This is a genomic window from Paenibacillus sp. J22R232, from assembly GCF_056269165.1.
Window position 1 is genome coordinate 57,672 of record NZ_JBWDNK010000017.1, and the last position, 57,671, is coordinate 115,342.

The 57,671-nt window shown below is 50.0% G+C and carries 50 protein-coding genes (2 of these 50 cut by a window edge); 32 read left to right on the forward strand and 18 right to left on the reverse strand.

Going from position 1 to position 57,671, the window contains the following annotated elements; all coding sequences use genetic code 11:
• From AC0YN3_RS28680 to rnhA, 5 genes are all read left to right on the forward strand, one after another.
• Positions 1-80, forward strand: partial view of a GerAB/ArcD/ProY family transporter gene (locus AC0YN3_RS28680; protein WP_475778329.1) — the end only. It extends 1,015 nt beyond the left edge of the window; only the last 80 of its 1,095 coding nucleotides appear in the window; the start codon falls outside the window, past its left edge; the stop codon is at positions 78-80.
• Between the two features lie 5 nt (positions 81-85).
• Entirely contained in the window at positions 86-1,522 is a 1,437-nt protein-coding gene (locus tag AC0YN3_RS28685; RefSeq protein ID WP_475778330.1) for a spore germination protein, read from the forward strand.
• Positions 1,519-2,661 carry a Ger(x)C family spore germination protein gene (locus AC0YN3_RS28690; protein WP_475778331.1) on the forward strand — a complete coding sequence of 381 codons (1,143 nt, stop codon included), beginning with the start codon at positions 1,519-1,521 and terminating at the stop codon, positions 2,659-2,661. Before AC0YN3_RS28685 ends, AC0YN3_RS28690 begins: the two co-directional genes overlap by 4 nt.
• A 258-nt stretch (positions 2,662-2,919) precedes the next feature.
• Positions 2,920-3,672 (forward strand): methylenetetrahydrofolate reductase, encoded by a 753-nt coding sequence (locus AC0YN3_RS28695; protein WP_475778332.1) that lies wholly within the window; start codon positions 2,920-2,922, stop codon positions 3,670-3,672.
• Between the two features lie 248 nt (positions 3,673-3,920).
• The gene (gene rnhA, locus AC0YN3_RS28700) at positions 3,921-4,577 is read left to right on the forward strand and encodes a ribonuclease H (RefSeq protein ID WP_475778333.1); all 657 of its coding nucleotides are present in this window, start codon (positions 3,921-3,923) and stop codon (positions 4,575-4,577) included.
• 51 nt (positions 4,578-4,628) lie between these two features.
• Here rnhA and AC0YN3_RS28705 read toward each other — a convergent pair whose 3' ends face one another.
• Positions 4,629-5,495 carry a helix-turn-helix domain-containing protein gene (locus AC0YN3_RS28705; RefSeq protein WP_475778334.1) on the reverse strand — a complete coding sequence of 289 codons (867 nt, stop codon included), beginning with the start codon at positions 5,493-5,495 and terminating at the stop codon, positions 4,629-4,631.
• Between the two features lie 142 nt (positions 5,496-5,637).
• Here AC0YN3_RS28705 and AC0YN3_RS28710 point away from each other — a divergent pair, with 142 nt between their 5' ends.
• Genes AC0YN3_RS28710 through AC0YN3_RS28720 form a run of 3 tightly spaced genes read left to right on the forward strand, consistent with a single transcriptional unit; the run spans position 5,638 to position 8,460 of the window.
• Entirely contained in the window at positions 5,638-6,696 is a 1,059-nt protein-coding gene (locus tag AC0YN3_RS28710) for a Gfo/Idh/MocA family protein (protein ID WP_475778335.1), read from the forward strand.
• Entirely contained in the window at positions 6,693-7,550 is an 858-nt protein-coding gene (locus tag AC0YN3_RS28715; protein WP_475778336.1) for a sugar phosphate isomerase/epimerase family protein, read from the forward strand. The genes AC0YN3_RS28710 and AC0YN3_RS28715 overlap by 4 nt, the downstream gene beginning before the upstream one ends.
• Positions 7,551-7,569: 19 nt before the next feature.
• A complete protein-coding gene (locus AC0YN3_RS28720; RefSeq protein ID WP_475778337.1) occupies positions 7,570-8,460 on the forward strand; it encodes a sugar phosphate isomerase/epimerase family protein in 891 nt (296 codons plus the stop codon).
• Between the two features lie 1,279 nt (positions 8,461-9,739).
• On the opposite strand, the gene AC0YN3_RS28725 is transcribed toward AC0YN3_RS28720, so the two are convergent.
• Genes AC0YN3_RS28725 through AC0YN3_RS28740 form a run of 4 tightly spaced genes read right to left on the reverse strand, consistent with a single transcriptional unit; the run spans position 9,740 to position 13,904 of the window.
• On the reverse strand, positions 9,740-11,107 hold the full coding sequence (locus AC0YN3_RS28725; RefSeq protein ID WP_475778338.1) for an LLM class flavin-dependent oxidoreductase: 1,368 nt from the start codon (positions 11,105-11,107) through the stop codon (positions 9,740-9,742).
• A 15-nt stretch (positions 11,108-11,122) separates the two neighbouring features.
• Positions 11,123-11,959: an ABC transporter permease gene (locus tag AC0YN3_RS28730; protein WP_475778339.1), complete on the reverse strand. Its 837-nt coding sequence runs from the start codon at positions 11,957-11,959 to the stop codon at positions 11,123-11,125.
• Positions 11,952-12,830 carry an ABC transporter ATP-binding protein gene (locus AC0YN3_RS28735; protein ID WP_475778340.1) on the reverse strand — a complete coding sequence of 293 codons (879 nt, stop codon included), beginning with the start codon at positions 12,828-12,830 and terminating at the stop codon, positions 11,952-11,954. Before AC0YN3_RS28735 ends, AC0YN3_RS28730 begins: the two co-directional genes overlap by 8 nt.
• Before the next feature lie 24 nt (positions 12,831-12,854).
• On the reverse strand, positions 12,855-13,904 hold the full coding sequence (locus AC0YN3_RS28740) for an ABC transporter substrate-binding protein (protein ID WP_475778341.1): 1,050 nt from the start codon (positions 13,902-13,904) through the stop codon (positions 12,855-12,857).
• 177 nt (positions 13,905-14,081) lie between these two features.
• Here AC0YN3_RS28740 and AC0YN3_RS28745 point away from each other — a divergent pair, with 177 nt between their 5' ends.
• From AC0YN3_RS28745 to AC0YN3_RS28770, 6 genes are all read left to right on the forward strand, one after another.
• Positions 14,082-15,302 carry a helix-turn-helix domain-containing protein gene (locus AC0YN3_RS28745; RefSeq protein WP_475778342.1) on the forward strand — a complete coding sequence of 407 codons (1,221 nt, stop codon included), beginning with the start codon at positions 14,082-14,084 and terminating at the stop codon, positions 15,300-15,302.
• A 286-nt stretch (positions 15,303-15,588) separates the two neighbouring features.
• The gene (locus AC0YN3_RS28750) at positions 15,589-16,176 is read left to right on the forward strand and encodes a biliverdin-producing heme oxygenase (RefSeq protein ID WP_475778343.1); all 588 of its coding nucleotides are present in this window, start codon (positions 15,589-15,591) and stop codon (positions 16,174-16,176) included.
• 229 nt (positions 16,177-16,405) lie between these two features.
• The gene (locus AC0YN3_RS28755; RefSeq protein ID WP_475778344.1) at positions 16,406-18,127 is read left to right on the forward strand and encodes a methyl-accepting chemotaxis protein; all 1,722 of its coding nucleotides are present in this window, start codon (positions 16,406-16,408) and stop codon (positions 18,125-18,127) included.
• A 117-nt stretch (positions 18,128-18,244) separates the two neighbouring features.
• Positions 18,245-19,177 carry a manganese-dependent inorganic pyrophosphatase gene (locus AC0YN3_RS28760; RefSeq protein WP_475778345.1) on the forward strand — a complete coding sequence of 311 codons (933 nt, stop codon included), beginning with the start codon at positions 18,245-18,247 and terminating at the stop codon, positions 19,175-19,177.
• A 110-nt stretch (positions 19,178-19,287) separates the two neighbouring features.
• Positions 19,288-19,581, forward strand: a complete 294-nt coding sequence (locus AC0YN3_RS28765; protein WP_475778346.1) for a DUF6509 family protein — start codon at positions 19,288-19,290, stop codon at positions 19,579-19,581.
• Positions 19,582-19,793: 212 nt separating this feature from the next.
• Positions 19,794-20,768: a phosphotransferase family protein gene (locus tag AC0YN3_RS28770; RefSeq protein ID WP_475778347.1), complete on the forward strand. Its 975-nt coding sequence runs from the start codon at positions 19,794-19,796 to the stop codon at positions 20,766-20,768.
• Here the strand turns inward: AC0YN3_RS28770 and AC0YN3_RS28775 are convergent.
• Positions 20,765-21,067, reverse strand: a complete 303-nt coding sequence (locus AC0YN3_RS28775) for a hypothetical protein (RefSeq protein WP_475778348.1) — start codon at positions 21,065-21,067, stop codon at positions 20,765-20,767. The two genes, AC0YN3_RS28770 and AC0YN3_RS28775, sit on opposite strands and share 4 nt — an antisense overlap.
• Before the next feature lie 166 nt (positions 21,068-21,233).
• On the opposite strand from AC0YN3_RS28775, the gene AC0YN3_RS28780 reads away from it, so the two are divergent.
• From AC0YN3_RS28780 to pruA, 3 genes are read left to right on the forward strand one after another with little or no spacing between them, the layout of a single operon-like run.
• Positions 21,234-22,445, forward strand: coding sequence for an ornithine--oxo-acid transaminase (locus AC0YN3_RS28780; RefSeq protein WP_475778349.1), 1,212 nt, complete (start codon positions 21,234-21,236; stop codon positions 22,443-22,445).
• Entirely contained in the window at positions 22,445-23,353 is a 909-nt protein-coding gene (gene rocF / locus AC0YN3_RS28785; RefSeq protein ID WP_475778350.1) for an arginase, read from the forward strand. Before AC0YN3_RS28780 ends, rocF begins: the two co-directional genes overlap by 1 nt.
• A 37-nt stretch (positions 23,354-23,390) precedes the next feature.
• Entirely contained in the window at positions 23,391-24,938 is a 1,548-nt protein-coding gene (gene pruA, locus AC0YN3_RS28790) for an L-glutamate gamma-semialdehyde dehydrogenase (protein ID WP_475778351.1), read from the forward strand.
• A gap of 2 nt (positions 24,939-24,940) precedes the next feature.
• Here the strand turns inward: pruA and AC0YN3_RS28795 are convergent, their stop codons facing one another.
• Entirely contained in the window at positions 24,941-26,293 is a 1,353-nt protein-coding gene (locus AC0YN3_RS28795; protein WP_475778352.1) for an aminotransferase-like domain-containing protein, read from the reverse strand.
• Positions 26,294-26,555: 262 nt separating this feature from the next.
• Here AC0YN3_RS28795 and AC0YN3_RS28800 point away from each other — a divergent pair, with 262 nt between their 5' ends.
• Positions 26,556-28,043 (forward strand): amidase family protein, encoded by a 1,488-nt coding sequence (locus tag AC0YN3_RS28800; RefSeq protein ID WP_475778353.1) that lies wholly within the window; start codon positions 26,556-26,558, stop codon positions 28,041-28,043.
• Between the two features lie 225 nt (positions 28,044-28,268).
• The gene (locus AC0YN3_RS28805; protein WP_475778354.1) at positions 28,269-29,708 is read left to right on the forward strand and encodes a serine hydrolase domain-containing protein; all 1,440 of its coding nucleotides are present in this window, start codon (positions 28,269-28,271) and stop codon (positions 29,706-29,708) included.
• Between the two features lie 464 nt (positions 29,709-30,172).
• On the opposite strand, the gene AC0YN3_RS28810 is transcribed toward AC0YN3_RS28805, so the two are convergent.
• The 3 genes from AC0YN3_RS28810 to AC0YN3_RS28820 are packed head-to-tail and all read right to left on the reverse strand — an operon-like array spanning position 30,173 to position 31,930.
• Entirely contained in the window at positions 30,173-30,817 is a 645-nt protein-coding gene (locus AC0YN3_RS28810; RefSeq protein WP_475778355.1) for a metal-dependent hydrolase, read from the reverse strand.
• A 47-nt stretch (positions 30,818-30,864) separates the two neighbouring features.
• Positions 30,865-31,026, reverse strand: a complete 162-nt coding sequence (locus AC0YN3_RS28815; protein WP_441944850.1) for a hypothetical protein — start codon at positions 31,024-31,026, stop codon at positions 30,865-30,867.
• A gap of 16 nt (positions 31,027-31,042) precedes the next feature.
• Positions 31,043-31,930 carry a helix-turn-helix domain-containing protein gene (locus AC0YN3_RS28820; RefSeq protein WP_475778356.1) on the reverse strand — a complete coding sequence of 296 codons (888 nt, stop codon included), beginning with the start codon at positions 31,928-31,930 and terminating at the stop codon, positions 31,043-31,045.
• A 173-nt stretch (positions 31,931-32,103) separates the two neighbouring features.
• Between AC0YN3_RS28820 and AC0YN3_RS28825 the strand changes: the two genes are divergently transcribed.
• The 7 genes from AC0YN3_RS28825 (at position 32,104) to AC0YN3_RS28855 (ending at position 42,113) form a co-directional block, all read left to right on the forward strand.
• The gene (locus AC0YN3_RS28825) at positions 32,104-34,758 is read left to right on the forward strand and encodes a family 78 glycoside hydrolase catalytic domain (RefSeq protein WP_475778357.1); all 2,655 of its coding nucleotides are present in this window, start codon (positions 32,104-32,106) and stop codon (positions 34,756-34,758) included.
• A gap of 95 nt (positions 34,759-34,853) precedes the next feature.
• The gene (locus AC0YN3_RS28830; RefSeq protein ID WP_183570261.1) at positions 34,854-35,219 is read left to right on the forward strand and encodes an ArsR/SmtB family transcription factor; all 366 of its coding nucleotides are present in this window, start codon (positions 34,854-34,856) and stop codon (positions 35,217-35,219) included.
• A 309-nt stretch (positions 35,220-35,528) separates the two neighbouring features.
• Positions 35,529-36,548 (forward strand): LacI family DNA-binding transcriptional regulator, encoded by a 1,020-nt coding sequence (locus tag AC0YN3_RS28835; protein WP_475778358.1) that lies wholly within the window; start codon positions 35,529-35,531, stop codon positions 36,546-36,548.
• A 63-nt stretch (positions 36,549-36,611) separates the two neighbouring features.
• Complete coding sequence (locus tag AC0YN3_RS28840) at positions 36,612-37,178, forward strand: glycerol-3-phosphate responsive antiterminator (protein WP_475778378.1); 567 nt, start codon at positions 36,612-36,614, stop codon at positions 37,176-37,178.
• Positions 37,179-37,197: 19 nt separating this feature from the next.
• Positions 37,198-38,688 (forward strand): glycerol kinase GlpK, encoded by a 1,491-nt coding sequence (glpK, locus tag AC0YN3_RS28845; protein WP_475778359.1) that lies wholly within the window; start codon positions 37,198-37,200, stop codon positions 38,686-38,688.
• A 376-nt stretch (positions 38,689-39,064) separates the two neighbouring features.
• Positions 39,065-40,750 carry a glycerol-3-phosphate dehydrogenase/oxidase gene (locus AC0YN3_RS28850; protein WP_475778360.1) on the forward strand — a complete coding sequence of 562 codons (1,686 nt, stop codon included), beginning with the start codon at positions 39,065-39,067 and terminating at the stop codon, positions 40,748-40,750.
• A 247-nt stretch (positions 40,751-40,997) separates the two neighbouring features.
• A complete protein-coding gene (locus tag AC0YN3_RS28855; protein WP_475778361.1) occupies positions 40,998-42,113 on the forward strand; it encodes a cation diffusion facilitator family transporter in 1,116 nt (371 codons plus the stop codon).
• A 93-nt stretch (positions 42,114-42,206) separates the two neighbouring features.
• Here the strand turns inward: AC0YN3_RS28855 and AC0YN3_RS28860 are convergent, their stop codons facing one another.
• Complete coding sequence (locus AC0YN3_RS28860; protein WP_475778362.1) at positions 42,207-43,328, reverse strand: ABC transporter permease; 1,122 nt, start codon at positions 43,326-43,328, stop codon at positions 42,207-42,209.
• Entirely contained in the window at positions 43,329-44,258 is a 930-nt protein-coding gene (locus AC0YN3_RS28865) for an ABC transporter ATP-binding protein (protein WP_475778363.1), read from the reverse strand.
• A 551-nt stretch (positions 44,259-44,809) separates the two neighbouring features.
• Between AC0YN3_RS28865 and AC0YN3_RS28870 the strand changes: the two genes are divergently transcribed.
• Both AC0YN3_RS28870 and AC0YN3_RS28875 read left to right on the forward strand, forming a co-directional pair.
• A complete protein-coding gene (locus tag AC0YN3_RS28870; protein ID WP_475778364.1) occupies positions 44,810-45,133 on the forward strand; it encodes a hypothetical protein in 324 nt (107 codons plus the stop codon).
• A gap of 123 nt (positions 45,134-45,256) precedes the next feature.
• On the forward strand, positions 45,257-45,403 hold the full coding sequence (locus tag AC0YN3_RS28875) for a hypothetical protein (protein WP_475778365.1): 147 nt from the start codon (positions 45,257-45,259) through the stop codon (positions 45,401-45,403).
• A 139-nt stretch (positions 45,404-45,542) separates the two neighbouring features.
• Here AC0YN3_RS28875 and AC0YN3_RS28880 read toward each other — a convergent pair whose 3' ends face one another.
• A complete protein-coding gene (locus AC0YN3_RS28880; protein WP_475778366.1) occupies positions 45,543-46,844 on the reverse strand; it encodes a stalk domain-containing protein in 1,302 nt (433 codons plus the stop codon).
• Positions 46,845-47,251: 407 nt separating this feature from the next.
• Here AC0YN3_RS28880 and AC0YN3_RS28885 point away from each other — a divergent pair, with 407 nt between their 5' ends.
• The 4 genes from AC0YN3_RS28885 (at position 47,252) to AC0YN3_RS28900 (ending at position 51,426) form a co-directional block, all read left to right on the forward strand.
• A complete protein-coding gene (locus AC0YN3_RS28885) occupies positions 47,252-47,935 on the forward strand; it encodes an ankyrin repeat domain-containing protein (protein WP_475778379.1) in 684 nt (227 codons plus the stop codon).
• Between the two features lie 176 nt (positions 47,936-48,111).
• Positions 48,112-48,483 (forward strand): nuclear transport factor 2 family protein, encoded by a 372-nt coding sequence (locus AC0YN3_RS28890; RefSeq protein WP_475778367.1) that lies wholly within the window; start codon positions 48,112-48,114, stop codon positions 48,481-48,483.
• A gap of 168 nt (positions 48,484-48,651) precedes the next feature.
• A complete protein-coding gene (locus AC0YN3_RS28895; RefSeq protein WP_475778368.1) occupies positions 48,652-49,683 on the forward strand; it encodes an ABC transporter substrate-binding protein in 1,032 nt (343 codons plus the stop codon).
• A gap of 129 nt (positions 49,684-49,812) precedes the next feature.
• Complete coding sequence (locus AC0YN3_RS28900) at positions 49,813-51,426, forward strand: helix-turn-helix domain-containing protein (RefSeq protein WP_475778369.1); 1,614 nt, start codon at positions 49,813-49,815, stop codon at positions 51,424-51,426.
• 94 nt (positions 51,427-51,520) lie between these two features.
• Here the strand turns inward: AC0YN3_RS28900 and AC0YN3_RS28905 are convergent, their stop codons facing one another.
• From AC0YN3_RS28905 to AC0YN3_RS28925, 5 genes are all read right to left on the reverse strand, one after another.
• A complete protein-coding gene (locus AC0YN3_RS28905) occupies positions 51,521-53,086 on the reverse strand; it encodes an ABC transporter substrate-binding protein (protein ID WP_475778370.1) in 1,566 nt (521 codons plus the stop codon).
• 56 nt (positions 53,087-53,142) lie between these two features.
• The gene (locus tag AC0YN3_RS28910) at positions 53,143-54,060 is read right to left on the reverse strand and encodes a carbohydrate ABC transporter permease (protein ID WP_183570240.1); all 918 of its coding nucleotides are present in this window, start codon (positions 54,058-54,060) and stop codon (positions 53,143-53,145) included.
• 16 nt (positions 54,061-54,076) lie between these two features.
• Positions 54,077-54,997: an ABC transporter permease gene (locus AC0YN3_RS28915; RefSeq protein WP_183570239.1), complete on the reverse strand. Its 921-nt coding sequence runs from the start codon at positions 54,995-54,997 to the stop codon at positions 54,077-54,079.
• A 165-nt stretch (positions 54,998-55,162) separates the two neighbouring features.
• Positions 55,163-56,737, reverse strand: a complete 1,575-nt coding sequence (locus AC0YN3_RS28920; protein ID WP_475778371.1) for a response regulator — start codon at positions 56,735-56,737, stop codon at positions 55,163-55,165.
• Positions 56,738-56,768: 31 nt separating this feature from the next.
• Positions 56,769-57,671 carry the 3' portion of a sensor histidine kinase gene (locus AC0YN3_RS28925; RefSeq protein WP_475778372.1) on the reverse strand. The gene runs 852 nt beyond the window's last position, so only the last 903 of its 1,755 coding nucleotides appear in the window; its start codon lies beyond the right edge, outside the window — the gene reads right to left on this strand; the stop codon is at positions 56,769-56,771.

Sequence of the window (57,671 nt, forward strand, 5' to 3'; positions counted from 1 at the left end):
TTATCTCGTTCCAGCTTTTGCTCCCATGCTTGCTCTTGTGCATAGCGCTTATAAAAACAAAAATGACAAAAAGCGGGTGAACGCCTTGGATGATCAAAAAACTTTGCTCACAAGCGACGCATCTGAGAACAAGCGCTTACTGCTGGAGAGGATGCAAGCAACGGATGATTTAATCATGGTGCATTCTGCCATTGAGGAGAACCAATCCGTGACGGTGTGTTACATAGCAGGAATGACGGACACGCGGAAGCTGGATAAGCTGCTTCATTTGTATAAGCAGGATAAGCAGCTTCTGCCAGCTTTCCAACTAGATGCAAATGTGTATACGATCGAGGAAGCTGCGGACGCTCTCGCTGCAGGCATGTCGGTGCTGTTATTCGATGGGCGAGGTTACGGGCAGGTCATCGATACGATGGATGTACAGCTGCGAAGCGTAGAGGAGCCGGCAAGCGAGGCTACCGTTAAAGGCCCGAGAAGCGGATTCACGGAATCTTTGCAGAACAATCTTGCTCTCGTCCGCTATCATCTGGCATCGCCGGACTTAAAGGCTGAATTTCGCAAGGTCGGACATTTAACGAAGACTAATCTTATCATCCTATCTCTCGGCGGAATTACCAACCCTGAAATTCTGCGGGAGGTGCACCAAAGAATCGATGAGATACCGGCAGCGGCTATATTAGAGAGCGATTATATTGAAGAATGGATCACGGATAACCGAGGGACGATATTTCCTTTGATCGAATCTACCGAAAGGCCGGATCGAGTGATCGGTGCACTGCTGGACGGCAGAATCGCCATCCTCGTGCAGGGTACGCCGTTTGCGCTGATTTTGCCTTTCGTATTTCTGCAGGCGTTCCAAGTCAGCGAAGATTATGCTTGGAATTACTATATCGGATCGATCATGAGGTTAATTCGTTTATTCAGCGGTGTGATTGGTATGCTGCTGCCGGCCTTTTACGTAGCGACGGTTACATTTCATCATGAATTGGTACCGACGACGCTTTTGCAAAGCATCGCATCAGCGAAGGAGCCTGTCCCGTTCCCCGCTGTAGTAGAGAGCTTTATGATGATGATCGCGTTTGAGATTATGCGCGAAGCAGGCATACGAATGCCTAAGCAGGTTGGACAAGCCGTTAGCATCGTTGGAGCGCTGATTCTTGGGCAAGCGGCTGTAGAAGCAGGGATCGTATCGCCTATTATGGTCATCGTGGCAGCTTTAACCGGCATTTGTACGTTTACGCTGCCGCCAACAGCCATTAACTATGTGATTCGGATATTGCAGTTCGGCATGACGCTGCTTGGTTCGCTGCTCGGCTACGTGGGCATCATGGTTGGCATTATTATGCTGCTGACGTATCTTGCTTCGCTGCGCTCCTTCGGAATTCCGTACTTAGGTCCTCTTGCTCCGTTTCGCTTAGATGAATTGACGGATGTAGTCGTTCGTCGCCCGCATTCCCAGAACAAGCTAAGACCCAGCCTTTTTCGCGCGATTCAGCGAAATAGGTTCCGGAGTAAGCCATGAGCCGCGTAAGTAGAGCGATGACAGCTGCCATGTTGATCGGACTTTGCTTTATCGCCGCAGGCTGCAAGGGAAGCATGGAACTTAACGAAATCCATATCGTTCATTCTGTCGCCATTGACAAGGGGAAAAACGGAGCTGTAAGGGTGACTGCAGAGATTGCAAAGCTGACGACCGGCAGCCAGCAGCCGAAAGGCATGCAGGAAAATACCTTCTACTTGACTTCCGAGGGAAGCAGCCTTTTCGAAGCTGCACGGCTTATGAGAGCGAAGTCCGATCGCACGCTATTGTGGGGACATACGACGGCTATTATTTTTAGCGCGGATCTAGCCAGGGATGGCATCGATGAGCAAATTGACGATATTCGAAGGTTAAGGCAGTTTCGTAATTCAACGCTAATTTATGTCATGGAAGGCAAAGCCTATGAAGCATTAAGAGTATCGATGCCCAACGTGTCCATATCATCGCAGGCGCTGAGAGGACTGTCTGAGGGGGGAGAAAGCACGGCGCTTACAAAGCAAGCCTCATTGATTAATGTATATGAGGATATCATTAACCACTATAAGGATATGACGATCCCGTCCATTGAGATCGTCAAGGACCAGGTAGATCATAAGATTCAATTGCTTCAGACGAAGGGGCTTTTTGCATTCAAAGGAGATCGCCTCATTGGGTTTATGCGCGGACAGGAAACGAAGGGTTATCTTCGAGTATCTAACCGCATAAACGGATCCGTAGAAGAAATCTCCTGCGGCTCACAGAAGATGGCCACCTTCGAGAGTATCCACAACCGGACGAAAATAAAGCCGAATGTCGGCCAGCAGCAGCTCCCTAATATACAGATTGATATTTTCACCGATCTAAACCTGACGAGCGTGCAATGCGACAATATTAAGATCAATCCCGAAACCATTGCGAATTGGGAGCAGGCATTAAACGGTCATATCGCCAAGGAAGTAGAGCGTTATATTCAATTCTCGCAAAAACATAAAGTCGATTTGTTGGGCATCGGGGAGATGATACATCGCAAGCATCCCGCTGTTTGGCGCGAGCTGAAAAAGGAGTGGCCAGAAAAATATGCGGAGGCAGCTTTCTCTGTAAAAGTGCATGCCAGAATCAATAATACAAACTTCACTATGTAAAGGCTGGTGTCTACTGATGGGACGCCAGCCTTGCTGTTTTTATAAGGGCCGACTGTAAAATTGGTGATGCATGGTTAATGTAGCTAATAATGAGCTAACTAAGAGAGCGAAGTAAATATAAAAAATAATGATAGCTTACTTTTAATATCCTTATTGGTAATTTGAATTAAAATTCGATAATATGAATTATTATACAATACTTTCATGATGGCTTTTTTATGCGGCTTTTATTATATTCGTAAGCAAGGAGTTCATGCAGTGAGAATTTCATTAGAGTTGGTACCGAGAGATTCAGAAGGCTTGAAAGCGGAGCTTCAATTCATAAAAACAGAGTTTCCGGCAATTAATACGATTAATATCCCGGATTTGACGAGGTTTGACCTTAGAAGCTGGGAGGCGTCGCGTTTATCGAAATCGTATTACAGGGATTGTATCCCGCATATTAGAGCGATGGACTTTGACGCAGGACGGCCTTTTGATTTAATCGAATACTTGGATGAGCATCACATTAACGAGGTGCTGATCGTTACGGGGGACGAGCCGCAAAACAGCGCCAAGCAAAAATATCCGACGACCTGCATCGATATGGTAACGAAGCTAAAGCGGGAGCATCCGCATTTGAAAATATATTCGGCGATCGATCCTTATCGGAGCAGCATTCGGCAGGAATACGAATATGTGCAGCAAAAGCTCGATGCAGGCGTAGACGGATTTTTCACGCAGCCCTTTTTTGATCTGCGGCTTATGGAGCTTTACGCGGACATGTTGGAAGGAACGGATATCTTCTGGGGCGTGTCTCCTGTCGTATCCGAGACGTCGAAGCGATATTGGGAGAAACGAAATCAAGTCGTATTCCCTAAGGATTTCGAGCCGACCTTGGATTGGAATATCGCTTTTTCGAAGGCGGCGCTGTCCTACACGCAGGAGACGAACAGCAGCCTTTATTTCATGCCGATCAAAGTGGATCTACAAGCCTATTTCAACGGCATATTCAGTAAGGTACTCGTTTAAAACGCATAGGTACCGAGAACATTATCAGGCAGCCGCCTCGCAGCGGTTGCCTGAATTTATTTGATGGCGCGCCTAGATCACATGTGCTGTCCAACTATGATAAAATTCATAAAGGTATTTCAATGCCGAATAGAGAAGTCTGTTGGAGTTGGGACTGCCGATTTGAAAGTACGCGGTGTTTAAACATAATGAAATCGGCAGTGCTTTAAATCTAACGGGGCTGCTCCTATAAAGGTGGTATACGCAAGATGGCAAAAGGAAAATTTTATGTCGTATGGGTTGGCAAAAAAACAGGCGTGTTCACAACTTGGGCGGAATGCCAAGCGCATGTCAGCGGTGTGAAGGATGCAAAATTCAAATCCTATGAATCCAAGCTGGCCGCGGACACAGCCTTCAAGGATGGCTGGCAAAAGCATTGGGGAAGCGGAAAGGCTGCTGCGCCGACACAGTCCGGAAGCGGCGTGAAGCAGACGGTGATGCTGGAAGCCGCTGCTGCATCTATCGATTACGATAGCATATCGGTAGACGTAGGGACGCGGGGAAACCCCGGACCCGTTGAGTATAAAGGCGTGGACACGCAGACTGGCGATATTTTGTTCTACGTTGGTCCGATTCAGAACGGGACGAACAATCTAGGCGAGTTCATTGCTATCGTTCATGCGCTAAGGTATTTGAAGGAGAAGGGCAGCAAACAGACCGTCTATACGGACTCGAGAACAGCGCTGAGCTGGCTTCGCAACAAGAAGGTAGCTTCAACTTTGAAGCGTGATGCGTCTACCGCGAAAATCTGGGAGCTGACGGATGATGCCGTGAGGTGGATTCAGACTAATACGTATCCGAATCAGGTAGTGAAATGGAATACGGAGGAGTGGGGAGAGATCAAAGCGGATTTCGGGCGGAAATAGCCTCATCGCCGCAGCGATTCAGTGACTGAGCAATATGCAGATTTATGAAAATTAGTTTCCCCGAAGCGAGGACGGGGAAACTTTTTTGTGTTTTTTGAAAGTGCGGCTGAAGTAGTAGATATCATTGAACCCGGTTGCTACGGCAATCTCGGATACGGTGAGCGGGCTATGGCGCAGCAAATAGTCGGCCTGGCCTAGGCGAGTGGTTGTAATATATTCCGTTACCGTATGGCCGCTAAGCTCTTTGAATAATCGGCTGAAATGGTAGCGGCTCAAATTAGCCATTGCTGCAAGCATGTCTACGGACAGCTCCTCTTTATAGTGCTGCTCGATATGCTGGAATACCGGCGCGAAGCGCTCGATGTTTTTCATGCGCTCGGCATATTCGTCCTGCGTGAGCACGGTGGCGACATGGCCGCGAAGGAGTAGGGTCAGCAATCGGTACAATTCCGACTTGATCGCCAGCTCATAGCCGAACTCGCGGTGCTCCAGTTCATTCACGATGGCAAGCATGCAGGAGGATATCTTGCTGTCGTCCCCGATGTAATTTTGCAGCAGCAGCCTGTTTTGAATAATCGGTGTGATAAACTTCGTTTCGGCGGCGTCTACCGACTGGCTGTGCAGCAATGAAATGTCGGCGATCAGCGCATAGTAATACAAATCTGGCGATAAGCTTACTCCATAATGGAGCTCATTGCTGTTAACGACGATTAGATCGCCTGCGGATGCCTTCATCGTAGTAGATCCGCATTCAATAGAAGCTTCTCCGGAAACGATATAGAGAAACTCAAGATGCTCGTGGAAGTGATGTGGGAAAATGACTACGCCTTGCTCTTTAAAGGCGGTGCGATGCAGTTTAATCGGGAAATGGGGATCTGGCATGTCCATTGGCTCACGCAGCGCTTCGAATTTCTCCATTCTCCTCCTCCTCCTTGCTTCTGATAGCACAATTGTACAAACAAACCGCACAGCTTTACATGGAGTTGCACGCTGAAACCATTATAATACGAAAGTATAGACACGCAAAACCTACGAAACGATATTAAAGGAGAGATTAGCAATGCAACCGATACAAATCGCGGTTATTGGAACAGGCTCTATCTCATCACTTCATCTAGATGCTTATAAGAAAAATGCAAATGCCAACCTTTATGCAGTATGCGATTTAAATGAGGAAAGAGCCCGGGCTGCTGCCGAGAAATACGGTGCCGAGAAGGTATATACCGATTATCGCGAGCTTTTGGCAGATCCAGCCATAGATGCGGTGAGCATCTGTACGTGGAATAATACCCATGCGGAGATCAGTATTGCAGCACTTGAGGCTGGCAAACATGTGCTGGTCGAAAAACCGCTATGCAAAACGGTTGAGGATGCGCTTAACGTACAGGAGGCCGTAGAAAAATCAGGCAAGCTGCTGCAGGTCGGTTTTGTACGCCGCTATGACACGAACGCGCAGCTGCTGCGCGCGATGGCAGATCGCGGAGAGTTCGGAGAGATTTATTTTGCCAAAGCATCTACGCTTAGAAGACTCGGCAACCCGGGCGGCTGGTTCTCGGACATCGAGCGCTCGGGCGGCGGACCGCTTATCGATATCGGCGTTCATGTCATTGATCTATGCTGGTACATGATGGGGCGGCCGCGTCCGGTATCCGTCAGCGCGAATACGTACCATAAGCTCGGCAACCGCTCGAATGTGAAAAATTTAAGCTTCTACCAAGCGGCGGATTACGATGCGGAGAAAAATACGGTTGAGGATTTGGCTAATGCGCTTATTCGTTTCGAGAATGGCGCATCGCTGCTAGTTGACGTAAGCTTTACGCTGCATGCAAAGTCGAATGAGACGTCCGTAAAGCTTTATGGTGAAAAAGGCGGGTTCGAAATCGATCCGGAAACCGTTATCGTAACGGAGCAGAACGACACGATTCTGAATATCTATCCGCAAACGGACAGCAAGGGGTTTGAGTTCAATAGCGCTTTTCAGAACGAAATCAATCACTTTATAGATTGCGTAACAACGGGCAAGCAGCCGATTAGCCCAGTAGAAGACGGTGTGGAAATTATGAAAATATTGATTGGTATTTATGAGTCGGCCGCGAAAGGGGCGGAAGTGCGTCTATGAAACTAGGAATTAGTACGTATAGTTTATACGGTGCTCTCCAAAGCGGAGAAATGACGATTCAGGACGTTATCGTCTTTATTGCGTCAATTGGCGGCGAGCATGCCGAGATTGTGCCTCTGGGCTTTAATCTAACCGATAGTCCCGAGCTGATAGAAGCAATCAAGAAGCAGGCAAAGGAAAGCGGCATTGAGCTTTCGAACTACGCGGTAGGAGCGAATTTCTCAGGTCTCGACGATGAGCAATTCGAACTGGAAATTGCCCGTTTGAAGCGCGAAGTCGATATAGCGGCGGCGCTAGGCGTGAAAAAAATGCGCCATGACGTAGCCTCGTCATCAAACTTGTCCATATCCAACTTCTTGACGGAGCTGCCAAAACTTGCGAAAGCCTGTCAGATCATCGCGGATTACGCGGCTCCGCTAGGCATTACGACCAGCGTAGAGAACCACGGCTTTTACATTCAAGACAGTGACCGCGTTCAAGCGCTTATTGAAATAGTGGATCGCCCGAATTTTAGGACGACGCTTGATGTCGGCAACTTCTTATGCGTGGATGAGAACCCCTATGCAGCGGTATTGAATAATATCGGACTTGCATCGATGGTGCACGTTAAGGATTTCTACTATCGTCCAGCTACGGAAAACCCTGGCGAGGGCTGGTTCAAATCGAAGAGCGGCAATTGGCTGCGCGGCGCAATTGTAGGACACGGCGATATTGCGATCCCTCAGGTACTCAGCCTCGTGAAGGATAGCGGCTATGATGATTTTATTTCCATTGAATTTGAAGGACTAGAAGATTGCCGCCTGGGAACGAGACTCGGGTTTGAATTCGTAAAACGAGTATGGAACGAACTATAATCGGAGGAGCGATGAGGAAATGACTTTGCCTATTATTACGAATAAGATTGGTGTCATCGTGGACAGTTTTCAGCTTGGCGTGAAGGAAGGCTTGCTGAGAGCGAAGCAGGTTGGCGCAGACGGCGTGCAGATGTATGCGGTGAATGGTGAACTGGATCCAGCAAATCTCTCGACTGCGGCGCGCAAGGAATGGAAATCTTATATTGGCGGCCTTGGGCTGGATATTTCGGCATTGGTTGGCGATTTGGGCGGACATGGCTTTCAGGATCCTGCCCAGAACGAAGCGAAGATCGACAAGTCCAAACGGATCATGGAGCTGGGCATGGAGCTTGGAACAAACATCATTACGACTCATATCGGAATCGTGCCAAGCGACAAAAATAGTCGTGTATACGAATCGATGCATGTGGCTTGCGAAGAGCTGGCACGTTTCGCGAACGATATGAATGCTTATTTCGCAATCGAAACAGGACCGGAAACCGCCGAGCATTTGAAGGCATTTCTGGACGGGCTCGGTACAAAAGGCGTGGCCGTAAACTTCGACCCGGCTAATATGGTCATGGTAACAGGTGATGATCCGGTTCAAGGCGTGTATACGCTGAAGGATTATATCGTTCATACGCATGCAAAGGATGGCGTAAAGCTTGGTCATGTCGACCCGCGCGACGTGTATGGCGATTTCGGCTATGAGGTGACGCTCGACCACGACCAGATCGCGGTTATGGCTGAATCAGGCTCGGCGTTTCGCGAGGTTCCGCTCGGTGATGGCGGCGTAGATTGGCCAGCATACCTGCGAGCGCTGCAGGAAATCGGCTACGGCGGATATTTGACGATCGAACGCGAGGTTGGCACGAACCCAGAGGCGGATATAATCAAAGCCGTTCAGTTTTTGAAAGGCTTCCGCGCATAAACAACGCATAGAACAGAGAACCCCCTACTCTTCCGGCGGAAGGTTAGGGGGTTCTCTGTTGCGCAGCACTTCAAACACTCTAGAACAAGACGATTGGCTATATGGCAGCCGGGGAACTTACAAGTGTTTCTTGATATTTGGAGTAGTTTGAGTAACTCCGTTTGGCCTGAGCACTAGTGGAAGCTACGCTGCAGAAAGTGCAATAGAAACCTTATACGTGTCTTTATCTGAGGAGCTACGTTGCACAAAGTACAACGAAAACCGGAATTGCCGCTGAAACAAACTAGTATCTGCTGATTTCATTGCAGAAACTGCAATGTAGAGTGGTTGTTGGCGTGTTAAATGGTGATCCTATTGCAGAAACTGCAACGTAGGGCGGATGTTGCTGGGAGTTCGAGTTACCTACAACGTAATGCAGACGTTACTAGAGTCAGTTACCTCATATGGTCTGCATCAACGTGAAAGCAACGCAGTAGAAACGCAGTAGAAACACAGCAAAAACGCAGCAAAAACACAGAAAGATCACAACATAGCTCAGACATTACTAGGTTTTCGGAGTAACTCCGATTGGTAGGAGCAATCGTGGAAGCTACGCTGCAGAAAGTGCAATAGAAACCTCATAGTGACGCCATTTGAAAGACTACGTTGCACAAAATGCAACGAAAATCGGAATTCTCGAAGAAACTAACTAGAATCTGCTGATTTCATTGCAGAAACTGCAATGTAGAGTGGGTGTTGGCGTGTTAAATGGTGATTCTATTGCAGAAACTGCAACGTAGGGCGGATGTTACTGGGAGTTCGAGTTACCTACAACGTAATGCAGACGTTACTGGGGCGAGTTGCCTCATATGGTCTGCATCAACGTGGAAGCAACGCAGTAGAAACGCAGCAGAAACGCAGCAAAAACACAGAAAGATCACAACATAGCTCAGACATTACTAGGTTTTCGGAGTAACTCCGATTGGTAGGAGCAATCGTGAAAGTTGCGCTGCAGAAAGTGCAATAGAAACCTCACACGTGTCTTTATCTGAGGAGCTATGTTGCACAAAGTACAACGAAAACCGGAAATGCCGCTGAAACAAACTAGAATTTGCTGATTTCATTGCAGAAACTGCTATGTAGAGTGAGTTTAGCGATCTAAATGGTCATTCTACTGCAGAATCTGCAACGTAAGGCAGATGTTACTGGAAGTTCGAGTCACCTAGGTGCCTAGGTGTTGGCGATTACATGGTCATTCTACTGCAGAATCTGCAACGCAGAGCAAATCATTCCGCAAGCGCTACAAGCTTGCCGCAGCTTGCGAAGCTGCCTCAGGCGCATTCGCAATCGAGTGCGGGTTGGCCGGGCGCGCCAGCCCAAAATGCTCGCGAAGCGTATGTCCGCTGTATTCCCTTCTGAATAAACCGCGCCGCTGCAGCTCTGGAATAACCTGCGCCGCGAACTCCTCAAGGCCAGCCGGCAGGTAAGGCGGCATGACGTTAAAGCCATCGCTGGCGCCGTTCACGAACCATTCTTCCAGCTGATCGGCAATTTGGAGAGCCGTTCCCGCGAAGGTCCGATGCCCGCGTCCGCCGGCAAGGCGGTGCAGCAGCTGGCGGATCGTCAGGTCTTCGCGGGTCGCCAAATCAACGACTAATTGGAAGCGGCTTTTATTGCCGTTAATGTCTTCAAGACGCGGCAGCTCGGGGAGCTTCCCATCAAGCGGATAGGTGAACAAGTCGACGTTCAGCATATGGGATAACTGGGTTAGTCCGTAATCAATAACCGTAAGCTCGTTTAATTCCTGCTCTTTTTCCTTAGCTTCCGACTCTGTATGGCCGATAATCGGGCAGATACCAGGAAGAATGAGCAGTTGATCCGCCGTACGGCCATAATGGGCTAACCGCGATTTCACATCGGAATAAAAGAGCTGCGCGTCTTGAAGCGTCTGTTGCGCAGTAAAGATCGCCTCCGCGTATTGCGCCGCAAACTCCTTGCCGTCCTCGGAGGATCCGGCTTGCACGAGTACGGGGTAGCCTTGCGGTGATCGCGGAATATTAAGGGGGCCGCGCACCTTGAAGGAATCGCCGACATGATCGATGCTGCGCACTTTGCGGTGGTCGGCGAACGTTCCGGAATCGCGGTCGATGATAAGCGCATCATCCTCCCAGCTGTTCCATAATCCTGTTGTTACCTGAAGAAATTCGTTTGCACGCTCGTAGCGTTTGCCGTGAGCCAGATGCGTGTCTTTGCTAAAATTGTTCGCTTCCACCGAACTACCGGAGGTGACGATGTTCCAGCCAGCTCTTCCCTTGCTGATATGGTCAAGCGAAGCGAACTTGCGAGCGACGTGGAACGGTTCGTTGTACGTGGTGGATACGGTGCCGATTAAGCCGATTCGCTGTGTGACAGAAGCAAGCGCGGACAGCAGGGTGAAGGGCTCTAGTCCGATGAAAGCCCCATGTTTGATATTGTTGTTGATCGCTAACCCGTCAGCTAGGAACAAGGAATCGAATTTCGCGGCTTCTGCCGTTCTAGCCAGTCTTGTGAAATATTCAATATCCGTAATGTTTTGGGGCTCCGTTCCTTGATGGCGCCATGCGGCCTCGTGATGTCCCGCGTTCATAATAAACAAATTCAAATGCAGCTGCCTGTTCGATTGACTCATATCGATCGCACCCTTCTATTCGTTATAGGTTTGTTTCCAGCTCGTTAATCGTTTCTCCAGCGCCACCAATAAGTAATTGACGACAACGCCGATAAAGGAAATGGTGATGATACCCGCATACATGCCCGGAATTTGAAAGTTGAACTGGGCATATTGGATAAAGTAGCCGAGCCCAGACTGCGCCCCAACCATTTCTGCGGCTACGAGCACAAGGATGGAGCTGGCGCCTGCTTGGCGTATGCCGACGAATATCGTGGGCAGCGACGCAGGGAGAATGACCTTGTAAAACAAGCGAACCGAAGTCAGCCCCATCGAGCGTGCCGATTTGATCAAGAGCGGGTCGACGTTTTTGACGCCGCTTACCGTATTGAGCAAAAGCGGGAAGGAGCAAGCATACAGCACGATTGCAATCTTCGACGTTTCCCCAAGCCCGAGCAGCAGAATGAATACGGGGAGAAGCGCGAGCACCGCCGTATTCCGCATAAGCTCCAGCAGCGGGTTCAAATATTCCGCTACAGGCTTCCACCAGCCGATTGCGAGGCCGAGCGGTATACTGATGACGATGGCGAGCAGGAAGCCGCCGCCCGACCTTAACAGGCTGGCTGCCATATGCTCCGCGAGGTCCCCGGAAATGAACAGCTGCCACCATGCTTGAAGCACCTCAGTGAGGGGAGGGAAGAACGTAACGTTGACTAGGCCGACACGCGGCGCAATCTCCCAGAAAACAAGCAGCGCCACAATCACGATTGAAAACTTGAAAGCCTTCCGAAGCTTAGCCAATGACCATTCAACTGCTTCTAAGCTTTTGCCCTCCCGTAAAATGACCGTTTCTCCTGTGCTGCTGTTAGCCATCGCCGGCCACCCCTTTCAAAGTCGATTTACCGTTTGGGAAGCTGTTTAACGTCTTCGTTTTCTCTTGCTCCTGGGCCCTGCTGACCTCATCCTTGAGCAGATCCCATATTTCGTGGCGAAGCTGCACGAATTCAGGCTTAGCGCGCAAATCCTCCTCGCTTGTTCGGGCCTCGAAAGGGATGGTAATGACCTTTTTAATTCGTCCAGGCCGGGAAGTCATAACGGCTACGCGTTGACCGAGATAGACGGCCTCCTCTATGCCGTGAGTAATGAAAATAATCGTTTTTTTCGTTGCCTCCCATATTCGCAGCAGCTCACTTTGCAAGGTTTCCCTCGTTTGGGCATCCAGCGCGGCGAAAGGCTCATCCATAAGAAGCACCTCGGGATCGTAAGCGAGGCTTCTAGCAATGGCTACGCGCTGCTTCATTCCACCTGAGAGCTCATGCGGATAGCGGTTCTCAAAGCCTGCGAGCCCGACGAGCTCGATATGCTGCTGAGCGATCTCGCGGCGTTCTTTCTTGCCGATTCCCTTGGCTTCAAGCCCGAACTCCACATTCTGGAGCGTCGTTTTCCATGGAAACAGCGCATACTGCTGGAACACGATTCCCCGGTCAAGGTTTGGTCCTGCAAGGGGCTTGTTATCGAGCAGGATCTGCCCGCTATTGGGCTTCGTAAGGCCTGCCAGCAGATCAAGAAGGGTGGATTTGCCGCAGCCGCTTGGCCCGACGATGACCATGAATTCACCTTGCTTCACATCGAGATTAATATCCTGCAAAGCCGATATGGGCTGGGTGTTTTCCGCGAGGTGGCCCAGGTTTCTTTTGATGCGAAAAGATTTCTGGACATGCTGGATGCTGATTTTGGCTGTCATGAGCAATCTCCTCCTATGGTTGAATTATTTGGTTTCATTCAAGTAGGGACTGAATTCATTCGTATATAAGTCCGCTGCTTTGACTTGGCCTTTCTTAAGCGAGCCTTCCGCTTCGAACCAACTGATCCATGTATCGAACTCTTTGTCGGAAATGAAACCGCCTTTGCCGGCAACCCCGGTGCTTCGCCAATATTTAACCGATGAAGTGTCTTCTTTCCGGCCGCGTTTATTGATGATGGACTCGAATCTTGCAACGACCTCTTCGATCGGGGTAGTCCGAGCCCATTCGATCGCTTTGGCGGTCGCTTCGACAAACAAACGAGTTGCGTTCGGATTCTTTTTTATAAATTTGTTAGAAAGCACGTAGCTGCCAGCGCTGAAGACGCCGAACAAGTCCGTATCCTTAAAGAGGGGGTGGATGCCTCCGCGCTCAAGTGCCTTGTCTCGCAAAATGCCGCCGAGCGAGGCGATATCGATTTGCTTGTCGCGAAGCGCTTGCTCCGTTGAAACGGGCGGTACAACGACGAGGGTTACTTGTTTGATTTCATCAAGCGTAAGCCCTGCACGGTAGAGATATTCTTTGATAACGGCCTCGTGATGACCGCCGAGCGTGTTCATGCCTACTTTTTTGCCGATCAAATCTTTGGCAGACTTGATTGGGCTGTCATCAAGCGCATAATAGCCGGTCCAGGTGTTCTCATCTGATCCGTAATACGCAAGCACGGAGGTAATCTCGGCTTTAGCCGCAATCAGCTTGACGATGGCTCCGTTAAACGCACCGCCGAAATCGGTATCGCCAGTGACGACGGATTGGATATCCTGCGGACCGCTGATGGTATTGCCGATATATTTCAGCTTCAGCGGCGCCAAGTAGCCTAGATCCTCCGCAAGCTCAGGAAAGGATACGGAGCCGGTCCAGCCTTGATAGCGAAGCTCTGCAACCTCCGGTTCACCTCCGGCCGATGAGCTTGCTGTAACAGCTTCCTCTTTTTTGCCGCAGGCAGACAGTGCCAAGGCGGAAGTCAGCAGCAAAATGAACATGATATGAATGGTTTTATTCGATGATACTTTCATGTCGTAACCCTCCTATAAGTTGAATGTCTAATAATCCTATAGACTTACTAAGGATTAATTTCTATAATTGACTATATGATCCATCCAGAGTAAGTGTCAACGAAATGACGATGAATGACCATGAACGAGGTTGAATGACGATATAGGCTTTGGCAATTCAAAGGAGGCGGGCACTGAATGGTCGATAAGCGGCTCAATCTACTTACGATACATGAGGCAATGGATATGCTTGGGGTCAGCAGATCGACCTTTGACAGATGGCGCAAGCAAAAACGACTGCCTTTCACGAAGCTTGGCAAAGAAATCCTGGTCGATAAATTAGAGCTGGAGAGCTGGATAAAGCTTCATTCCTCTGGCATACCGCAGCAATCGCCTTTTGCGACAGCTGCATCTCAGCATGGTTTAACCCAGCCGCAAGGGACGATAACAATTGGTTATCAAAGCGGCTACGCCCACGTATGGACTTGTGCCTTAATGAAGGAGCTTGGCTGGTTCGAGGAGGAGCTGGAGCGAATGCTTCCAGGACGCAAAAGGGATGTAAGATGGGTGGATGCCGCCAACGGGCCGGAGCTTGTGAAGGGCATGATCGGCGGACATGTACAGATCGCCTCCATGGGAGATTATCCCATCGCGCTAAGCAGCTCGATGGCGCAGCTGTTTCCGTCGTTCCAGTCTATCCTGCTTGCCTTTGACGGAAAGTCGGCGCGTGGGAACGGGATCTCGCTTGTTGTGCGTAAAGGGATTCACATTCGCGAGGTGTCCGATATATCCAAGCTCAAGATGCGTACCGTAGCGCAGTCGAGCCCTGGGTACCGCTTGTCGAAGCTGCTTAGCGCAGTCGGCGGCAGTCCCAATCAAATCGTTCACCAGAACATGGATGCAACGATGGCCGGTATCGTTCACAGGCAGGTAGAATGCGGTATGCTGGTAGAGCCTTTCCTGAGCATCGTGCAGTATCATGGGACGGGCCAAGTTTTGTTTCAGGAGGAGCTTGGCGAAGACTACTTGGCTGGGGTTATTGCGGAGGAAAGCTGGGTACGTGAGAACCGCGAGGTTGTCGTAGCCTATTTGAAGGCGCATCTTCGCGTACATCAGTTTCTTCGCAGCGAGCCGGCGCAAGCCGGTAAGATCATTGGGCGAATGAAAGGAATTCCTGCCGATCTGATGGGCCGTGTCGTGAAAAAGATAAGATGGGATTCGGTTTTATATAAGAAGGATATCCAAACGTTAAAGCTGCTGAAGCAAGAGAATGCAAAGCTTGAAGGCGGTTTTTTTATACATGATGCAGATATCAAGTATGATGCGGGCTTTTTGGAAGAAGCCATGCTGGCTTTGCGTTTGCCTCTGCCGGAGACGGAATTGCTTGCCGGGGAATGGGAGCAGGAGCAGGTTTATTAGGGGGCTCGGCATAGCGAAGGGTGAAGGCACCCATCGGCTAACAGTAGTTACAAGGCCGTCTGCGCGCGTTGCAAGGTTGTATAAGATATTTCTATTTGGGTATTGAAATACGAGCGTTTATAATGAAAGATATGCCACTTGCTGTGAGAAATGGAAATAGGACCAATTTAGCTTCTTATTGAAGCAAGCCTGAAGTTATTTGTTATCCAATTTGCTTAATAATGAAGCAAGCCTAACGTTATGGATTATCCCATTTTGTTTATTTATTAAAAAGGAGAGATGACGAATGAGCATTATGACCCGTTTGCGCGAAGAAACAGCCTCGAATCACGTTCAGATCGAGAGCAATCCATATGCCAAAGCCATTATGAATCAAACCTTGACGCAAGACGAATACGTTCGCTACTTGGAGAAGTTTTATGGCTTTATTAAGCCTGCGGAGAGGTTGATTGCCCAATTGTCAGGCTGGGGCGAATTCGGAGAGGCTATGGGGCAGAGAGCAAAATCTCCTTTGCTCGAGCGTGATTTGCAAACGCTAGGGCTAAGCCTGCAAGAAATTGAGAACCTGCCGGAATGCAGCAAGTTGCCGGAGCTTTATACGGTGCCGCAAGCGCTTGGCTATATGTATGTCATTGAAGGCTCGACCCTGGGCGGACAAATCATTACGAAGCAGGTTCGTAAATTTCTTCCCCTGGCAGAGCAGGAAAACAAAGGCACGGAATATTTTAACGCATACGGTACCGAAACGCGCGCCAAGTGGGCTGAGTTTCGTGAGCAGGTGGAGCAGTCGATTGACTCAGAGGAAGCGGCTCAGCAAGTCATTGAAGCAGCTAAAAGCACCTTTGGTACGTTGGAAGCATGGTTAAACGCATAAAGGAAGCCAAGATAAGATTGGGTAATATTCGTGCAGCAGATATTGTCAATGAAACAGATGGAGTAGATAACTAGAAAAGGTTGTTCCAAAAGTCATCGTAGATGGCAAGGGGCAGCTTTTTTTTGCATATATCAGCTGGACATTTATAAAACTAATAGTAGAACAAATGCCGTCGGATCTTGTAAAATAGTGTCAACATTAGTTTGTCATTCGGGAAGGGGCATTTTGGTTGAATCGCTTATTGACGAGAATGGTTTTATTTTTCTCCATGTTGATTTTGCTTGCTGGGATCGTGCTCGGTATGACCATCTATCGCTCGTCGACGGGCCTTGTTGAGCGATCGTTAGGAGCACAGGCGCAACTGGTGGCGGAGAACGCAGCCAAGCTGGTGGATGTGGAGGCTTTCGCGAAGCTTAGCGTGGAAGAGGGAGAAACCGACTACTATTTCAAGCTGCGGGAGCAACTGAACGCAATGAGAGAAATGAACGGTTTGAAATACGTCTATACGCTGGCGAAGTCGGAGCTGGACGGCAAAACCGTTTATTATTATGTAGTCGACGGGGCACCATTGGACGTAGATCCTTCGGACTTCTCCGCGCTAGGCGATCCCGAAGAGAACGAATACCCGGGAATGGTAGCAACGTTCGAGGAAGGCGTGCCGCAAATCGGCGAGTTGACGAATGATTCTGAATATGGGGCGACTATAACTGCTTATGTGCCCTTGAAGAATGAGGCGGGTGAGCTGCTCGGTATCGTGGGGGCAGACTTTGACGCGACGAATGTCTACGCGCTGATGGATGATAATCGCAAGGCCACTCTCTATGTGACAAGCGCTATAATCGCCGCAGGCATCGTGCTCGTGTTTTTGCTGGCCAGTTATTTGACGCGTCCACTGTTGAAACTGACCTCACAGGTAGCCAGAGTTAGGGAAGGAGATATGACGGTAGAGATCAGGACGAGCCGCAAGGATGAAATCGGCCATCTCGCCCATACCTTCGATCAGCTCGTTACGAACACGCGCACGGTAATTCGCAGCATGCGTGACAATTCGGAGCGGCTGCTCCATACCTCGGAGGGCGTCACGAATCATGCGAGGAGCACAACGGAAGCAAGCCGATTAATTGCCGCGAGCATTCAGGATGCATCTGGAGGGGCCAACATCCAGGTCATGCGGGCAGCGGATATGACCAAGGCGGTTGAAGGGATGACACATAGCATGCTTCGCATTACTGAATCGGCAGCCATTGTGTCGGATGTGGCGCAGGAGACGATGGACCAGACGGAGCGCGGCAACGAGCTCATTATTCATGCGATGGCCGAAATGGAAACGATTCATGTAACAGCATCGTCCATGCTGGCGGCAACGAAGCATTTGACAAGCCGATCGGGAGAGATTGGTGAGATTACAAACATGATGGCAAGCATTGCGAAGCAGACGAATCTGCTTGCGCTGAACGCAGCGATTGAAGCCTCTCATGCCGGAGAGAACGGCAAGGGCTTCGCTGTCGTAGCAGAGGAGGTTCGCAAGCTTGCGTCTCAATCCCAACTATCGGCGACCCAGATCGGGGAATTAATCTCCGCTATTCTGGAGCAAACGGCCAAGCTGTCCTCCGATATGGAATCGAATACGAAGTCAGTCGAGACGGGGCTTCATTTGGTCATAGATGCCGGAGCGGCTTTCCGATCTATTGTAAGCGGTCTGGAGCAGGTCAACGTGCAGCTGCAGGAAGTGTCGGCTGCCTCGGAGGAAGTATCTGCGGAATCAGAGGAGGTAGCGGCCTCCGTTGAGGAGATGGAGCGAATCTCCCGAGTTGCAGCCCAGCATTTCGAAGGCATTGCGGCGAATTCTGGCGCTCAGATCGTTTCGATGGACGAAGTCAGCACGTCGGCAGAGCGAATTCGCGAAATGTCCGATGAGCTGACTTCATTGAATAAGCGTTTTATCGTGTAATCGCTCTTTATTCTAATATGCCGTCGCCTACGCGTCTGGTGTATAATGTACCAAAGAGCCTGAGCCGCTAATCGTTGTAAGGCTCTGCCGACAAATAACCTTTAAGGAGATCTCGAAATGACTAAAACGCTTATTTTCGGGCACAAAAACCCGGATACCGACACCATTACATCAGCTATTGCTTACGCTGAGCTGAAAACAAAGCTAGGTGCTGACGTTGAGGCGATTCGCCTTGGAGACGTAAACGGAGAGACCCAATACGCACTGGATTATTTCGGAATCCAAGCACCTCGTTTGATCGAGAACGTGGCTGACGAGACGGATACCGTTATTCTGGTTGACCATAACGAACGCCAACAAAGCGCGAACGATATCGATAGCGTACAGGTGCTTGAGGTTATTGACCACCACCGGATTGCTAATTTCGAGACAAGCGCGCCGCTTTACTTCCGCGCTGAGCCAGTAGGCTGCACAGCAACGATCCTGAATAAATTGTACAAGGAGAACGGCGTAGAAATCCGCAAAGAAATTGCCGGCCTCATGCTGTCCGCAATCATTTCTGATTCTTTGTTGTTCAAATCGCCGACTTGCACCGAGCAAGACGTTGCAGCGGCCCGCGAGCTTGCCGAAATCGCTGGCGTTGACGCAGACAGCTACGGATTGGACATGCTTAAAGCAGGTGCAGACCTAAGCGACAAAACGATTGCGCAGCTGATCTCCCTGGATGCGAAAGAATTTTCGATGGGCAGCTACAAGGTTGAAATCGCGCAAGTAAACGCGGTAGATACGAACGATGTTCTTTCCCGCCAAGCAGAGCTGGAAGCGGCTCTTAACGATATTATCGCAACAAAAGGACTTGATCTGTTCTTGCTGGTCGTTACGGACATACTTAACAATGATTCCGTAGCGCTTGCACTCGGCGCTCAAGCTGCTGCCGTAGAGAAAGCTTACAATGTGGCGTTGTCCGATAACAAAGCGGTATTGAAGGGCGTCGTTTCCCGCAAATCGCAAATCGTACCGGTTCTTACGGAAACGCTTAGCAGCCTGTAAGAAGATAGATCACGCAGCAGAAAAACAGCCTGAAACTTGTATTTCAAGTTTCAGGCTGTTTTTGTTACACTATACGGATGGATGAATCAACCAAAAGGAGCGGACATAACATGTTTACGATTACCGAATACAGCAGTGAGTTGGTGAAGGATCCATACGGCATCTTGACAGGCAAAAGATACGAAATGGTACTGGATCTGGAGGTAGAAGAGGATGATGAGCTTTATCAGGAGGAAGGAATCTCTTTAAGAGTGATCTACGTCTTAGAAGAAACGGGCTCACGTCTGGCCAAATACGAGTTTTTGGCGAGGGCGACGAATGCTTATCTGGATTTCGAGCTTGAAGAAGACGAGGAGCAAATGGTGCTCGCGTTTTGTATCGAGCATTACGACAAAACCGAGTAATAACTTAGCCAAGTCACGAAAAATTGGGCATGCGCAGTTTGCATCGCTCTGCTCGTGTCAGCTGCTAGACAATGGTTAAAGCAGAGGAATCTGAGAGACTATGCTGGATCATGGCCATGGCTGAGATACCGCGTCCAATAGGCAAAGCATAGCGTCATAGAACAGTCGAATGAGGCAACCCCCGTACTATGGATGAAGGGTAGTGACTAGGAATGGAGAGCTCAACGAAAAGAAAGCTGACCGAAGCGGAATGGTCTGCGATCGCGCAGAAGGCCTTTGGCCAAGCAGCGATAGCAGCTGTCGAGCTAACAGACGGCTGGGCGAACGCCGCTTATCTCGTTACGCTTGAAGATGGGAAGCAGGTCATCGTGAAGGTAGCGCCGCCAGCAGGCACGAAGCTGATGAGCTATGAGCAAGGGCTGATGACAGCGGAGGTAGAGGTGCTTCAGCTTGTGAAGAAGGCTGGCACCGTGCCTGTACCGGCCGTATATGCCCATGACGTGAGCGAATCAATCGTAGACTGCGAATACTTCATCATGGAGAAGCTGGAAGGCGAGCCGTACAACAAAGTAAAGGGAAGCTTGACCGAGGAGCAGCAGAAACGGATTGATTATGAGCTTGGCGTGTATATTCGGCAGTTGAATGAAATTCGCGGAGATCGATTTGGGCTGTATGCAGCGGCGGAGGAAAGCGTCATATCCTGGCGGGAAACATTCATGAATCTGCTACTAGGCGTGCTTGCCGACGGAGAAAGAGAAGGGGTAATATTGCCTGCGGATTATGCGGCAGTCCGCAAAGAAGCTTCCCGCAGGGCGTCTGCTCTTGATGAAATCGTAGAACCTAGGCTGATTCATTGGGATCTATGGGACGGGAACGTTTTTATAAAGGATGGCAAGGTATCCGGGATTATCGATTTCGAGCGGGCTCTTTGGGGCGATCCGCTGATGGAGCATTATTTCAGCCATTTTAATTTATCGCCGGGTTTTCTGGAAGGCTACGGAATAAAGGAGCTGTCTCCCGCGCAGCTGCGCCGAAGAGCACTCTATGATTTGTATCTGGATCTTATTCTGTGCATAGAGTGCCCGTTCAGGCAGTATGAGAACGAGGAGCATCTGCAATGGGCGCAGGATAACGTAGCTAAGGGCTGGTCTCGGTTTCTCGAATCCGCTGAGAATGAGAGCCTTTAGACGAATAGGAATAAGCTTGCGAGAGCAAGCACCCAAAGCAGCGGAACCAGTGAAACGGTTACCGCTGCTTTCATTTTGCTGCGGCGGTACAGCAGCCAGCTGATAATAATGGATGCGATTAAGGCCACGGGATAAAGCCAGTTCAAGATGAACAGCAGAAGCGGCCAAAACATGTTCTCGCCGTTCGGGTTGTCAAAAATCATAAAGGACATCAATGACACAAAAAACCAAGGCAGCGTAAATAAACCGAATAGAATTTGACTAATAAGCATCGTTAGAAAAACCTTTTTGTTTCTCATCGCGTACAATCCCCCCGCTAATTATTAAAGCAAGCATTCAACCTCCGCACAAGAGAAATATTTTATTCTGCAACGATCGGACGGGCTCCCTTGTTATTTGTCACCCTGCCGCCGCATAACATTCAAAAAAGGCTATATTAACATAGTTTGCGGAAAGGAGCAGGCGATGGATAGGGCACACACGCATATCGAACTGGCAGAGCAATACGGCGCCCATAATTATCATCCCCTGCCGATCGTAATTAGCAGCGCAGAGGGCGTATGGGTAGAGGATTCGAACGGCGTACGCTATATGGATATGCTTAGTGCGTACTCCGCCTTGAATCAAGGACATCGCCATCCCCGCATCATTGCGGCACTAAAGACACAGGCCGATAAGGTTACGCTGACGTCGCGAGCCTTCCATAATGAAGCGTTAGGCGCATTCTGCGCGAAGCTTGCCGCCTATACGGGGAAGGAACGGATTCTTCCCATGAACTCGGGGGCGGAGGCGGTTGAGACAGCGATCAAAGCAGTCCGCCGCTGGGCGTACAGGATCAAGCAAATACCTGAAGACCATGCGGAGATTATCGTATTTGAGGGAAACTTCCACGGGCGCACTTTGACCGTAACCTCCTTTTCATCGAGCGAGGGCTACCGGGCTGGCTTCGGTCCGTTTACGCCTGGCTTCCGAATCGTTCCGTACGGAGATATCAAGGCGCTTCGGTCGGCCATGAATCGGAATACAGCAGCTGTGCTGCTTGAGCCGATCCAAGGCGAAGCAGGCATCCGGATTCCTCCCGACGGGTTTCTTGCGGCGGTATATGCTCTGTGCAAGGAGAATAACGTACTGCTTGCCGCTGATGAAATTCAGACCGGCTTCGGGCGAACAGGACGCAGATTCGCTTGCGATTGGGAATCGGTCGTCCCGGATCTTTACATTCTCGGCAAGGCGCTGGGCGGAGGAGTATTGCCTGTATCGGCAATAGCGGCCAATGCGGACATTATGAACGTATTCGAGCCGGGATCGCATGGCTCAACCTTTGGCGGCAATCCGTTAAGCTGCGCCGTTGCGATTGCAGCCTTGGCCGTGATCGAGGAAGAGAAGCTGGCGGAACGCTCGCTTTCGCTTGGGAGCTACTTCATGGGCAAGCTGGCCGCGCTCACGCATCCGGACATCGTGCAGATTAGAGGGCGCGGCTTGTTTATTGCCATTGAGCTGTCAGTCCCGGCAAGGGCTTATTGCGAGCAGCTTATGCTGGCAGGGCTGCTGTGCAAGGAGACCCATGAATTCGTAATCAGGCTGGCGCCGCCGCTGACGATATCATCCGATGAAATCGATTGGGCTTTTGAACGCATTCAGTCGGTTTTCCACAATGGAGTAGCAGCAGGAGAGTGATGGCTATGAGGATGAAAGAGGTAGCCGTATTATCGGTTCCTTTCGGGAAAGGAGCCGGGACGGCGGGGGCAGAGCTTGGTCCGGCGCATATCCTGCAGGCTGCGGCGCTGGAGACCAAATTAACGGAGCTAAGCATTGCTTACCGGCTTGCGGGCGAGCTTAGGCCGGCGGCCCAGCCGCCGCCGCTTCAATCGGCCAATGCCAAGCATTTGGCGGAGGTGCATCAGATGAGCAGCGAATTAGCAGAGCGCGTATCGGAGCTGGTAGCTAGCGGCGCATTCCCGCTTTTGCTAGGAGGCGATCACAGCATTTCGATCGGGACGATTGCGGGGCTAGCCGAGCATTATGCGAATTTAGGCGTCATCTGGTTCGATGCCCATTCGGATCTGAATACGGAGGACACGAGTCCGTCCGGCAATATCCATGGGATGTCGCTTGGCATCAGCCTAGGAAGCGGCATTCCGTTGCTTACGGGCCTGAGGGGCATTGCTCCCAAAATAAAACCGGAGCATGTGGCGATAGTAGGCGCCAGATCGCTCGATGCTGGAGAGAAGGCATACATTCGCTCATTAGGCATAGCCTGCTACACGATGCATGATATCGACCGGCTCGGAATCGCCCGCGTGATGGAAAAGGTAATCGGACAATTCAAGCAGGCAACGGACGGAGTCCATCTCAGCTTCGACATCGATAGCCTTGACCCGCTTGAGGCACCCGGTACGGGAACGCCCGTCAAAGGGGGCTTGAGCTACCGGGAGGCGCATTTTGCGCTGGAGCTGCTCTATCAGTCGGACATCGTGACCTCAGCCGAGTTCGTTGAAGTCAACCCTGCGCTTGACCATCATGACCAAACGGCTCGCCTTGCGGTAGAGCTGATCGGATCGCTTCTGGGAGAACAAATTTTGTAAAGCATAAATCGATCGATAGCGATAGGGGGCAACGTCTATGCGAGAGCCGTTCCAGAACGAGCCGTTTACCGATTTCAGCATGGCGGACAGCATCAAAGACTTTCAGGAGGCGCTTCGCAAGGTTGAGCTGGAGCTCGGTCAGGAATATTTGCTGAAGATCGGCAGCGAACGGATTGAAACGATACAAAAGCGCAAATCCATCAATCCATCCGATGTTAATCAGCTCGTAGGCATCGTATCCCAAGCGGATACGGCACTAGCGCACCGGGCTGTTCTTGCGGCGGCGGATGCCTTTGAGGATTGGAAAAAGGTTGCCCCATCCGCGCGTGCCAGGGTGCTCTATAAAGCTGCAGCCTTGCTGCGTCGGCGCAAGCATGAATTCTCTGCATGGCTCGTATACGAGGCGGGGAAAAGCTGGGCGGAGGCCGATGGCGATACGGCGGAAGCGATTGATTTCCTAGAGTTCTACGGGCGCGAGATGGAGCGCCTCGCGGAACGCCAGCCGCTTGTCGCAATCGGCGGGGAAGACAATGAGCTCGTGTATATCCCGCTCGGGGTCGGCATTATTATTCCGCCCTGGAACTTCCCGCTTGCCATTCTGGCGGGCATGACGATGGCCGCTGTTGTGGCGGGCAATACCGTCGTGCTGAAGCCTGCCAGCGCAACCGCCGTTATCGCTGCCAAGTTCGCAGAGCTGCTGGATGAAGCGGGTTTGCCTGACGGCGTCGTCAATTTCCTGCCCGGAGCGGGCAGCGAGGTGGGCGATTTCCTGGTGGAGCATCCGCTGACCCGTTTTATCTGCTTTACCGGCTCGCGGGAGGTTGGGCTTCGCATTAACGAGAAGGCTTCCAGCGTCCAGCAGGAGCAGCGGTGGCTGAAGCGGGTCGTTGCGGAAATGGGCGGTAAAGACACGATTATCGTCGATGCCGACGCGGATTTGGAGCTTGCCGCCGATGCGATTACGGCTTCAGCCTTCGGCTATGCCGGACAGAAATGCTCCGCTTGCTCAAGAGCGGTCGTGGATACGCTTGTCTACGACGAGGTAATCGAGAAGGTAGTGGAGAGAACGAAGCAGCTCAAGCTGGGGAAAGCAAGCGAGCAGGATACCTTCGTGGGGCCCGTCATCGATGAGCGTGCGTATTTGAGCATTCTGAAATATATCGAGGTTGGCCGAAGCGAAGGAACGATCGTGCTTGGCGGAAAGATTGGCGACAGCAGCGGCTATTTTATCGAGCCGACGATCATTAAGGACGTTGATCCTTACGCTCGCGTAGCCCAAGAGGAAATATTCGGGCCTGTACTTGCGTTCATACGGGCTGAGCATTTCGATGAGGCGCTCGCTATCGCCAATAATACGGAGTACGGCTTGACGGGCGCGGTTATCTCACGGAACCGCAGCCGCCTTGAGCAAGCGCGCGAGCAGTTCCATGTGGGCAATCTTTATTTGAATCGCAAGTGCACGGGCGCGTTGGTCGGCGTTCATCCCTTTGGCGGCTTTAACATGTCAGGCACGGATTCGAAAGCCGGCGGCCGCGATTATTTGCTTCTTTTCACGCAGGCGAAGGTCGTATCCGAGAAATGGTAAGGTCACTTGCGGGCGGATCGGGCGATTAAGCCGGCAATCTGCCCGATTCCTTCTTCTATGCGATCCTCTTTCACGTTCGTAACGTTCAGCTTTAACAGATTCATTCGCGGGAAGCAAGGCAAGTAGTCGCGCTCAATGGATTGCAGTAGAATCGAATCTTCCCGCAGGCGGCTGATGATTGATGCTGCGGATAGGGAGGGCTCAAGCAAGATATGCGTATGAATCATCGGCTGCTTAGGGCGAATATAAGTGAAGGCGCCGCCGCTGGCAGAGGCTTCTCGCGTAAGTGCCGAATCAAGCAGCGCAGCTCTTGCGGCATAGCGGTCGCGGATCCGGGAGCGGTGGCGCTCAAACATGCCGCTGCGCAAGTAGATTTCCAGAGCCGCCTGCGAGAGCATGGAGCTGTCGATGTCACTTTGCCGCTTGTACTCGCGAAACGGCTCCGTCAGGCTGTCGGGCAGGACGGCGATACCGATGCGCAGACCCGGAAAAATGATTTTGGAATAGCTCTTCAAGTAGATGACATGGGACGAGCTGTCGTAGGCATAGACCGGATCTGCTTTGCTGTCCTGCTCGAAATCCGCGAGATAATCGTCTTCGACGATATATACGTCATATTTGGCCGCGAGTCTGGCAAGCTGCTGCTTCTCCTTGCGGGTGTAAGAACAGCCCAGGGGATTGTGAAAGCGGGGCATCGTATAGAAAAACTTAATATCCCCCGTGCGAAAAAGGGTTTCCAATCGGTCGAAATCAAGTCCCGCTTGACCGCGTTCAATGCCGATGACCGGCAAGCGGCGCGTCTCCAAATACGAGATGAATAGATGATAGCCGGGCTGCTCGATAAGAATTTGGCTTTTGCCGTTCGGGAAAGGCATCGCGGCAAGCAGCGACAGCGCCTGCTGAATGCCGGATACGATGAACACGTGCTGCTCCGCAGCGAACACCTGGTAGCTCATTAGCTGCTGGCGCACAATCTCCACGAGGGAGTCCATTCCTTTGGACGTGCCGTATAGGAACAAATCCTTTTGGTAGGTATCGATCGCCTTGTTGATGCAGTGCTGAAAGTCCAAATAGGGAAACAAGGCAGGGTCAGGTGCCGTCTGGGCAAAATCCAGCTCGCTGCCTGTGCTGCCGTCAGCGCTGCTCAATCCTTTTACTACATAATAGCCGCTCTTTGGCATGGCATAGATGAGATGACGCTTCTCAAGCTCTTCCAATGCTTTGATGATCGTGCTTTTGCTGCATGCATATTGGCTGGCGAGCGTGCGAATAGAAGGAAGCTTATGGCCGTCCTTATAGGGAGTAGCCGCAATAAGCTCCTCTAGACGGTTCATGAGCCGCAAATACCTATACATGGACAAGCTCCTTCCGTTTTTCTGTACCGATACAGATACCTTTCGCCTATTGTACCATGCTGGGCTAAAGGCGATACGATGGACCTGTCGGAGCATGTGCAGAAGATGAGGCCTTGCGCGAAAACGGTAGATTAATCGGAACGCTGCGGCTCTTTTCATGGGAAAGTTTAACTATACTTATTCGTTACGGTGACAGCCCCCCATAAACTGGATATTGTTGAGGAGTAGAGCTGCAAGTACGAGGTGCCATAGGAGGTTTGCGATGAAAATCAATAAGCAGGACTGGATCATAGAAGCAGATATAATGAGCATGCAGACGGCGATGAAGGAAGGCTGGCTCAGCTCCGAAGAGCTGGTTCAGTTGTATATGGAGCGTATAGCTGTACAGGATACCTTGCTTCGATCTATTTTGGAAATGAATCCGGATGCCGTTGAAATAGCCAAGGCATTGGATCGCGAAAGGTCAGCAAACAAGGTGCGCGGGCTGCTGCACGGGATTCCCATCCTATTGAAGGACAATATCGATACGCAGGACCTTATGCATACGAGCGCAGGTTCCGTAGCTCTAGCCAGCTCCTTCGCCGCTTCGGATTCAGGCGTAGCCGCCAAGCTGCGGGCAGCGGGAGCCGTACTGCTGGGCAAAACGAACATGACGGAATGGGCAAACTTTATGTCCGGTTCGATGTGGGCGGGATATAGCTCCAGAGGGGGCTTGACGCTCAATCCGTATGGCCCGGGGGAGCTGTTTATCGGCGGCTCCAGCTCCGGCTCGGCTGCAGCGGTTGCGGCGAATTTGGGTGCTGCCGCTATTGGGACGGAAACCTCGGGATCCATTGTAAGCCCGGCAAGCCATACGTCGTTGGTCGGGATCAAGCCAACGATAGGCTTAGTCAGCCGCGCGGGCATTATTCCCATTACGGCGAGCCAAGACACGGCAGGCCCAATGGCGAGAACCGTAACGGACGCAGCCATTCTGCTCGGTGCGATCAATGGAGCAGATGAGCGGGACGAGGTTACGTTAACCGGTTCGGAGCATGGCTTCAGCGATTATACGGTCTTCTTGGACACGGAATATATGAAGCAGGCTAGAATCGGGATCCCGCGTTTTTACTACAAGGATTTGGACGAGGAGCGCCTTGCTGTCATCGAAGCGGCTATCGCGGATTTGAAGGCGGCAGGTGCCGTCATTATCGACCCCGTAGAGCTCGCATGCGAGCAGGTGGAGTGGGATTGGCATGTGCTGCGATATGAGTTCAAGAAATATGTGAACGACTACTTGGGCGGTCTTGCTGCATCGGTTCCGGTTCATACGCTTGCGGAGCTGATTGCTTATAACAAGGAGCATGCAGAGATTGCGTTGAAGTACGGTCAAGACACGCTGGTTTCGTCGGAGGAAACAAGCGGGACGCTGACAGAGCAGGAATATGCGGATAGCTTGCGGCAAAATAAGGAGCTGGCAGGGAAGCGGGGCCTAGATGCTGCTTTGGAGGAGCATCGTTTGGATGCGCTCCTATTTCTTGGCGATGAGGGCGGCGATGACCTGGCGGCAAGAGCCGGCTACCCTGTCATAACGGTTCCCGGCGGCTATGCAGAGCGTGGAATAACGGCGCCGGAAGGTTACGTAACCAAAGGGCCGCAGGGCATAACCTTTATCGGGACTGCTTTTAGCGAGCCTACGCTCATTAAGCTGGCTTACGGGTATGAGCAGGCGACGAAGCATCGCTTCCCTCCAAGCTTGGCGATCTTATAGCCGGGTTTCAGCTTCCTGCAAGGCTCGATCCATTTCCGAAGTGGTCTCGCAATCCCAAACGGTTATTCACACTCCTTTCCGTTTTTTCAATCGCAGCGGCAACGGCCTATCCATTTGTTGAAATCAGCAAGCAACTTTTTTCAGCAACAAATGGTAGCGCTGTCAAAATATCTTGCCAGTCCGCTTGACTTGCAGTAAATTATGGATAAGAAGGAGGAATGAAGGATGGAACAGACGACTTTTCATTTGCCTAGAAGCAAGCCGGAGGAACAAGGCATTTCTTCCGCGGCTGTGACTGCTTTTCTAAACGTAATAAAAGAACGCCAGTTGGAGGTGCATAGCCTCATGCTGCTCAGACACGGACAGGTGGCGGCAGAGGGCTGGTGGGCTCCTTATGCGCCAGAAATTCCGCATATGCTGTTTTCTCTCAGTAAAAGCTTCGCTTCAACGGCGATCGGCTTTGCCGCTGCCGAAGGAAAGCTGTCGCTGGACGATGAGGTCATCTCGTTTTTCCCGGAGGACGCTCCGGTGGAAGCAGGGCCGAATTTGGCCTCTATGCGCATCCGGCATTTGCTGATGATGGGAACAGGGCATGCGCTGGATACAACGGATGGGTTGCATCAGAGCGCGGACGGGAACTGGGTCAAGGCGTTTCTCCAAGTGCCGGTCGAGCATGAGCCGGGTACTCACTTTGTCTATAACAGCGGAGCTACGTACATGCTAGCTGCCATTCTTCAGAAGGTAACCGGCCAAACGCTGCTCGACTATTTGCAGCCGCGTTTATTGGAACCGCTCGGTATTGAAGGAGCGACTTGGGAGACATGTCCCCGCGGCATTCAGATCGGCGGCTGGGGACTGAGCATAACGACGGAGGATATTGCCAAGTTCGGACAGCTTTACTTACAGAGAGGCGTATGGAATAATCAGCGGTTATTGTCTGAGGCGTGGATTGATGAAGCAACGTCCAAGCAAATCGCTAACGGAGACGGCGGGGCCAGCGATTGGGCGCAAGGCTACGGCTATCAGTTCTGGCGCTGCAGGCATGGCTTGTATCGCGGCGACGGGGCTTTTGGGCAATTTTGCATCGTAATGCCGGAGCATGATGCGGTCCTGGCAATGACAAGCGGCACAAATGATATGCAAGGTATCATGGATGCCGTTTGGGATCACTTGCTGCCGGCAATGGGGCAGGAGCCGTTATCTCCAGACGAGAGCGCGCAAGCGAAGCTTGCTGAGGAGCTGAAGCGTTTGGCTCTTCCGATACCGCGGCGTCAGAGGGATTCGCGGCTAGAAGAAACGATTTCTGGCAGCGCCTATAGCCTTGAAGACAATGACCAGCATTGGAACAATGTAGCGATATCCTTTGGAAGCAATCATGCAACCATCGTTATTATCAAAAAGGAAAAAGAATATACGATCAACCTCGGACGAGGCGAATGGGTAGAAGGGAAGACGCGTTTGCTTCAGGATGAGGAGAAACGGATCGTTGCAAGCTTTACCTGGGAGCAAGAGGATACGCTTGAGCTCACGATGAGGCTGATTGAAACGCCATTTGTCTTTACGAGCCAGCTTGCATTTGACAAGAATGGCCTCGTGTGGAGCCAACGTTCAAACGTGCTGCCGGCTCCAAATGCCATTCGGGGGCAGTTGACGGATACCGTCTAGCCTGGCACATCATGCTTCATTTAAAAGGCGCAAGCAGCGGCTAAACAGCCTCTTGCTTGCGCCTTTTTGTAAATATAAGACTTTATTTGTTTCACGCGAAAAAGCGAAACGAAAGCTTAGCCGCCAGAGGACGGCAACAGCCGTTTACGCTTGAAATATAGGAAAGTATATGATTTCGCCAACTTTCTCTATATTTCTACGCGAAACGAAGCTTAGCCGCCAGAGGATGGCTTAAGCCGTTTACGCTTGAAATATAGGAAAGTATATGATTTTGCCAACTTTCTCTATATTTCTACGCGAAACGAAAGCTTAGCCGCCAGAGGATGGCTTCAGCCGTTTACGCTTGAAATATAGGAAAGTATATGATTTCGCCAACTTTCTCTATATTTCTACGCGAAACGAAGCTTAGCCGCCAGAGGATGGCAACAGCCGTTTACGCTTGCCATTCATCGTATAGAAGAGAGCTATAGCTTTATTTTGAATGATTTCTTCGTTAGCGGATAAAGCCATTTCACGCCGCTCGGCGTAAGGGTATCCGCAACCAGGTGGGATAAATAGCCGAGCATCGCCACGATTGCGATGCCTTCTGTTTGCAGCTGGTTCTCGAGGCCCCAGCCGATCGCTCCCCAGATGGGAACCGCCCATATCGTGTGAGTCATGCCGCGGTGCTTGAGCCATGGCACCCACGCGGCAAACAAGCCGAATCCGATTAACCAGTTCATCTGGTAGTAATATCCGGCGTACATGACGATGCAGCCTACGACGCTGGCAAGCACGTTCCGAATGATGCCTTGCTTGGCAATCAGGCCGAGCAGGAACATCGCGGCGGCAACGCCGATGTAAACGGCCGAAGGACTCTGGTCGGTGAAATAATAATAGCAAACGATGCCTGCGAGCAAGAAGCCAGACCAAAGGGTGAGCTCGCGGATGAGCTTGGATAATTTGCTTAGCTTGGCGCTCAGCATGCTTGGGCCGTCAAGATCCGCGCATAAGGCGGAGAACCCGGCTACGGCAATGTATAAAGCGGCATGCTCCAACGTAAAGGGATAATACACGGATGCGGCCGCGCCAACGGCGGCTCCGATTGCGAGATGGGTCTTTCCTGTCATAATGCCTCCTGTGACTGACGATGATTGCGAACGGATGCAGCGGATGGTTATAATTGCTCGCGATTGACCTGTTCATTGCGCACCATTTGCTCCAGCTTCTCAACGAGCCGGTCATGCGAAGGATTCTTTTTGCGGAATCCGAATAAGCGTTTCCGGTTTTGCTGCTTGAGCAGTTCGAGCAGATAGAGCTTTTCTTTCAGCGTAAACATGCGGGCATGCCGCCTCCTAACTGACAGGGCTCTCGGCCGCAGTCGATTCTTTGCGATAGACGCTTGGGGTCATTCCGGTGCATCTTTTGAACAAGGCATTGAAGGAGTGGATATCCTTGTAACCTACCATCTCGGCTATCGTGCTGATTTTGAGGGTAGATCCGCGCAGCAGCTCCTGGCTTTTTTGAACCCGGACATTTTGGAGATATCGATGAAAGCTCTGCTTCGTGTATTGCAGGAAAAGACGCTGCAGATGGCGCTCGCTCCAGCCGCTTACGATGGCAAGCTTGGTGAGCGTAAGCTCCTGATCGTAATGCTGGTCCAGCTCGCTCAGCAGCAGGCTGAACGCCGTTTGACGCGGAGCAGGCGCAGGGCTGCTCGCCTCCATTGAGCGCTGAAGCATAATGAGCAGCTGCAGCAGCAGCGAGTGCAAGTAATCCGCTGATCCGGTACGCGGAAGCTCGAATTCACGGTGCATCGCTAGAAAAAGCTTCTCGTATTGGTCATTGGTATCCATGCAGGAATAGTAGGGACATCTCCCGCCCTCCATATCGGCAATGAACTGCATGCTGCGGTAATCGGAGGCGAACGCACTAAGCTTATGCAGCAGCAGCGGCGAAAAGACGCAGTTGAACACGCTTAACGGATTGTTCGTTTTGCTGGAGGAAAGCGGCCGGAATACGTGAGAGATGCCGATCGGGATGAAAAACACCTGTCCTTTGCGCACCTTATGCACTTGATCACCGATATGATGATACCCTTCACCTTCCGTAATATATACGCATTCGAGAAAGTCATGATCATGGTAAGGACTCATTATGCTCTCGGCAGCCCGGTTAATATAAAGCAGCTGGTTGTTCTGGAAATAGTGCTCGCCGCGGTACGTTTCTAAAGGATGGTTCATCCTGCAAGCGCTCCCTATCCTATTTAGTGTACAGCCAATAAATCTGTCCGAAATACCCCATCATATTGTCCGTTTTGCCTGCAAATAGATGACTGTGCTTTTTTATAATTATAGAGGAAAGCAGCAAAGCAAGGAAGGCGAACACGAAAAATGAATACGGGGAGGATTCTAATATGTTTATAGTGAAAGATACGAGAGTCGAATATCAGAAAAACCCGGTGGGGATCGGTACGGCAAGCCCCAGGCTAAGCTGGAAGCTGGAATCCGCGGAGCGGGGTACAAGTCAGAGCGCCTACGAGATCGAGCTTGCCGAAGAAAAGGATTTCACCCGTTTGATCTGGCAGTCGGGCCGCGTGGAGTCGAGCCAGTCGGTACTCGTAGAGCCGGATTTCCCACTAGCAGAATCGTGCAAGCGCTATTACTATCATGTGCGCGCCTGGAATCACAAGGGTGAGCTGTCGCCGTGGTCGGAAGCGGGCTATTGGGAAACGGGGCTGCTCCACCCGGAGGAATGGTCGGCGGATTGGATTGCAGCACCGCTCGAGCTGCTTCCCGTTGAGGCTGAGCCGCTGCCGCTGCTGAGAAAAAGCTTTGAGCTGTCCGGGACGGTAAAGGAGGCGCGGCTGTATGCGACGGCGCTCGGCATTTATGAGCTGGAGCTGAACGGCCAGCGAGTTGGCGATAGTTATTTTACGCCAGGCTGGACCAGCTACGGCCATACGCTTCAGACACAGACCTATGAGGTTACGGAGCTGCTTGCGGCAGGCAGCAATGCGATTGGTGCCTGGCTTGGCAACGGATGGTACAAGGGGTATTTGGGCTGGAGCGAGCAAAGCCGCCTTTATGGCGACCGGTTGGCGCTGCTTCTGGAGCTGCGGATCGTTTATTCCGACGGGAAGGAAGAACGAATCGTTTCGGATAACAGCTGGACTGCTGCAGTGGGACCGATTCAGGCGTCTGAAATTTATCACGGCGAAATGTATGATGCGCGCCTAGAGCGGGAGGGTTGGAGCACTGCGGGTTATGACGAGGGCTGGCACGCGGTCGAAATCGTACAGCATTCGAAGGCAATATTGAAGCCTCAAATCAATGAACCCGTCCGCAAGCAGGAGCAGTTGAAGCCTCTGGCTTTCATTACGACGCCGAAGGGAGAGCGCGTGCTCGACTTTGGCCAAAATATGGTCGGCTGGGTACGATTCTCGGTCGAAGGCACGGCAGGTACCGAGGTTGCGCTGCTGCATGCCGAGGTGCTGGATCATGAAGGGAATTTCTATACCGAAAACCTGCGGTCAGCGAAGCAAAGCATCCGTTACGTGCTGAAAGGCGGCGCAAAGGAGACTTATGAGCCTCGGTTTACTTTTCAAGGCTTTCGGTACGTCCAGCTTATCGGCTTTCCCGAAGCGCTTAAGTTGGACGATTTCACAGGCATAGTCCTTCATTCAGACATGGAGGAAACGGGTCAATTCGCATGCTCGGAGCCGCTGGTCAACCAGCTACAGCATAATATCAAATGGGGCCTCAAGGGCAACTTCCTCGATGTGCCGACCGACTGCCCGCAAAGGGACGAGAGGCTAGGCTGGACGGGCGATGCGCAGATGTTTATTCAGACAGCCTCCTACTTAACGAACGTTGCGCCCTTTTTCACGAAATGGCTGCGGGACTTAGAGGCTGATCAGACCGAGGAAGGCGGGGTTCCGTTCGTCGTGCCCCATGTCTTGAAGGATCATGAGCGCTCGTCGGCCGCATGGGGAGACGCTGCCGTTATTTGTCCATGGACGCTGTATGTATGCTACGGTGACAAGAGAATTCTAGCCGAGCAATTCGATAGCATGACCGCCTGGGTCACATACATTCGCCGTCAAGGCGAGAATGAATTTTTGTGGAACACTGGCTTCCACTTTGGCGATTGGCTGGGGCTCGATGCCAAATCCGGCGATTACATCGGAGCAACGGACCGCGATCTCATTGCGACGGCTTTCTACGCTTATTCGGTATCAATCGTGCAGAAGACAGCCGTGATCATTGGCCGATTGGAGGAAGCTGCCGAATACAAAGCGCTGTACGATCAGATCGTGGCTGCGTTCCGTGCGGAATTCGTAACAGCGTCAGGAAGGCTTGCCGTGCCAACGCAAACGGCGCAGGTGCTCGTCTTAATGTTCGGCCTGCTCGATGAGAAGGGCGAACAGCGCGCGATTGGCAAGCTTGCCGAGCTGCTGGAGCAAAGCAAATTCCATCTTACGACCGGCTTTGTCGGGACGCCGTATTTAAACCATGTGCTAAGCGCTTTCGGCCAGAACGCGGCGGCTTATAAGCTGCTGCTCCAGCAAACCTATCCATCCTGGCTGTATCCGGTAACGAAAGGCGCAACGACGATCTGGGAGCATTGGGACGGGATCAAGGAGGACGGAAGCTTCTGGAGCAAGGATATGAATTCGTTCAACCACTATGCGTATGGCGCGATCGGCGATTGGATGTACCGGGTTGCGGCTGGCATTCAAACGACGGAGGAAGCGCCTGGCTATAAGCGGAGCGTTATTGCGCCGCAGCCGGGAGATGGGCTCGACTGGGCGGAAGGCATCCTTGAAACGCAATATGGCGAGCTTCGTTCGAGATGGGAAAAGGCGGAAGGCGGGGCTCACTCACTGGAAGTAACGATCCCGGCGAATACGACCGCTTTAATAAAGCTGCCGTCTGCGTATGACGAGGAGAGCGTAACCGAAAGCGGAACGCGGCTTCAAGATTCGGTAGGTGTACTAACTGTCACTCAAACGGAAACGGGCGTCGTCATTGATGCCGGTTCAGGCAGCTACCGATTCGAATGGCAGTAAGAAGCGCAAGGTAAGAGACGTGCGATGAAGGCTCACCCCGCCACCCGAAACATGCTATAATGTGCTTTAGGACAAATAGGGCTGGTGGGATGATAATGGATAATCAGGTTACCGCAGCATGCGATGATTCATGCGCAGGCTCGGAAGAAAACATAGAGAGCGTAAGAAGCAAATTGATACCGGAAACGACGGCAGGCGAGCTGGCAGACCTGTTCAAGGCGCTTGGCGATCCGACACGGGTGAAAATGATACATGCGCTCGTGCAATCAGAGCTTTGTGTGCATGATCTGACCCAGGTGCTCTCCATGGGGCAATCTGCGGTTTCCCATCAACTGCGACTGCTTCGGAATATGCGGATCGTAAAGCGGAGGAAGGTCGGCAAGACCGTCTTTTATTCGCTGGACGATGATCATGTGGAACAAATTTTTTTACTAACGCTTCAGCACTTGAAGCATGAATAATAGGTTGAAGCGAGACTGCTCTACAGGGTGTTTACCTGTCGGGGCAGTCTTTTATTTGTAGTATAAACAAGTGTAGAATAATCGAAGTGGAAATTCGCTCTTTATTTTTACTAAAAATAAAGTATAATTTTACTTGGGCTTCGAGGATAGCCTGCGTGCAGTCATGCTGCGTCAAACATTAATGAGTTTCATTTTATTATAGGAATAGACCTGCGAATGAGTCCGCCGAACGTTGTTGTTCTATTGTAAACGCGCACATAATCTGGCATATTGAATGTAATGAGGCGGTTAACGGGAAGGAACGGGAGTATGGCTACGATTAAAGATATTGCTCAGAAAGCTAAGGTTTCGATTGCGACTGTGTCACGGGTGCTTAATTATGACCCCGGCATCTCTGTTGCGGACGAGACGCGCAAGCGCATATTCGAAGCGGCGCAGCAGCTGAACTACAAGACGCTGCGGCAGCGCAATGGAGTGGCAGTCAAGGATCGTTACCGGGTCGGGCTTGTCAATTGGTACTCCGATCAGGAAGAGATGCTGGATCCGTATTATATGGCGATTAGGCTTGGCATAGAACGTGAGTGCTTTCAACGCCAGATCGATCTGGTTAAGCTGTTTTTGCACGGAGAGCCGGACGGGAAAGAGTGGACCGGCGAAGCATTTGACGGCATCATTGCGATTGGCAGGTTCGAGAAGGAAGATATCGCAAGATTCCCGGGCGGCTTGGACAATATCGTGTTTGTCGATTCCTCCCCTGACGATAATCGGTTCGACTCGGTTGTGATCGATCTTCGCAAGTCCGTTTCGGAGGTGCTAGATTATCTGATTGGACTGGGCCATGCGTCTATCGGTTATATTGGGGGGCATAATATCGTTAATCAGAAGCGGGTGCGGGATGAGCGGGAGCTTGTCTTCATGGAGCGTCTTACCGCTCAAGGGCTGTTCGACCCGAAACTTGTCTATACGGGAGAAAATCTTTATTCCGAGGATGGATATAAGCTGATGAAGCAGGCGATTGCAGATGAGAAGCTTCCGACAGCCTTTTTTATCGAAAATGATTCGATGGCAGTAGGCGCTCTCCGCGCCCTGCATGAAGCGAGCCTGAAGGTGCCGGAAGATGTATCGATCGTTGGCTATAACGATATCGCAATCTCGGCTTTTTTGCAGCCGCCGCTGACGACAGTCAAGGTTCACATGGAGCATATGGGTGAGACCGCGGTCGAGCTCCTGACGGACCGACTTGCCGCCAAACGCGAAATTGCCAAAAAAATCGTATTGCCGACATGCATTCAAGTACGCGAGAGCAGCGGCAAGCTTGTGAGCAAATAGCTGCTCTGCTGCTGTTAGCATGAAGAGGCTCCAGACTGTGGTTGGAGGTGGCGGGTTATGTCATTGCTGTTGAATGGGCAAAAATTGCTGCCGGCAGTCCATAAGCTGAAGGATGTGGAGGCAGTTCTTGCCTCCCCTTTTTCGTATATGGTGCTGCTTGGCGGACATTTGGGACAAATAAAAAACATCGTCGATCTGGCCAGCCAGCATGGCAAAAAAGTGCTGCTGCATGCCGATCTGATCGACGGACTGAAAAACGATGAATATGCGGCGGAGTTTTTATGCCAATCGATAAAGCCGGCAGGCCTTATTTCAACGCGCTCGAGCGTTATTGGACGGACCAAGCAAAATGGGCTTATCGCGATTCAGCGCCTTTTTCTCATTGATTCGGACGCGCTGGAGCGGAGCTACACGGTGCTCGATAAGAACCGTCCAGATTTTATTGAAGTATTACCGGGTGTTATCCCTGATATTATACGTGAGGTTAAGGAGCGTAGCGGCATTCCGATCATTGCGGGAGGCTTGATTCGAACGCAGGAGCATGTCAAGCAAGCGCTGGATGCCGGAGCCTCAGCGATTACCACTTCGCGCAAGGAGCTTTGGAGAGCAGCAGATGAAGTCCAACCGTAATGGTGAAGGAGGAGTAATAATGAAAACCTACATGCTGTCGCTTGACCAGGGGACAACGAGCACGAGAGCGCTGCTCATCGATCATAGCGGTACCATCGTCAATATGGCTCGCGAAGAGCTGCCGCTCACTTATCCGCATGCGGGATGGGTTGAGGCGGATGCCCTGTTTATATGGGAATCCACGAAGAAGGTCATTGCCGAGGTATTGGACAAAACAGGCGTAACTGCCGATCAGATCGCGGGCATTGGGATTACGAACCAGCGGGAGACGACGGTGGTATGGGACAAAGCAACGGGAGTGCCGATCTACAACGCTATCGTATGGCAATCACGACAAACGGCAGCCATTAGCGACAGGCTGAAGCAAGAAGGGTATGCCCAGACATTTCACGATAAAACAGGATTGCTTGTCGACGCTTACTTCTCAGGCACGAAGGTGCACTGGCTGTTGGAGCAGGTGGAAGGAGCGCGGGAGCGCGCGGAGAAGGGCGAGCTGCTATTCGGTACGATCGATACCTGGCTTATTTGGAACCTGACAGGCGGGGCGGTTCATGTAACGGATGTGTCCAACGCCGCTAGGACGCTTATGTTCAACATTCATGAACGTAGCTGGGATGAGGAGCTGCTAAGCATTTTGCAGGTGCCGAAAGACATGCTGCCCGAAGTGCGCTCATCGTCAGAGGTATACGGCCAAATGGACGAGAAGCTGTTCGGCTGCTGCATTCCGGTAGCGGGGGCGGCGGGGGATCAGCAGGCTGCTTTATTCGGCCAGAACGCCTATGAAGAGGGCAGCACCAAAAACACCTACGGAACAGGCTGCTTTATGCTGATGAATACCGGAACCAAAGCGATCGTATCCGAGAAAGGGCTGCTTACGACGATCGCTTGGGAGATCGACGGCAAGCTGGAATATGCGCTTGAAGGCAGCGTATTTGTCGCAGGCGCGGCAATCCAGTGGCTGCGCGACGGCCTTGAACTAATCGAATCGGCGACGGAAACCGAAGGGCTGGCAGGGCAGGTTGAATCAACGGACGGCGTATATGTCGTTCCTGCATTCGTCGGGCTTGGAACGCCTTATTGGAATAGTGATGTCAGAGGAGCGGCATTCGGCCTGACTCGCGGTACGACCAAAGCCCATTTCGTAAGGGCGGTTCTCGAGTCATTGGCTTACCAGACGAAAGACGTTCTCTCCGTAATGGAGGAGGAGTCGGGGCTGCCGCTGCAATCGCTGTCGGTGGACGGCGGAGCGGTGAATAACAATTTGCTGATGCAATTCCAGAGCGACCTGCTCGGCGTACCGGTTGAACGTCCGGTTATTAATGAGTCAACCGCGCTAGGCGCCGCTTATTTGGCTGGTCTTGCTGTAGGCTTCTGGGGAAGCCGCGAGGAGCTGGCGGGGCTTAGGCAGGTTGATCGCGTGTTTGAGCCCGAAATGGAAGAAGCTCGGCGAGCTGAGCTATACGGAGGCTGGCATCGCGCGGTGAAAGCGGCCATGGCTTTTGCGCAATAATTATGGTATACTACGGCTAAGTTAATAACGGTTGGAGATCAGGAGAAACCACGAAGACCGCTTCCATACCCTTTTTCGGGGCAGGAAGCGGTTTGAGTGGTTTTTTTGACGTACAAGGAAGCATATGGGTTTAATACTTTGTTGATACGTTTCGCCGAAACGATGGGGTCTATAGAAAGGACGCTGTCAGGCGTTTTTTCTTAAAATATAGGAAAGTATATCATTTCGCCAACTTTCTCTTTATTTCTAGGCGAAACGTAAGCTTAGCCGCCAGAGGACGGCTTCAACCGTTTCACCTTATTATATTTATTTACTTGCGAGTATTGATTGGGTTATCGCAGAACAATAGATGCATAAGAACTAGGAGGAAATTATAATGAATAGCAAACTCGGTAATGGGCAATTTGCCGCGCAAAATCGTGAGCAGGTATTGGAGCAAATGCAGCAAGCACAAATCGATGTCCTAGTAATCGGCGGCGGGATTACAGGTGCGGGAATCGCGCTTGATGCAGCAGCGCGCGGCATGAAGGTGGCGCTCGTGGAGATGCAGGATTACGCGGCAGGAACGTCAAGCCGCTCGACGAAGCTTGTACACGGCGGCTTGAGGTACTTGAAGCAATTCGAAGTCGGTGTCGTGGCTGAGGTAGGCAAGGAGCGGGCAATCGTTTACGAGAACGGGCCGCATGTAACGACACCGGAATGGATGCTGCTTCCGCTGTACAAAGGCGGTACGTTCGGCAAATTCTCGACATCGATCGGCTTGCGTGTCTATGACTTTTTGGCAGGGGTGAAACGCAAAGAGCGCCGCGTGATGCTAAGCGCCCGGGATACGCTGTCGAAGGAGCCACTGCTTAAGCGCGATGGGCTGAAGGGCGGCGGCTATTATGTGGAATACCGTACCGACGATGCGCGGCTGACGATTGAAGTCATGAAAAAAGCGGTCGAAAGAGGCGCGCTGGCAGTCAATTATGCGCGGGTAGAAACGCTGCGTTACGGCACTGATGGCAAGATAACCGGCGCGTTGGTTAAAGATAACATCAGTGGCGCACAATATGAGCTAAAGGCTGCCAAAATTATTAATGCGACCGGCCCGTGGGTGGATGATATCCGCGAAATGGACGGCTCCAAAAAAGGAAAAACGCTTCGCCTGACCAAAGGCGTTCATCTCGTGTTCGACAAAAGCAGATTCCCGCTGCGTCAAGCGGTTTATTTCGATACGCCGGATGGCCGCATGGTCTTCGCGATTCCACGCGCCGGCAAAACGTATTTCGGTACGACGGATACCAATTATAAAGGCAATACCGTCAATCCGGTCATGACGCTGGAGGACCGTACTTATTTGCTGCAAGCGGTCAACTTCATGTTCCCTGACCTAAAGCTCGTAGATGGCGATGTCGAATCAAGCTGGGCAGGCCTTCGCCCGCTTATTCAGCAGGAAGGGAAGTCGCCATCGGAAATTTCTCGACGCGATGAAATTTTCGTATCCGATTCCGGGTTGATTTCGATTGCGGGGGGCAAGCTGACGGGCTATCGCAAAATGGCCGAGACCGTCGTAGATAAAGTGGTGGAGCTGCGTGGGCAGGAAGGAAGCAACATGCAGTTTGCCAAAAGCGATACGAAATCGATACCGATGTCAGGCGGAGACTTGGGCGGCTCGAACGGATTCGAGTCTTTCGTGAACAAAAAAACGACGGAAGGCCCTAAATTCGGCTTCTCAACAGAAGAATCGAAGTTTTTGGCGGAGCGTTACGGCTCGAACGTGGACCAATTGTTCAAGCTGGCGCAAACCACAGCTGAATGGGCGGCTGCGTTCAAGCTTCCGTTAGTGCTGGCCGTTCAGCTTCGCTACTCGATAGAAGCGGAAATGGCAGTGAAGCCTGCCGATTTCTTCATTCGCCGTACCGGCGATCTCTTCTTCCGGATCGGCCATGTGAAGCAGTGGAAAGAAGCGGCGATGTCGGCCATGGCGGAGCTGCTTGGCTGGAGCGAGGAGCAGCATGCTGCTTACTCGGCAGAGCTTGAAGAGAAGCTTGTAGAGGCTGTTGAGCCGCTTCGAAGCTAGGAGCGATGACGAGCGCATGCTCACGTTGAAATAAAGGTAAAAAGAGACGCAAACCTGCGTCTCTTTTTGCTATTCGACGATGGCTATGTATCGGAATTTTACAAAATTGTTGCAACGGATGTTAATATTACATATAATACATATGAGCACATGTTCATATGTTATTGGAATTCGGGTAGCTTTAATGAAAAGATCCGCTAGGAAGCAGACTAACCGAGTCTGGGCATCGGGATCGGGGGAGAATGAGATGAGCAAACCATCGGACAGTGAAAATGAGGGAAAAGCTAGGAAAGCGGGTGCTGCAGGCGGGGATGAGCTGCACGGGCATAACCATGACGGAGAATCCTGCAGCCATGCGCATGGCCATAAGCATGTTGAAACAGAAAAGCAGTCAGTAAACAGCGGAAAGCATAGCCATGCAGGACATAGCCATAGCGGTCACAGCCATGGCCATCACCATGGGCACTCGCACGGCCATCACGGGCATTCTCATGCACCAAACAACAAGGCCGGCCTGCTTATCGCATTGATCATCACGGCGGGAATTATGGTGCTGGAATTCGTGGGCGGCTTGGTAACGAATTCGCTCGCGTTATTATCCGATTCCGGGCATATGCTGAGCGATACAGCAGCGCTCGCTTTAAGCCTAGCAGCGATGTGGTTCGCGGTGCGGCCGAGATCCTCGAGCCGTACCTACGGTTTTCATCGGTTCGAAATATTGGCGGCGCTGCTGAACGGGGTTACTCTGTTCGTCATTGCAGCGTTCATTGTGGTGGAGGCGATTAAACGTTTCGGCGAACCTCCGACTGTTGCCAGCGGAACGATGATGATCATTGCCGGGATCGGCTTGCTTGCCAATTTGGCGAGTGCTTGGTTCCTCATGCGGAAAGCTGACGTAAAGGACAACTTAAATGTACGGAGCGCATATTTGCATGTGCTAGGTGACGCAATCGGCTCGGTAGGAGCGATCGTTGCCGGTATTCTGATGTCGTTATTTTCCTGGTACATTGCCGATCCGATTATTAGCGTCATCGTCGCTCTGCTCATACTAAAAAGCGCTTGGGGCATCATTAAGTCGACGGTTCATATCCTCATGGAGGGTACGCCTGCCAATGTGGATGCGGAACAAGTCGAGAAGACGCTGCTTCGTATTCCGGGAGTAAAGGATGTGCATGACCTGCATATTTGGACGATTACCTCGGGTCTTGATTCCTTAAGCTGCCATCTCACGGTAGACGATTCGGTCGATTGCCAAACCGTGCTGCAGCAAGCGATCAGTCAGATCGCGGATGAATTTCACATTGAGCATACGACGATTCAAGTGGAGAAGTCTTTGCTGAAGCATTCTGAATGTAAAGTGTAGCTGGAATTTTTTGGAAAAAGACGAAAACAGCAGGCGCAGCAGCTTAGTCGATAAGCTGCCGCGGCCTGCTGTTGCTGCATCATCATATGCGTTTTATTGCGCTTCCGATACGGATTTGGCTTTGTAAACCTGCGATCCGACGAGGAAGGAAACGACACCCCATATGACCATTACGCCGATCCCGGCCCAGAATGCGCCTGATGCGATTCCGGAGTCATAAATAAGTCCATCCCGCATGCCTTCGACGAAATAGGTGAGCGGCAGCATTTGCGTAACCGGCTGCAGCCAGGTCGGAAGCGATTCGAGCGGGAAGAAAACGCCGCTTAGGAACATCATCAGCATGCTCGCGATGTTCGACATCCCCATATATGCCTCTATGGATTTGCTGAACGAAGAGAACAGGTAGCCCATCGCATTAAAGACCAATCCACCCGCAAGGAAGGCGATAACCAAGCTGAATATGTTGATATGGAGGTTTGCGCCGAACCCGAACACGCCAATCAACGTCAAAATAATGATCTGTACGATGCCGAGCAGCAGCTTTACCAGCATGCCGGCAAGCCCGTAAAGTCCCATTCGTGCAGGCGTCATGCGAAGCCTTTTCATTAAGCCGTTTCTGCGCATTTCGACGAGGCCGACCATGCCGAACAATCCGCCCTGCGCCACAGACAAGCCAATCATGCCCGTTAGCAGGAAATCGGCATAATTCAAATCGTCCGCGCCGGAGGAAATGGACGTTTTCGCGAGGCTGAACGTTGGTGCCGCGCCGGCTGCCGTCCAATTCGCCTGTTGAATGAATTGATCGAGTATGCCTGAGACAGCTTGCGTCGTTGCCCCTTGCTCGTCTGCTTTGTTCACGACAAGCTTGATCGTCGTTGCGCTTTCGGATTCAGGAAGTATGATGAGTGCATCAATGTCTTGCTTCTCGACGAGCTTATTGCCAGCCTCTAATGTAACCGGCTGCTCGGATTCCCATTCAAACACCGGAATTTTCTGCAGTTGCCCAAGCAGCATGGCGGAGGCTGCATTCGGCTCGGAATCAACAATTGCTATTTTCGCCTTGAAGCTTTCGCTTGAGCCGCCTCCGAAGATGACCATAAACAGCACCATCAGAATAACGGGGAAAAAGATATTCCAAAACCATACCTGCTTCTCGCGAAACATCATTTTGATCTGAGCGGAAAACATTTTGGAAAACTGCTTCGTATTGTTCATCTAATCTCTCCACTCTTTCCCGGTGAAGGCAATGAATACGTCCTCCAGGCTCATTTCACGGATTGAAATCTGCTCAACCCGGAATCCGCGCTCTTTCGTAAAGCCGAACACCTCGTACAGGGTTTCTTCAGGCTGCGTTGTCCAAAGCTGAAGGGAATCCCCATCGCGGCTTGTGCGGACGACGGCAGACTGGGTTTGCGCAATCTTTTCCGTCTCTATCGCGGCTTCGGCACCATCAATAAAGGTAAGCCTAACCTCACGCTCCTGCGTAAGACGGTCAATTAAGGCGGCGGGCGTATCGAGCGTAACGACCTTTCCTTGGTCAACGATGCATACGCGGTCGCTCAGTTTCTCGGCTTCCTCCATGTAGTGCGTCGTGAGAATGGTCGTTTTGCCGAGCGCCTTCAGCTTCAAAATGATATCCCAAATATTGCGTCTAGCCTGCGGATCAAGTCCTGTGGTCGGTTCATCCAGAAAAATAAGGATCGGGTCGTTTATCATCGCAAGCCCGATTGCTAGCCTTTGTTTCTGACCGCCGGAGAGCTTGCGAACCTGCTTGTTCCGCTGATCCGTCAGGTTGATCATCTCCAGCACTTCCGACGCCGGCTTGGATTTCGGATAAAAGGTTGCGAACAAATCCAAGTTTTCTTCTACAGTCAGCAGATCGAACAAAGCGCTTGATTGCGGCTGGACACCGATTGAGGTTTTAATTTGATCACTGTTTTTGACCCAGCTAAGATCGCCGAACTCGATCTGGCCGCTATCCGGCACCTGCAGGCCTTCGATCATTTCCAGCGTAGTTGTCTTGCCAGCGCCGTTCGGTCCGATAATCGTAAACACCTCGCCGGCCTCGACGGTGAAGCTGATGTCTTCTACGGCGTTTACCGCACCAAAGCTTTTCCGCAAATGGCGTACCTCTAACACGGGCATTATGTAACCTCCTTAAAGTTTTGTGAAGCAAAACTCGCTTCGAAAGCATAAGCTTAAAGTTTTGTAAAGCAAAACTCGCTTCGAAAGCATGCGCTTAAGTTTTGTGAAGCAAAACTAAATAAGTTGAACTAATGAATGAGCTGCGTAGGCGGAGAGAACAAAGTCGTTCTGGAGAAATGGAATGTTCGCTTTTGCAGACCAAATGGTAACCCTTTATGAAGTTAACTAATCAAAACCATTTGGCTGCAATCGCGATCGGAAGAATGACTTTGGTCACGCAGCTATAACGGCATACTCATGTTTCGTTCATCTTCTATAGCTTCAAAATCATATCCGAATGGTTGATCAGTTACCGTAATTTTAACCGTATCCAGTTTATGAGAGTAGGGACCAGAGCATGCTTTAAACTCAGTCTGAAGATGGAGGCTAGACGAGGTTATTGTACAAAAGGCTAGAAGTGTAATTATAATAGATCAGATGTAAAGGAAGTAACATCTTCCCAATTTTAGACGTTTGAAACATAGATGTACGAACTGGCGAGGAGGGTTACGGTGATCAAAAATATCGTTTTTACGCTTTCCATTCATGTGACGGCATGGATGATTTTCCCCTTAGCTATGATAGCGGAGCCGTTCAGCTGGTTTTTAAACCCGAGTGTGAACAATACGCCTGCTTTTATTACGGTTTCCAGATGGCTGGCGCAATCACTGCTCATAACGAACATTATAGGCTTTTGCATGTACAAGTTGCGGTTTAATCCTCGCCTATCCATGAAGGATTGGCGTGTTGCCGGTATTCTCCTTGCCGCTTCACTCTTTCATCTTATAGCCGTAAGCGTCATTATTTTCTTGCTGGCCGGATACGAGGATTTGTAGAGAACGCCCATTTCATTAGAACGAAGGTGAATGATGCGAGTCATGATAAAAGTTACATACCTATTAAGCTTTTTTGCGTTAATTCTATCTATATTCTTAACGACCCTGGGAGTGGCTTGCGCATTGTTTGCCATGTTTACAGGTTTGCTAAGCGTAATCCTATCAGGCGGGAAAAAGGCGTGGTGGGCCTTTTTCTGTTCAATCGCCGTATTTGGCGCAATTCTGGCGATGCTGTATTTCCTGTTTAAAACATTCAGCGTGTTGGAGTAGGCGCGTCCAAGGAATGAAGCACGAGCAGACCAAATCAAACGTACAACACCAGTATCCACGAACACCGTTCATCTCCTTGATAGCGCACAAAAAAAGATGCAATCCATGAAGGATGCATCCTCTTTTCGTGTTTAGAAGCTTAAGCGTTAATAAACACCGTTCTAAGCTTCTCTGCATAACGGACATCGAGTCCAAATCCTTGAGCGATTGCCGCAAGCGGGACATACGTTTTATGTTCTTTGCCTACTTTATTCAAGAAAGCGGGCGTATCAAGCCGTATTGCTGCACCATCTAAATGAATGTCAGCGGCTCCAATCTGAACCATCAGCTTATGATCACCATATGTAATCTCTGCCGTTTTGGTTTTTCCATCCCACACGGTAGCAGCACCAAACACTTGGACAATATCTTGGATGGCGATAAAGGATCTGCCTGCTTTAATGACTGGTGTATAAGGTGTTTCTAATTTCTTTCCATTAACGATCACGTTTATCGTTTGTCCACCAGCCGCCGTTAGTACGGTATGGGATCCCCAGATCGTTTCTGCAAAGATCTTAGCGATGACTTCATAACCCGATTGGTTGGGATGGAAATCACGATCTGAAATCATATGAGTCAACTGAGCTTCTTTTCCTAAAAAAGCTTCGGCTACATGCGCCACTTTAATTTTCAAGCCTTGGGCAGTAAAAGCTCCGGCAAGTTTATCTACAGTAGCGGTAAAAGATTTCGACACTTCAACCAGCTTAGGATACAAGGTTGCGTTAGCAATTTCCGGCATTGGCTGATACTGGTCTGCTATAATAATTTCAGCAGCTGGATTGATTTTATATAGATTTTGAATGATTTGATTCACGTTGTCAGCATAGTTAGTCAATAATGCCGTTGTGCTTTCTGCTAGCTGTTGATCATTTAATGTTGAACCTTGTGTAAGCAATTGGGAGAGATCATTTCCTCCAATGGTTAGAACAATAAGATTGGAAGCAGCTATGCTCTCACGAATTTGTACCGTATTAGCTCCGAGCTTTCCAGCATTAGGATCGGACAGGTTAGGTTGAATTGCGTCCGCCTCTACTTTTGTGCCTAATTGAATTGCATCGATAAAAGTTTTAAGCCCGCCAGTTTTCAATCCAGATATGCCATAGTTGCTGACCGTTGTACGTCCGTTTAGAAGACCTTGCTCATAAAGACGCTCTACATAACCGTATGGCAATGCTGTCAAATTTGGTTCATAGCCTACTGTGATCGAATCTCCTAGAGTAACGATCCGATATTTTGCAGCATCCTGCTTGTTCACCGTACCTTGAGCAGAATCAGCTGTTTGGCTTGAAGCTGCTACCGCTTTTGACACAGGCAAGCCTGCAGGCGCTAGCAAAATGGTACTTGCAAGCAGTGCGACCGACCATTTTTTTGCGTGCGTTTTCCAAGAGATTAAAATTTTCATTCTATCCCGACACTCCCCATCTATTCATGATTGCTTAACAATCCATAAATAATATCTTAATATAAATTACCAAAAAATTCTAGTGTAAAATATATACAACTCTATTATATTACCTTCACTAACAGCAATCGTGGGAAAGGCTTACAAGTCGTTACTGCGGACATTAGATTTTTAGATTTAGAAAATGTTAATCTGGTATTAAGAATATATTAATCACAGGTTTCTTTGCTGTTCATCTTTTTTCGCTATCATTACGATAAGCTGTTATAAGTTTTGGCTCACATTGCATCCAAAATAGGAAAAGAGCTGGAACTTTAAGTTAAATGCTATAGGGAACGAATTCATGTTAAGAGAAAGGATATGGGCTTGTGATAGTGCGGTTAATAATCGTTATGCTGGTGCTTGTTATGGCTGGCTGTCAGAAGAGCAATAATGATCTGCTTGACAACGAGAAACAGAATACGGCCCAATTGGTGAATGATGAAATGGATAAGTTGAATGAAGCTTTGATAGCATCAGCAGAGCAAGGAGATCGATCCTCCATGACCAATCTGCTAGCTGACGGTGCCAATATTAATGCACAAGATAGCCAAGGAAGAACCTCCGCAATGATTGCTGTTCAAACGAATAATCTAGAGCTGTTTAACCTTCTAGTGGAAAAGGGAGCGGATATCGATATTAGGAATGATCGTTCCGATAATCCGCTCCTTTACGCTGGAGCAGAGGGCTTACTGGATTTTGTCCGAGCTTCAATAGCTGCGGGCGCAGATACGACCCTTACTAATCGATTTGGCGGGACAGCTTTAATCCCTGCTGCGGACCGTGGTCACGTGGAGATTGTTAAGGAGCTGCTGACCACTTCCGATATCCGTATTGACCATGTGAACAATTTAGGCTGGACTGCGCTTTTGGAGGCAATCATTCTTGGGGATGGCGGAGCTAAACATTTAGCAATTGTGAACCTGCTTATTGAACATGGCGCTGATGTGGAGCTTGCCGATTCAGAGGGGGTAACTCCGTTACAGCATGCTCGGAATCGAGGATACAAGAAAATGATTGAAGCTCTGCAGCATGCAGGTGCGGAGCAATAATTCCACTATGCATGTGTATTGAGCGCGCCAATGGTGCGAACTTAACTTATTGCGCAGCGGAGTTCTCAGGCTCCATTATTTTTATTAGGTAAACAGGCAGTTAAGTTGACAGCAACGTGAAATATGTTATTAAAATAGAAGAATAATATGCATGAAAGAAAGGAAGTGCGACAAGGATGACTTCCAACAAAGAGAAAGCGATATCGTTTTTGCAACTTGTGGCATCTGGGGAAGTGAGTGAAGCATATCGGAGGTTCATTGCGCCAGACTTCCTTCATCATAATCCCTACTTCCATGGTGACGCTGCTTCTCTTAAGCTCGCAATGGAAGAGAACGCCGCCAAGAACCCTGGCAAAATCTTTGAGGTCAAACGTGCTATCGAAGAGGATAACATGGTGGCGGTTCATTCTCTTGTTAAACAAAAGCATGGGGATACCGGGGTTATTGTTGTTCATTTCTTCCGCTTCGATAATGACCAGATCATTGAATTATGGGATGTAGGACAGCCGGTTCCGGACAATTCGCCGAATGATAATGGCGTGTTCTGATGACAAGCTTAAGTTACCCGGTATCACGCGTTTGGATAAAAGAATAGCCAATGATTGGACATTGTGCCGTCGGGAGAGGGTGATATAATAAGTAACGAACGAGATGATAATGATAATCATTACTGTTATATTTCGTTACTTTAACGATTACATAGGAGTGTGTGGGAAATGGGAAGACTCGTAAAATCACGTAATACCATGGTAAAGGGGATTATTACGCTTTTGATTGTTATGACGGCGCTTGTCGGCTGCGGTAATGCGGAAGAAGAGCAAAAGGCAGTTGAACCGACGAATCAAGCAGATTCAGCTGGAACGGAAACAGCTGCCGACACGAATGCGGAGCAGCCTGAAACGAGTGAAACTCGAATCGTTACCGATCATTTTGGCGAGGTAGAAATACCGGTTAAGCCAAAGCGCGTAGCCGCTATTTATCTGGAGGATTATCTGGTTGCATTAGGCGTAGAGCCGGTCGTGCAGTGGTATCATCCGGCTTGGGGCAAACAGGATTATTTGAATTTAAGCGCTCCTCAATTCGACATTACAGGCGATATTGAAGCGCTGCTTGCGGCAGAACCTGATCTCATTATTTCGGATGGTTTCGCGGACGCGACGGTATATGAGAAGTATTCTAAGGTCGCTCCAACTTATCGATTAACGGATGATATTCAAAATGGAAGCTCCACGGAAATTTTGCGCAAGATTGCGGATCTCATCGGCGAGCCTGAGAAGGCAGAAGCATTTCTGAAGGATTACGATGCCAAAATCGCGGATATGAAAACCAAGCTGCAAGCAGCAATCGGTGATGAAACCGTTGCCGTGATGCGACTAAATATCGATGAGAGCGATATTAACCTAATGGGCATTAAAAATCGATTTGTTGGTTCAATTTTGTACGATGAATTAGGCCTAGCTGCGCCACCGCTGGTTGCAAATATGGAGAAGTTTATCGATAGCCTTTCGATGGAGGTGCTGCCGGAGCTCGGAGCGGATCATATCATTATTCTTACTTCGAACGGGACATGGACATCTTCCGAAAATAAAGAAGCGATAGATGGTTTGATGAACAATCCGATCTGGAAAAACGTTCCTGCCGTCAAAAACGGCCATGTATACCAAGTGGATCGTACCTACTGGCAGACTGGGGCTATCTCAGCCAACCTGCTTAAGCTGAAAGACTTGGAGAAGTTTTTGCTGCAATAAATCGAAAGGTCTGCATGGTTTAACGCAAGGGAGAGAGCATTTCAACTTTAAGTTGATGTGCTCTCTCCCTTTTCGTTATAATGGTTAAATGATAATAATTATCATTGCATAAAGAGGATGGGTTAACCTATGAATGAAGAAATAGCAGAAAAGGTCATCTCACCTAGCTTATTTTATCGATTATGCAGGATGAGCTATTTGGAATTTGCCCCCAAGCAGCAGCATAGAGCATTAAAGGATGAAAACTATCAAATGATAGTGATCATAGCGGGTAAGGGAAAGCTCTTTCTTGACAAATCAGCCTACTCGCTGGAACGAGGCAAATGCTTCATCGCTGAGCCCGGAATATCGCTTGCAAGCGAAGCAGGTGAGCAGGGACTTGAATGGTATAAATTGACCTTTGAAATGCATCGTATCGGCAAACCCGCATTACCGGCAGAGGAAGACCAGCGAATTGCTGCGTTTCCATGCATTGGAGAAGTGGAATGCGGTCCTTTCTCCCATTGGCTCGAATGGGTTGAAGGGCTTTATCGTTATCATCAATCGGGAGCGAGCGACGAGTTAGGCTTGTTCGATCAGCATATTCGTTTCCAAGAGCTGCTTCGTCATATATTTAAGCATAACCTCCCGGATTCTCTAGCCGCAAACAGCCGTCAAACCGTAGAGGCCTCGATCGAACAGCTGCACCGCCATTACGGAGACATATGGACAGTGGATCGGATGGCGGAGACGGCCAACATCGGCCGTTGGCAGTACACGCGCTTATTCAAAGAAATAACGGGCCAGGTTCCGTTGCAATACTTGTCAGATATCCGAATCAATCAGGCTAAGCATCTGCTGCAAGCAACGGATGACCGATTGTTCGATATTGCCCAGAATACGGGATTTGGCAATGAATATTATTTCAATCGGCGTTTCAAACAGACCGTTGGGCTCTCGCCTGGGCAATATCGTCGTCACTACCGCGAAGAAATACGTGTGTTTGCCCCGTTCTTAGAGGATTTTCTGTTGGCGCTCGGCGTCATGCCGGCATTGCAGGTTTCGTACTCGAAGTGGGGGACACAATCCTATTTGGGGCTTAATCATATTCCTGCCGTAGAACTTACCACTGAACCTCAAGCGCCTTTGGCTTGTAAGCTGGATTTTGTTATGGTGGAATACGGTTTTCCCGAAAAGTGGAACGCCGATCTTTTTGAGAAGAAGGTTCCGCAATACAGAATGCCCGATCTTGGCGAGAGCTGGCAGGAAACGCTGCGGACAGTCGCCGATTTAATCGGAATCGGCAAGACAGAGAAGGTAACGGAGGTAATCGATCATTATGAACGCAAAGCGGATCTAGCTCGTAAGAAGCTATATGCCATTCGACATCAGACTGTGGCATTTCTGCGGATAAGCGAGGATGCGATTATTTTGTATGCGGGGCCAGACAGAGGTTATACGGGTCCGGTCCTCTATAGAGATCTGGAGCTGACGCCACACCCGCTCGTCGAGCAAGTAACGAACGGCGTTAGAAGGGCGGAGCTGTCTCCGGAGCTGCTCGCGCAATTGGATGCGGATCATTTGTTCGTGACCTTCGAAATAACAGAGCAGGCGAAGCAGGAGCTATGCGCCACTTCGGTCTGGCAGTCGCTGCCGGCAGTCGTTCATAACCGGGTTTATGAGGTCGATTATCTCAGTTGGATGAATTATGGCGTTCTCTCGCATGGCAAAAAGATTGATGATGTGCTACGTGTGCTTGCTTAGCGGTGCAGAGGTTGTTTAGTGTCTAGGCCATTTCATTAGAAGGTATTGCGGGCAAAATAAAAGGAGAGAAGGCAGTCGCCTTCTCTCCTTTGGTTTATTTTTTCGCTGCAAGGAATGCATCGATTTGGGATTGCAGTTCGGCTTGAATCTTCTCGATTCCTGCTGATTTGATTTGTTTGTTCAAATCCGCAAGGCCTTTGTCTACGTCTTTGATCACGCCATACTCGAGCGGAATCGCATATCGAAGCATTACGTTACTTACATTGGCCACTTCTGTTTTTACCTTGCTGTTATCGAATACAAACGTTTCAAGCGGGTAGTGGTACACGTTGCTGTCCCAACCGTTTTGCATAGCAGTCGCTTCCTCAGGGAATGACTCGTTATCACGGTTTAGCGGGGAGTTGAAGCCCCAGAAGGAGAAGCCAGTGTAGTTCGGGCTTTTGTCCGTTGATTGGAATTTCTCGTCGCCAACAGCCGTGTAGTGAACGCCTTCAATGCCGAGATTGATAAGGTCATGCAGCTCTTGGTCATTTTGCATCAAATCAATAAACATAAGAGCGCGTTCCGGGTGCTTCGACGTTGCATGCACGGATACCCCGTTTTGCGTAGCAACAGCTTGGGATTTCTTATTGTTCGGGTTAATGTCGGCAAGAGCAACTTCATATTGGTTTGTTTGGCGCATCAACGCCATTAGCGAGCCAAGCGTACCCATATTGTGGGAGATGGATGCCGTTTTGCCTTCTCTGAAATCTTGCTGATGATCGTTTTTGTTGTTTAGAACGTTTTTGGACCAAGCATTATTGTCCGCGAGATCTTTGTAATAAACAAGCAGGTCTTTAAATTCCGGTGTTTCATAGACATTAAATATTTTGCCTGTTTCATCCGTTATTTTAAAGCCGAGTGGAATGTCTAGGTCAAACAGGTTCCAGTCATTTTGCTGCTTCAACAGGATACGGTCTAGGTTATGCATCTTCCAATCGCCCGTTTCCGGGGTGAAAGGAGTAATTCCTTTTTCGTTAGCTGCCACGGCTTTCAAATAGTTTGCGAATGTTTCCGGGCTGTCGATGGCAGGAAGGTTGTACTTTTTGCGCAAATCTTCACGATAGAGGATAAGCTTCTCTACGGATTCGCCAAGGTTTTGAGGAACCATATACAGCTTGCCGTTTACTTTCGCTTGATCCCAGTTCACTTCGGACATGGCTTTAGCTGTTTCAGGCATATAGGTATTGATCATGTCTTCCGTCAATTCAAGAAAGCCGCCTTTAAGCGCTTGATCATTATAGCCAGCCCAGTTCGCCGTATAGATAAGGTCGAAATCTTCGTTAGCCGCAAGCTTCAAAGGATACTTCTGCGCCCAATCGGACCAATCCAGAAATTCGCCTTCAAGCGTTACATTGATTTTTGCTTTCAATTTTTCGTTAATGGCTGCAAACACGGAGTCGTAATCAACCGGTTTAGGGCCTACGAACACCATTTTAAGCTTAACGGCTTCAGAAGTATCCGCTGCGCCTTGGCCTTGCTCCGTATTCGTGGTTGTTTCTCCGCCGTCAGGTGTCTTTGTAGCAGCAGGTGCGTTATTGTTTTTGTTTCCGCAAGCGCTGATGATCATGACCATTGCCATGATCAAAGCCAGCATGATTATACTTTTCTTTTTAACCATTTGAATATCCCCCTTGTTATGAATCGCATTTATCGATAAACCAAGTTTCCTTGGAATCATCCTTTAACAGCGCCAATCGTCAAGCCTTTAACGAAATACTTCTGGATAAACGGATATGCGACTAGTATCGGGCCGCTGGCAACAACGGTCATTGCCATTTTCAAGCCTTCAGTAGGGAGCACGTTTGTTACGACTGCGCCGGAGCCCATCATTGCTTTGCGCATGCCATCCATATTGCCGAGCATTTTGTACAGGTAGTATTGGAGCGGCATCAGCTTTTCATCCGAGACAAACAGCAAGGCGTTGTACCAGTCGTTCCAATAACCGAGAGCGAGAAAGAGTCCAATCGTCGCGAGAGCAGGCTTCGAGAGCGGAAGAATCAGGCGAAGGAAAATAAGAAAGTCGCCTGCGCCGTCTATTTTAGCCGATTCTACGATCGCTTCTGGAATATTGCTCATAAACGATTTCATGACAATGATATAAAACACGTTGAGCAGCAGCGGAAGAATCAAGGCTAGAATCGTATCCTTCATATGCAAGTAATTGACGACTAGAAGGTACCAAGGCACGAGGCCGCCGCTGAACAGTGTTGTAAAGAAGAAGAAAAACGAGAATTGATTGCGCCATTTGAAATCTCTTCTGGACAAGCAATACGCGGTCATCGCGGTCAAAAATAATCCGATCACGGTTCCGATTGCGGTAACAGCCAGCGTCACCGAGTAAGCGCGTAATATTTGCTCCGGATACTGAAACAAAATTTTGTAGGGCTCGAATGAAAACTCACTCGGGAAAAATTGATAACCCTTCGTTACGATCGTGCTTTCCTCGGACAGTGACGAGGATAGAATTAGAATAAAAGGCAGGATGCATAGTGCAGCCAGGACAGATAAAGATATATAACCGATAACGGAAAGCAATTGGCGGTCCCGTTGATGTGATCTTACCGGTTTCGTTTCAAGCTCAGTTCCACTCATCTCATATCACCTCCCATTAGAATAAGGCCCGATCTTTGTCATATCTGCGAACGGAGTAGTTCACGAGCATAATGGCCGTAAATCCAAGAACGGATTGGAAAACGCCTGCCGCGGCCGACATACCGATATCGTTCGAAGTAATCAGTGAGCGGAATACGAATGTGTCGATGACGTCGGTGGATGAGAACAGAACACCGTTGTTGCCGACCATGTTGTAGAACATTCCGAAATCTCCTCTGAATATATTGCCTACTGCGAGCAGCACTAGAATGATTACGGTTGGATAAAGGTTAGGAATCGTCACCTTCAGGATACGCTGGAACACATTCGCTCCGTCGATCTCAGCGGCTTCGTACATTTCCGTATCGATGCTCGTAATGGCTGCCAAATACATGACCGTTCCGTAACCAAGCATCTTCCATGCGGACACAATCGTCAAAATGTATGGCCAATAAGCAGGTGTATTATAGATATCGATTGGCTCCATACCGATTCCTCTAAGCAGGGAATTGACGGTACCGATATCGAAGTTCAATAAATTATAAGCAATTGCGCCTACAACGACCCATGAAATGAAGTAGGGAAGAAACAAAATGGATTGCGTGATTTTGCGAAACCATTTGCCTCCGACCTCGAACAATAGAATCGCGGTGAAAATTTGCAAGACGTTATTTACGACGATGAATGCGACGTTATAAAGCGCCGTATTTCTCGTAATTCTCCAAGCGTCCCCTGATTCAAAGAAAAATCTGAAGTTGTCGAGCCCGTTCCAAGCGCTTCCAAAAATGCCGCCGGCGTAATCATAATGCTTGAACGCAATGATTATTCCTGCCATCGGTACATAGGCAAACAGCAGGAAAAACAAAACAGCGGGCGTCAGCATCAGCAGAATCGTGCGGTATTTGATTACATCATTTATAAATCCGTTTCGTTTCATGTGCGCTCCCTCTCTCATCTCTTGTCTACGTTCATTATAAGAAATAGTAAAGCGCCGCATAATTAGGGTGATCAACTAAAACCGATACTAATTCAACGATTGCCTGTATAAGGGCAAAGAAACTGCCCGGTCCTGTGCAGACGCGGGCAGTCGCATATGTTTAATTTAAATTTTATGCTGCTTGCGATACTCTCCGGGCGACATGCCGGTGGACAGCTTGAACTGCCGGTTGAAATAGACGATGTTTTTATAGCCGGCAAGCTCTGCGATCTCATATACCTTCCGAGTGGGGTCCTTCAACAATTCGCACACGCGCTTCATGCGCAGATCGATCAGGAAATCGGTAAACAACGTATTGGTTTCAGCCTTGAAGAGCTGTCCTAAGTAGTTGGGCGTAAAGTCGAAATGCGATGCTACCTCATTCAGCGTAATCTTCTGGTCGAGCCGCTGCTCGACGAATCGGGTTATCTCATCAATAAGCTTGCGTTTCTGCCGCTGCTTCTTCAAATACAGCAGTTCGGACAATTCGAAAAACCGTCTTCGCAGCCACGATAAAATATCATGCACCGTTTCAAATTGAAACAGAATAAAGGGCTGATGCGACTCCCATTTCAAAATTTCATACAAATGCTCGTTCATTTGCTGAAGATCAGCATGAAGCTTGGAGGTAATACGAATGATAAGATCATAGATGTCGCTTTTCTGGGTCAAGGGCTGATCCCCGTTAAACAGCTCAAGCAAGCAATCGTCGATCGTAGTCAGGTCATACTCGAGCATCGCTTGAAGCATCCGGTCTACGCTCTTCTCCAAGTTCAAAGCCATTGCCTGCTTGGGAGACCATGCCGAAGCATCCTGGATGAGCCTGTTTTTGCCAAACACCCATTTGATGCTTAGCGCGGCTTGGGCTTGTCGATAGGAGTCATGCAGTTTATTGACCTCTGACGTATATTTGCCCGTACCAATCGTGATGGAGTAGGCGAATTGCTTGTAGAATGCTTCGATCAGTTGTTCTAATATAACCTTAATGTGCTCTTCCGGAACCGTGGTCAGCAGCACGAAACGGTCGTCGTAGCTCGCCATTAACGTTCCCAGGCTTCTCGCCTGCACAAATTCACGGATGTAGTGGGAGATGCTTGCGAGTAACGTTCGCCGTTCCTCTTCCGTCGTAAGCTGGACTTTCCAAGCTAGATCATCCACCTCAATAATGGCGACTGTCGCTCCATTCTCAAGGATCGGCGCGAGGAAGCGGTGTAGATGATCCTCTACCTGTCCCGGGGTAGGCTCCTTGAACCAACGCAGCAGCAGCTCCTGATGCACGAGGCTTAGCGTTTCCGAGAGGGAGGAGCGCTGCTTCCATTCCTCCTCGATCTTGCCGCACATCTGATCCAGCATATCATGCAGCTCACGGTCCTCAACCGGTTTAAGGAGGTAGCCGGAGGCGTTCAATTGTATGGCTTCTTTGGCATAGCTGAAGTCCTGGTGACCGCTTATAAAGACGATATGAACCTGCGGGTTGATCTCCTTTGCTTTGCGCGCGAATTCCATTCCGGACATAATAGGCATGCGTATGTCGGAGAGAATAAGATCAATCGGGTGCTGTTCCATTAGCTGAAGCGCCTCGAAGCCGCTAATCGCAGTCCTCACATTTTGCTGCTGCATGGCCTTGTTGCTCACGACGCGCCGCCGAAGCCATTCCAAATCAATGGATTCGTCGTCCACGAGTAAAATATTGATTTCCATATGCGTGTGCTCCTCTCATCGTTGTCCGCGATCAGGCGATGTTATCGCCATCTTCCTTTATTTCCGCATTGGCAATCGGAAGAATAATTTGCACGGTCGTTCCTGCTCCGTAATGGCTGCCAATGCGAATACCGAAGTCATTGCCGTAGCGGAGCTTAATTCGCTCCTCCACGTTTTTGAGCCCATACTTATCCGACTGGTTGTCCGGCTGCAGCGTATTCGATTGCATTTTCTTAAGCGTATCCGGTCTCATTCCGATACCGTTATCGATGACTTTGAGCTCGATATGGTCGCCAAGCCGTTTCCCGGTAATTCGAATGGCTATTGATTTGCCAAACCATGAATGCTTGAATATGTTCTCCACAAAGGGCTGCAGGATCAGCTTAATAATCGGCGTATGCAAAATTTCGGGCTCGACATCGAAGTAGACTTTGAACGTGTCCGCATATTTGACCCGCTGAATATCAAGGTAAGCTTCAATCTGCTCGAGCTCCTTCTCCAATGAAATATAGACATTGCCGCCGTTTAAAGTAAGCCGGTAGAACTTGGATAAGCCTTGCACCATCTGGGTGACCTTCTGCACTTCGCCGAGATTGGCAAGACTGCCGATTGTAGACAACGTATTATATAGGAAATGAGGGCTGATCTGTGCCTGAAGCACGTCAAGCTCGGCTTGTTTTTTCTGAATGCCCTGCACATACTCGTTTTTGATCAATTCTTGAATGCTCGTAGCCATCTGATTGAAGGAATCGGCAATATGGACAAATTCGTCATTGCCCGTGAACACGATCCGTTTGTGAAAGTTGCCTTCTTGGAAGGATCGGACCAGCGTGACGATTCGCTTCATTTTTTTGCCGGAGAGCCTAGCCACGATAAGACCGATAAAAGCCATGACCAAAAAGCTGATCGTACAGACGGTTCCGATTACTCTCTG

Coding starts and splice junctions, on each gene's coding strand:
- AC0YN3_RS28690 (WP_475778331.1), top strand. CDS start 1,519: ATGAGCCGCGTAAGTAGAGCGATGACAGCTGCCATGTTGATCGGACTT.
- rnhA (WP_475778333.1), top strand. CDS start 3,921: ATGGCAAAAGGAAAATTTTATGTCGTATGGGTTGGCAAAAAAACAGGC.
- AC0YN3_RS28705 (WP_475778334.1), bottom strand. CDS start 5,495: ATGGAGAAATTCGAAGCGCTGCGTGAGCCAATGGACATGCCAGATCCC.
- AC0YN3_RS28710 (WP_475778335.1), top strand. CDS start 5,638: ATGCAACCGATACAAATCGCGGTTATTGGAACAGGCTCTATCTCATCA.
- AC0YN3_RS28715 (WP_475778336.1), top strand. CDS start 6,693: ATGAAACTAGGAATTAGTACGTATAGTTTATACGGTGCTCTCCAAAGC.
- AC0YN3_RS28720 (WP_475778337.1), top strand. CDS start 7,570: ATGACTTTGCCTATTATTACGAATAAGATTGGTGTCATCGTGGACAGT.
- AC0YN3_RS28725 (WP_475778338.1), bottom strand. CDS start 11,107: ATGAGTCAATCGAACAGGCAGCTGCATTTGAATTTGTTTATTATGAAC.
- AC0YN3_RS28730 (WP_475778339.1), bottom strand. CDS start 11,959: ATGGCTAACAGCAGCACAGGAGAAACGGTCATTTTACGGGAGGGCAAA.
- AC0YN3_RS28735 (WP_475778340.1), bottom strand. CDS start 12,830: ATGACAGCCAAAATCAGCATCCAGCATGTCCAGAAATCTTTTCGCATC.
- AC0YN3_RS28740 (WP_475778341.1), bottom strand. CDS start 13,904: ATGAAAGTATCATCGAATAAAACCATTCATATCATGTTCATTTTGCTG.
- AC0YN3_RS28745 (WP_475778342.1), top strand. CDS start 14,082: ATGGTCGATAAGCGGCTCAATCTACTTACGATACATGAGGCAATGGAT.
- AC0YN3_RS28750 (WP_475778343.1), top strand. CDS start 15,589: ATGAGCATTATGACCCGTTTGCGCGAAGAAACAGCCTCGAATCACGTT.
- AC0YN3_RS28760 (WP_475778345.1), top strand. CDS start 18,245: ATGACTAAAACGCTTATTTTCGGGCACAAAAACCCGGATACCGACACC.
- AC0YN3_RS28765 (WP_475778346.1), top strand. CDS start 19,288: ATGTTTACGATTACCGAATACAGCAGTGAGTTGGTGAAGGATCCATAC.
- AC0YN3_RS28770 (WP_475778347.1), top strand. CDS start 19,794: ATGGAGAGCTCAACGAAAAGAAAGCTGACCGAAGCGGAATGGTCTGCG.
- AC0YN3_RS28775 (WP_475778348.1), bottom strand. CDS start 21,067: ATGAGAAACAAAAAGGTTTTTCTAACGATGCTTATTAGTCAAATTCTA.
- AC0YN3_RS28780 (WP_475778349.1), top strand. CDS start 21,234: ATGGATAGGGCACACACGCATATCGAACTGGCAGAGCAATACGGCGCC.
- rocF (WP_475778350.1), top strand. CDS start 22,445: ATGGCTATGAGGATGAAAGAGGTAGCCGTATTATCGGTTCCTTTCGGG.
- pruA (WP_475778351.1), top strand. CDS start 23,391: ATGCGAGAGCCGTTCCAGAACGAGCCGTTTACCGATTTCAGCATGGCG.
- AC0YN3_RS28795 (WP_475778352.1), bottom strand. CDS start 26,293: ATGTATAGGTATTTGCGGCTCATGAACCGTCTAGAGGAGCTTATTGCG.
- AC0YN3_RS28800 (WP_475778353.1), top strand. CDS start 26,556: ATGAAAATCAATAAGCAGGACTGGATCATAGAAGCAGATATAATGAGC.
- AC0YN3_RS28805 (WP_475778354.1), top strand. CDS start 28,269: ATGGAACAGACGACTTTTCATTTGCCTAGAAGCAAGCCGGAGGAACAA.
- AC0YN3_RS28810 (WP_475778355.1), bottom strand. CDS start 30,817: ATGACAGGAAAGACCCATCTCGCAATCGGAGCCGCCGTTGGCGCGGCC.
- AC0YN3_RS28815 (WP_441944850.1), bottom strand. CDS start 31,026: ATGTTTACGCTGAAAGAAAAGCTCTATCTGCTCGAACTGCTCAAGCAG.
- AC0YN3_RS28820 (WP_475778356.1), bottom strand. CDS start 31,930: ATGAACCATCCTTTAGAAACGTACCGCGGCGAGCACTATTTCCAGAAC.
- AC0YN3_RS28825 (WP_475778357.1), top strand. CDS start 32,104: ATGTTTATAGTGAAAGATACGAGAGTCGAATATCAGAAAAACCCGGTG.
- AC0YN3_RS28830 (WP_183570261.1), top strand. CDS start 34,854: ATGGATAATCAGGTTACCGCAGCATGCGATGATTCATGCGCAGGCTCG.
- AC0YN3_RS28835 (WP_475778358.1), top strand. CDS start 35,529: ATGGCTACGATTAAAGATATTGCTCAGAAAGCTAAGGTTTCGATTGCG.
- glpK (WP_475778359.1), top strand. CDS start 37,198: ATGAAAACCTACATGCTGTCGCTTGACCAGGGGACAACGAGCACGAGA.
- AC0YN3_RS28850 (WP_475778360.1), top strand. CDS start 39,065: ATGAATAGCAAACTCGGTAATGGGCAATTTGCCGCGCAAAATCGTGAG.
- AC0YN3_RS28855 (WP_475778361.1), top strand. CDS start 40,998: ATGAGCAAACCATCGGACAGTGAAAATGAGGGAAAAGCTAGGAAAGCG.
- AC0YN3_RS28860 (WP_475778362.1), bottom strand. CDS start 43,328: ATGAACAATACGAAGCAGTTTTCCAAAATGTTTTCCGCTCAGATCAAA.
- AC0YN3_RS28865 (WP_475778363.1), bottom strand. CDS start 44,258: ATGCCCGTGTTAGAGGTACGCCATTTGCGGAAAAGCTTTGGTGCGGTA.
- AC0YN3_RS28880 (WP_475778366.1), bottom strand. CDS start 46,844: ATGAAAATTTTAATCTCTTGGAAAACGCACGCAAAAAAATGGTCGGTC.
- AC0YN3_RS28885 (WP_475778379.1), top strand. CDS start 47,252: ATGGCTGGCTGTCAGAAGAGCAATAATGATCTGCTTGACAACGAGAAA.
- AC0YN3_RS28890 (WP_475778367.1), top strand. CDS start 48,112: ATGACTTCCAACAAAGAGAAAGCGATATCGTTTTTGCAACTTGTGGCA.
- AC0YN3_RS28895 (WP_475778368.1), top strand. CDS start 48,652: ATGGGAAGACTCGTAAAATCACGTAATACCATGGTAAAGGGGATTATT.
- AC0YN3_RS28900 (WP_475778369.1), top strand. CDS start 49,813: ATGAATGAAGAAATAGCAGAAAAGGTCATCTCACCTAGCTTATTTTAT.
- AC0YN3_RS28905 (WP_475778370.1), bottom strand. CDS start 53,086: ATGGTTAAAAAGAAAAGTATAATCATGCTGGCTTTGATCATGGCAATG.
- AC0YN3_RS28910 (WP_183570240.1), bottom strand. CDS start 54,060: ATGAGTGGAACTGAGCTTGAAACGAAACCGGTAAGATCACATCAACGG.
- AC0YN3_RS28915 (WP_183570239.1), bottom strand. CDS start 54,997: ATGAAACGAAACGGATTTATAAATGATGTAATCAAATACCGCACGATT.
- AC0YN3_RS28920 (WP_475778371.1), bottom strand. CDS start 56,737: ATGGAAATCAATATTTTACTCGTGGACGACGAATCCATTGATTTGGAA.